The sequence below is a fragment of the Streptomyces yatensis genome, assembly GCF_018069625.1.
Lineage (GTDB): Bacteria > Actinomycetota > Actinomycetes > Streptomycetales > Streptomycetaceae > Streptomyces > Streptomyces yatensis.
Genome location: NZ_CP072941.1, coordinates 690,668 through 748,338, shown reverse-complemented (window position 1 = coordinate 748,338; position 57,671 = coordinate 690,668). Strand labels below are relative to the sequence as shown.

Sequence of the window (57,671 nt, the reverse complement as noted above, 5' to 3'; positions counted from 1 at the left end):
GCTGACAAGTGCCCGGCTGACGCCGGCCGATGTGGACGTGGTGGAGGCGCACGGCACCGGCACGTCCCTGGGCGACCCGATCGAGGCGCAGGCGCTGCTCGCGACTTACGGCCAGGAGCGGCCGGAGGGCCGCCCGCTGTGGCTGGGCGCGCTGAAGTCGAACATCGGGCACACCCAGGCCGCCGCCGGTGTCGGTGGGATCATCAAGATGGTCATGGCGATGCGCCACGGTGTGCTGCCGAAGGTGCTGCATGTGGATGAGCCGTCGCGGCAGGTGGACTGGTCGGCGGGTGAGGTGCGGCTGCTGACGGAGGCCACCGAGTGGCCCGAGACCGGTCAGCCGCGCCGGGCGGGTGTCTCCGCCTTCGGTGTGAGCGGCACCAACGCGCACACCATCATCGAGCAGGCCCCGCCGGTCGACGAGGACGAGACCGAGCCGCGTTCGGTCTCCGACCAGGACAGTGGTGTGGCCACGTGGCTGCTGTCGGCTCGTGGCGCGGACGCTCTGCGGGCCCAGGCCGCACGGCTCAGCGCGTTCCTGCTCGAGCGGACCGAGCTGAGTCCCCTGGACGTCGGCCACTCCCTGGTTGCCGCACGGTCGACGTTCGAACACCGTGCGGTGGTGTCGGGCGCCCATCGTGCGGAGCTCCTCCGCGGGCTCGAGGCGGTCGCCACCGGCGAAGCCGCTCCTGGCGTGGTCCAGGGCGTGGCCGGAACCGTGGTCAAGACGGCTTTTCTGTTCTCGGGCCAGGGTGCGCAGCGCCTGGGCATGGGCCGGGAGCTGTACGAGGCGTTCCCGGTGTTCGCCCGCGCGCTGGACGAGGTGTGTGCGCGGCTCGACCTGCTGCTGGACCGTCCGCTGCGGGAGGTGGTGTTCGCGGCGGAGGGGAGCGCGGAGGCCGCACTGCTCGACCAGACGGCGTTCACCCAGCCCGCGCTGTTCGCCATCGAGGTGGCGCTGTTCCGGCTGCTGGAGCACTTCGGTGTCACCCCGGACGTGCTGATCGGCCACTCCATCGGCGAGATCGCCGCCGCGCATGTGGCCGGGGTGTTCTCGCTGGAGGACGCGTGCACGCTGATCGCGGCGCGTGGCCGTCTGATGCAGGCGCTGCCCGAGGGCGGCGCCATGGTGGCGGTGCAGGCGTCGGAGGAGGAAATCGCTCCGTCGCTGGCCGGTCGTGAGGCCGAGGTGAGCATCGCCGCGGTCAACGGCCCGACCGCCGTGGTCATCGCCGGTGACGAGGAAGCGGCACTGGAGATCGCCGCCCAGTGGTCGGAACGAGGGCGCAAGACGAGCCGGCTGCGGGTCAGCCACGCGTTCCACTCGCCCCGCATGGACGCGATGCTGGACGACTTCCGCAAGGTCGTGCGCGGGCTGTCCTTCCAGGCCCCCACCCTGGCGCTGGTCTCCAATGTCACCGGTGAGCCGGTCGGGGCCGACGAGGTCTGCTCGGCGGAGTACTGGGTGCGGCACGTCAGGGAGGCCGTGCGCTTCGCCGACGGCGTGCGCTCCCTGGAGACCCAGGGCGTCACCGCCTACCTGGAGGTGGGCCCCGACGGTGTGCTCTCGGCGATGGCGCGGGAGTGCCTGACCGGAGAGGCGGTTTCGGCCCCGGTCGTGGTGCCGTTCCTGCGCAAGGAGCGCCCCGACGCCCAGGCTCTGATGGCCGCGCTGACCGAAGCCCACGTCCACGGCGTGGCGGTGGACTGGGAAACGGTCTTCGCCGGTCGGGGCGCCCGCACGGTGGAGCTGCCGACCTACCCCTTCCAGCGTCAGCGTTACTGGCTGGAGAGCACGAGCGCGGCGTCGGCCGGCTCCGGCGCCGTGGACACCGTGGACGCACGGTTCTGGGACGCGGTGGAGCGCGAGGACCTGGGCGCGCTGGCGAAGGCGCTGGACGTCGACGGCGGCTCGCTGGGCGAGTTGCTGCCCGCCCTGTCGTCCTATCGTCGGCAGCAGCGCGACCGGGCCACGGTCGACGGCTGGCGGTACCGCATCTCGTGGAAGCCCGTCTCGGAGAACCCCGCGGCCACGCTGTCGGGGACCTGGCTCGTGGTCCTTCCCGCCTCCGGCGTCGATGACGCGTTCGCCGAGTCGGTGTCCACCGCACTCCAGCGGCACGGTGCCGATGTCGTGCGTGTCGTGGCCGACGAGGACGACCTCGCCCCGGGCGTACTGGCCGGACGGCTGCGTGAGATCGCCACCGGTCTGCCCGGGATCGGCGGTGTGCTGTCCCTGGTGGGTGTCGACGAGCGGCCCTGCACCGAGCACCCGGTGGTCTCCCGCGGACTCGCGCTGACCCTGATGCTGGTGCGGGCCCTGGCCGAGGCGGACATCGAGGCCCGCCTGTGGTGCGGCACCCGCGGCGCCGTCTCGGTGGGCCGTTCCGACCAGCTCACGAGCGCGACGCAGGCCGAAATCTGGGGTCTCGGCCGGGTGGCGGCCATGGAGCACCCGCGGATCTGGGGCGGCCTCGTCGACCTGCCCGAGGCGCTGGACGAGCGCGCCGTCGCGCGGCTGCTCCGGACGCTGTCCGCCGAAGGCGGCGAGGACCAGGTGGCGGTGCGCGGCTCCGGAGCGTACGCCCGGCGCCTGTCCCGCGTCACCGCCCCAAACGAGTCGGCGGAGCGCGCGTGGCGGCCCCGGGGCTCGGTGCTGGTGACCGGTGGCACCGGTGCCCTGGGCGCGCACGTGGCGCGCTGGGCCGTGCGCGAGGGCGCCGAACACGTGGTGCTGACGAGTCGTCGCGGCCCGGCGGCCGAAGGCGCCGCTGAGCTCAAGGCGGAGCTCGAGGAACTGGGCGCCCAGGTGACCGTCGCGGCCTGCGACGCCGCCGACCGGGACGCCCTCGCCGCGGTGCTGGCCGCCATCCCCGAGCGGTACCCGCTGAGCGCCGTCGTGCACGCGGCGGGCATCCTGGACGACGGTGTGCTGGACGGCCTGACCGTCGACCAGCTCGCCGGAACCCTGACCGCGAAGGTGGAGGGCGCGCGGCAGCTGCACGAGCTGACCGAAGGACTGTCGCTCGACGCGTTCGTGCTGTTCTCCTCCTTCGCCGGCGTCGTCGGCGGCGCGGGCCAGGCCGCCTACGCGGCGGCCAACGCCTACTTGGACGCGCTGGCGCAGCAGCGCCGCGCCCAGGGCCTGGCCGCCACCGCGGTCGCCTGGGGCCCGTGGGCCGAGAGCGGCATGGCAGCGAGCGGCCGCGCCGGGGAGCGGATGCGTGGCGGGCCACTGCCCCCCATGACTCCCTCGCTGGCCGTGGACACGCTGCGCTGGGCCGTCGGGCAGGACGAGCCCGCGCTGGTCGTGGCCGACATCGACTGGGCCGGTATGGCCTCGATGCTGAGCGCGGGCCCCAGCGCCCTCGTGAACGACATCCCCGAAGCCCGTGAACTCCTGGCCGCCTCCGGCGGTGCCACCGCCCGGACGGAGCCGGGATCCGGTCTGCGGGAACAACTGGCCGGACTCTCGGGCGCCGAACAGCAAGCCGTCCTCCTGGACCTCATCCGCACCCACGCGGCCTCGGCGCTCGGCCACTTCTCGGCGGACGCCGTCGAGCCCGGCCGTGCTTTCCGGGACCTCGGCTTCGACTCCCTCACCGCCATCGAGCTGCGCAACCGGCTCGACCTGGCCACCGGTCTGCGCCTGCCGTCGACCCTCGTCTTCGACTACCCGACCGCCGAGGTGCTCGCCGGCCGGCTGCGGCAGGAGCTCGGCGGAGCCCACACCGAGGCGGCCACCGCCGCGGTGTCGCGCCGTGTGCCCGCGGATGACGACGACCCCATCGCGATCGTGGCGATGAGCTGCCGCTTCCCCGGAGGTGTCGAGACCCCGCAGGACCTGTGGCGCCTCCTGGCCGAGGGCGGCGACGGCATCGCCGGGTTCCCCGGAGACCGTGGCTGGGACGTCGAGGGGATGTACCACCCGGACCCCGAGCACCCGGGCACCTTCTACGCCCGCGAGGGCGGCTTCCTCTACGGAGCACCCCAGTTCGACCCGGTGTTCTTCGGCATCTCGCCGCGCGAGGCGATTGCCATGGACCCGCAGCAGCGGCTGCTGCTGGAGACCTCCTGGGAGGCGTTCGAGTACGCGGGCGTCAAGCCGGCCGCGCTGCGCGGCACCCGCACCGGTGTGTTCGTCGGCACCAACGGCCAGGACTACTCCACGATCATGCTCGACGCCCCCGAGGACTTCGGTGGCCATGTGGGCACGGGCAGCGCGGCCAGCGTGGTGTCCGGGCGTATCTCGTACACGTTCGGCCTCGAGGGGCCGGCGATGACGGTGGACACGGCGTGTTCGTCGTCGCTCGTGGCACTGCATCTCGCGGCGCAGGCACTGCGCCAGGGCGAGTGCGATCTGGCGCTCGCCGGTGGTGTGTCGGTGATGTCGACGCCGGGTGCCTTCGTCGAGTTCAGCCGTCAGCGCGGGCTGGCGCCCGACGGCCGGTGCAAGCCCTTCGCGGAGGGCGCGGATGGCACCGGCTGGTCCGAGGGCGTGGGCATGCTGCTGGTGGAGCGGCTGTCGGACGCGCGGAAGAACGGCCATCCGGTGCTGGCGGTGGTGCGGGGCAGCGCGATCAACCAGGACGGTGCGTCCAACGGTCTGACGGCGCCGAACGGGCCGTCCCAGCAGCGGGTCATCCGGCAGGCGCTGGCGAGTGCCGGACTGTCGGCCGCCGAAGTGGACGCGGTCGAGGCGCACGGCACCGGCACGACGCTGGGTGACCCGATCGAGGCGCAGGCGCTGCTGGCCACCTACGGCCAGGAGCGGCCGGAGGGGCGCCCGCTGTGGCTGGGCGCCATCAAGTCCAACATCGGTCACACGCAGGCCGCGGCCGGTGTGGCCGGGGTCATCAAGATGGTGCTGGCCATGCGTGAGGGCGTGCTGCCGCAGACGCTGCACGTCGGCGAGCCGTCGCGCGAGGTGGACTGGTCGGCCGGTGAGGTGCGGCTGCTGACCGAGGCCACCGCGTGGCCGGAGACGGCCCGGCCGCGCCGGGCCGGTGTCTCCTCGTTCGGACTGAGCGGAACCAACGCGCACACCATCATCGAGCAGGCTCCTGATCTGGAAGAGGTCGGGCCCTCCGAGGCGGCCCCCGAGGCGCCGGTGTCGGCGGCCGTGGTGCCGTGGCTGGTCTCCGGGAAGAACCGGGAGGCGCTGCGGGCGCAGGCCGAGCGGCTGTACGAGCATGTGGCGGCCCGGGACGACATCGGCGTGCTCGACGTCGGGCACACCTTGGCGTCCAGGTCGGTGTTCGAGCACCGTGCCGTGCTGGTGGGTGAGGACCGGGAAACCCTTCTGCGCGGCCTGCGGGCTCTCGCCCAGGGCGGAATCGCCTCGGGAGTCGTCCAGGGCGAGGCCGTAACCGCTGGAAAGTCGGCCTTCCTGTTCTCGGGTCAGGGTGCGCAGCGCCTGGGCATGGGCCGGGAGTTGTACGACGCCTTCCCGGTGTTCGCGCGCGCCCTGGACGAGGTGTGTGCGCATCTGGATGTGGTGCTGGACCGTCCGTTGCGGGAGGTGGTGTTCGCGGCGGAGGGGAGCGCGGAGGCCGCGCTCCTGGACCAGACGGCCTTCACTCAGCCCGCGCTGTTCGCCATCGAGGTGGCGCTGTTCCGGCTGCTGGAGCACTTCGGTGTGACCCCGGATGTGGTGATCGGCCACTCCATCGGTGAGATCGCGGCCGCGCATGTGGCCGGGGTCTTCTCCCTGGAGGACGCGTGCACCCTGGTGGCCGCCCGTGGCCGTCTGATGCAGGCCCTTCCCGAGGGTGGGGCGATGGTCGCGATCCAGGCGTCGGAGGAGGAGATCGCTCCGTCGCTGGCCGGTCGTGAGGCCGAGCTCAGCATCGCCGCCGTCAACGGCCCGACGGCCGTGGTGATCGCGGGTGATGAGGCTGCGGCGCTGGAGGTCGCGGGGCAGTGGGCGGAGCAGGGCCGTAAGACCCGCCGGCTGACGGTCAGCCACGCCTTCCACTCGCCCCGCATGGACGCCATGCTGGACGACTTCCGTGACGTCGTCGCGGGCCTGTCCTTCCAGGCACCGTCCATCGCCCTGGTCTCCAATCTGACGGGCGAGGCGGCGAGCCGCGACGAGGTGTGCTCGCCGGAGTACTGGGTGCGCCACGTCCGGGAGGCGGTGCGGTTCGCGGACGGCATGCGGGCGCTCACCGCCCAGGGCGTCACCAGGTTCCTGGAGGTCGGCCCCGACGGTGTGCTGTCCGCGATGGCGCGGGACTGCTTGACGGAGGACCAGACCGCGGCCTCGGCCGTGGTGCCGGTGCTGCGCAAGGACCGTCCCGAGCCCCAGGCGCTGACGATGGCGCTGGCCGAACTCCACGTCCACGGAGCCCCGGTGGAGTGGGAGTCCGTGGTCGCCGGGCGCGGTGCGCGGATGGTGGAGCTGCCGACGTACGCCTTCCAGCGCGAGCGGTTCTGGCCCGAGGTGTCCATCTCCCTGAACGGCTTGGGCGCGTCGAGCGCCGTCGACTCGGTGGACGCCCGGTTCTGGGAAGCGGTCGAGCGCGAGGATCTCGAAGCGCTCGCCGAGACGCTCGACGTCGATGGCGAGACGCCGCTGAGCGCGGTGCTGCCCGCCCTGTCCACGTACCACCGCAACCGGCGTGACCAGTCCACGATCGACAACTGGCGCTACCGGGTGGCCTGGAAGCCGGTCCCGGACGTGGCCGATGGGTCGCTGTCGGGCACGTGGCTGGTAGTGGTTCCGGCCTCCCGTGCCGAGGACGAGCTGGTGACGGAGGTTCTCTCCGGGCTCGGGCGGCAGGGCGCGGGCGTGGTGTCGCTGGTGGCCGACGAGCGGGACCTCGACGCCGAGGCGCTGGGGGAGCGGCTGCGTGAGGCGGCCGCCGACGCCCCCGCGCTGGGCGGCGTGTTGTCGCTGCTCGCCCTGGACGAGGAGCCCTGCCCGGGACACTCCGCGCTCCCCAGCGGTCTCGCCCTGACACTGACACTGGTGCGGGCCATGGCCGACGCCGGTGTCGAGGCTCCGCTGTGGTGCGGTACGCGGGGAGCCGTGTCCGTGGGCCGCTCCGAAAGGCTCAGCCACCCGAAGCAGGCGATGGTGTGGGCGCTCGGCCGGGTGGCCGCGCTGGAGCTGCCGCAGCTGTGGGGCGGTCTGGTCGACCTGCCCGAGTCCCTGGACGAGCGTGCAGTCGCGCGGCTGGCCGGTGTGCTGGCCGCCGAGGCCACCGAGGTCGTCGAGGACCAGGTGGCGGTGCGCGGCTCCGGCGTCTTCGCACGCCGTCTGACCCGGTCCGCCGCTCCCGTCGCCGACGCGACGACCTGGCGGGCGCGTGGCACGGTGCTGGTGACCGGTGGCACCGGCGCGCTGGGCGGGCAGGTGGCCCGCTGGCTGGTGCGCAACGGCGCCGAGCACCTGGTGCTGACCAGCCGTCGCGGTCTCGAGGCGCCGGGCGCGCCCGAACTGCGCGAGGAGCTCGAGGCGCTGGGCGCCCGGGTGACCGTGGCGGCCTGCGATGTGGCCGACCGCGAGCAGCTGGCCGCGGTGCTGGCCGCGGTGCCCGAGGAGCAGCCGCTGACGGCCGTGGTGCACGCGGCGGGCGCCAACGGGGCCGGGCCGCTGGCCGAGACCGGGCTGGCCGACGCCGCCGCCGTGGTCTCCGGCAAGGTGGCGGGCGCCGTCAACCTGGACGAGCTGCTGGGCGACCGGGAGCTGGACGCGTTCGTGGTCTTCTCCTCGATCGCCGGTGTGTGGGGCAGTGGCGGCCAGGCCGCCTACGGTGCGGCCAACGCCTACCTGGACGCGCTGGTGGAGGACCGCCGTGCCCGGGGTCTGGCCGGTACGGCCGTGGCCTGGGGCCCCTGGGCCGAGGGCGGCATGGCGGCCGGGGACGAGGCCGACCATCTGGCACGCCGCGGTCTGCCCGCGATGGTGCCCGGCCTGGCGATCGCCGCGCTGCAGGGCGCGGTCGCGGGTGACGACGGTGTGCTCACGGTCGCCGATGTGGACTGGGAGCGATTCGCCCCCGCGTTCACGATCGGGCGGCCGAGCCCGCTCCTCGGCGATCTGCCCGAGGTCCAGCGGGCGCTGGCGAACGCCGGCAACGCCGAGGGCACCGGTACCGGTTCGGCACTGCGGGAGCGCCTGACGGGGCTCACCGAGGCCGAGATCGACCGGACCCTGCTCGACCTGGTGCGTGCCCACGCGGCGGCCGTCCTCGGCTTCGCGGGCGCGGAGGCGGTCGAGCCCGGCCGTGCGTTCAAGGAGCTGGGCTTCGACTCGCTGACGGCCGTTGAGTTCCGCAACCGGCTGAACGCGGAGACCGGGCTGGTCCTGCCGGCCACGCTGGTCTTCGACTACCCGAGCGCCACGGTGCTGGCCGGCCATCTGCGGGCCGAGGTGCTGGGGACGCGGGACGCGGTGGCCGCGCCGTCGGCGGTGGCGGTCCCGGCCGACGACGATCCGATCGCGATCGTCGGGATGAGCTGCCGCTTCCCGGGCGGTGTGCGCAGCCCGGAGGAGCTGTGGAACCTCGTGGCGGCTGGTACGGACGCCATCACGGACTTCCCCTCCGACCGCGGGTGGGATGTCGAGGGGATGTACGACCCCGACCCGGAGCGGTCGGGCACGTTCTACACCCGTGAGGGCGGGTTCCTCGACGGGGCGAGCGAGTTCGACGCGGCGTTCTTCGGGATCTCGCCCCGCGAGGCGCTCGCCATGGACCCCCAGCAGCGGCTGCTGCTGGAGACCTCGTGGGAGGCGTTCGAGCGGGCCGGTATCGACCCGGCGTCCATGCGCGGCAGCCAGATCGGTGTCTATGTCGGAGCCGCGACTTCCGGTTACGGAACGGGGCTGCACGAGATCCCCGAGGGGCTCGAAGGGCAGATGCTGACCGGCAGCGCCACTTCGGTCGTGTCGGGCCGCATCTCCTACACGTTCGGTCTTGAGGGACCCGCGCTGACGGTGGACACCGCGTGCTCGTCGTCGCTGGTCGCCCTGCACCAGGCCGCGCAGGCGGTGCGCCAGGGCGAGTGCTCCATGGCGCTCGCCGGTGGCGTCACCGTGATGACCAGTCCGGCCGCCTTCGTGGAGTTCAGCCGTCAGCGCGGTCTGGCGCCCGACGGTCGGTGCAAGCCGTTCGCGGATGCCGCGGACGGCACGGGCTGGTCCGAGGGTGTGGGCATGCTGCTCGTGGAGCGGCTGTCCGACGCCCGGCGCAACGGCCACCAGGTGCTGGCGATCGTGCGGGGCTCCGCCGTCAACCAGGACGGTGCGAGCAACGGTCTGACGGCGCCGAACGGCCCCTCGCAGCAGCGGGTGATCCGCCAGGCCCTCGCCAACGCCCGGCTGTCGCCGGCCGACGTCCACGTCATCGAGGCACACGGCACGGGTACGACGCTGGGCGACCCGATCGAGGCGCAGGCGCTGCTGGCCACCTACGGCCAGGAGCGCCCGGGGGACCTGCCGCTCTGGCTGGGATCGATCAAGTCGAACATCGGTCACACCCAGGCCGCGGCCGGTGTCGCCGGTGTCATCAAGATGGTGATGGCCATGCGGCACGGAGTGTTGCCGCGGACGCTGCACGTGGACGAGCCGTCGCGCGAGGTGGACTGGTCGGCGGGCGAGGTGCGGCTGCTGACCGAGGCCGCCGCGTGGCCCGAGACCGAGCAGCCGCGCCGGGCGGGTATCTCCGCCTTCGGTGTGAGCGGCACCAACGCGCACACCATCATCGAACAGGCCCCGGTCCAGGACCAGACGGAGCCCGTCCGGACCCCCGCCGACGACCATGGCATGGCCCCGTGGGTGCTCTCCGGCCGGAGCCCGGAAGCCCTGCGCGCCCAGGCCGAGCGGCTGCGCGCCCACCTCTCCGAAGAGGCCGGGCCCGGCGTGCTGGACATCGCCGAATCGCTGGTCGCCACGCGATCGGTGTTCGAGCACCGCGCGGTGCTGCTGGGCACCGGACGCGAGACGCTGCTGCGCGGCCTGGAGACCGTCGCCGCCGGCGACGACGCCCCCGGCATCGTCCAGGGGCAGGCGGCCAAGGCCGGAAAGACCGCGTTCCTGTTCACCGGCCAGGGTGCGCAGCGCCTCGGCATGGGCCGGGAGTTGTACGACGCGTTCCCGGTGTTCGCCCGTGCGCTGGACGAGGTGTGTGCGCACCTGGACGTGGTGCTCGACCGTCCGCTGCGCGAGGTGATGTTCGCGGCCGAGGGCAGTGCGGACGCCGAACTGCTCGACCAGACGGCGTTCACCCAGCCCGCGCTGTTCGCCATCGAGGTGGCGCTGTTCCGGCTGCTGGAGCACTGGGGCATCACCCCGGATGTGCTGATCGGCCACTCCATCGGCGAGATCGCCGCCGCCCACGTCGCCGGGGTGTTCTCCCTGGAGGACGCCTGCACCCTGGTCGCCGCCCGCGGCCGCCTGATGCAGGCCCTCCCCGAGGGTGGCGCGATGGTCGCCATCGAGGCGTCGGAGGAGGAGATCTCGGGCTCGCTCACCGGTCGTGCGGCCGAGCTGAGCATCGCCGCGGTCAACGGCCCGAACGCCGTGGTCATCGCCGGTGACGAGGAAGCGGCACTGGAGATCGCCGGACAGTGGGCGGAGCGGGGCCGTAAGACCCGCCGCCTGCGGGTCAGCCACGCCTTCCACTCCCCGCACATGGACGCGATGCTGGACGGCTTCCGCGCGGTCGCGGAGACGCTCACCTACCACGGCCCCGCCACCGCGTTCATCTCGAACGTCACGGGCGAGCAGGCCGGTGCCGAAGAGGTGTGCTCGCCGGAGTACTGGGTGCGGCACGTGCGCGAGACCGTCCGCTTCCTCAACGGGGTGCGGACCCTCGAAGTCCAGGGCGTCACCACCTACATCGAGGTGGGCCCCGACGGCGTGCTGTCCGCGATGGCCCAGGACTGCCTGACCGAACCGGTCGACGACATCGCCGCCGAGGACGCCCCGGCCCCCCTGCTGGTCCCGGTGCTGCGCAAGGACCGTCCCGAGACACAGGCGCTCGTGGCGGCCCTCGCCGAAACACACGTCCACGGCGCAACCGTCGACTGGCGGGCCTTCTTCGCCGGACGCGGCGCCCGCCGCGTGGACCTGCCCACCTACGCGTTCCAGCACCAGCGTTACTGGCTGGAGGCCGGCACCGCGGCGGGAGACGCCGCCGCCTTCGGCCTCGACCCCGCCGATCACCCGCTGCTGGGCGGAGCCGTCCCCCTCGCGGGCACCGACAGCCTGGTCTTCACCGGAACGCTCTCGCTGCACACCCAGCCCTGGCTGGCGGACCACGTCCTGCGCGGCGAAGCGGTCCTGGCCACCACGGCCCTCGTCGAACTGGCGATTCGCGCCGGCGACGAGGTCGGCCTCGGCCATCTGGAAGAGCTCGTCAGCCAGGCACCGCTGGTCCTTCCCCGAGGGAACGGAGTCCAGATTCAGCTCGTCCTCGGCGAGGAGGACGAGTTCGGCACCCGCTCGCTGGAGATGTACTCGCGCGTGGCCGAGCCGGCCGACGAGGACGAGGACGAGTGGATCTGCCACGCCAGCGGTGTGCTCGCCCCGGAGCCGGAGGACATCGCGGCCGCCGAAGGAGCGGTGCGCTTCTCCTCCGCCGCATGGCCCCCGCCCGGCGCCGAGCGCGTCGATGTGGACGGCCTGTACGAGACGCTCGCCGAAAGCGGCCTCGTCTACGGACCTTCCTTCCGTGGCCTGCGAGCGGTGTGGCAGCGCGATGACGAGGTGTTCGCCGAGATCAGCCTGGCCGAGGAGTCCATCGCGGAAGCCGAGCGGTTCGGGCTGCACCCGGCCCTTCTGGACGCGGCGTTGCAGCCGCTCGGCCTCGGAGTGCTGGACGGCGTGGGGCGCGGCCGCGTCCTGTTCAGCCTGGCCGGCGTGTCGCTGTACGCGTCCGGAGCCTCCGAGCTGCGTGTCCGGCTCGCCCGCACCGGCCCGGAGACCCTCTCCCTGGCAGCGATCGATGGAGCCGGCGACGCCGTCGTCTCCGCCGACACGCTGACGCTGCGCCAGGTCGTGACGGACCAGCCGGAGCCCCCGGCGCCGGAGACGACCGAGACCCTGCCTGAACCCGCCGCCTCACCCGAGGCGAACACCGACGCACCGGTGGCCACCGAATCCCCCGTGGCCACCGAACCCCCCGTGGAGGAGACCACCGCCATGCCTGCCCGTCGACCCAGGACCACACGGCGCACCGCCCAGCGGGGCGGACCCGAGTCCGGGTCCGGGCCGCTCTCCGCGCTGCGGGAGCGGCTGGCCGGACTCTCCGAGCCCGAGCAGGACCGTGTGCTGCTCGAAGTGGTCCGCACACATGTCGCGGCGGTGCTCGGACACGATTCCGCCGACCAGGTCCAGGGCTCACAGGCGTTCAAGGACCTCGGCTTCAGCTCGCTGACCGCCGTCGAGTTCCGCAACCGGGTGAGCAAGGCCATCGGTCTGCGCCTCCCGGCGACGGCCGTGTTCGACTACCCGACCCCCGTCGAACTGGCGAAGTTCGCCCGTGCCGAGGTCCTCGGCGCGCTGACCGGGGCGCGGCAGCCGGCGCCGGTCGCGGTGGCGGACAGCGACGAGCCGATCGTGATCGTGGGGATGAGCTGCCGCTATCCCGGAGGGGTGGCCACCCCGGAGGATCTGTGGGACCTCGTCGCCCAGGGCCGGGACGGCATCTCGCCCTTCCCGACGGACCGCGGCTGGGACGTGGAGAACCTCTACGACCCGGACCCGGACGAGCCCGGCAAGTGCTACACGCAGGAAGGTGGCTTCCTGCACGGCGCCAGCCAGTTCGACCCGGCGTTCTTCGGGATTTCGCCGCGTGAGGCGATCGCGATGGACCCGCAGCACCGTCTGCTGCTGGAAACCTCGTGGGAGGCCCTGGAGCGGGCCGGTATCGACCCGCTCTCGGCGAAGGGCAGCCAGACCGGCGTCTTCGCGGGCGTGACCTACCAGGACTACGGCGGTGTCCTCGCCGGATCCCAGGAAGCCGTCGAGGGCCTCGTCGGCACCGGTGTCTCGCCGAGCGTGCTCTCGGGTCGTATCTCCTACACCATGGGCCTCGAGGGGCCCGCCATGACGGTGGACACCGCGTGCTCGTCGTCGCTGGTCGCCCTGCACCTCGCCTGGCAGGCACTGCGCCAGGGCGAGTGCTCGCTGGCGCTGGCGGGCGGTGTGACGGTGATGTCCACCCCGATGTCGCTGGTCGAGTTCAGCCGGCAGCGTGCGCTCGCCTCCGACGGACGCAGCAAGCCCTTCTCGGCCGCCGCGGACGGCGCCAGCTGGGCCGAAGGCGTCGGCATGCTCGTCCTCGAGCGGCTGTCGGACGCCCGCCGCAACGGACACCCCATCCTCGCCGTGGTGCGCGGCAGCGCGGTGAACCAGGACGGTGCGTCCAACGGTCTGACGGCGCCCAACGGCCCCTCGCAGCAGCGGGTCATCCGGCAGGCGCTGGCGAACGCCCGCCTGTCGGCCGCCGAGGTGGACGCGGTGGAGGCGCACGGCACGGGTACCTCGCTGGGCGACCCGATCGAGGCGCAGGCGCTGCTGGCCACCTACGGCCAGGAGCGTCCCGAGGGCCAGCCGCTGATGCTGGGCGCCATCAAGTCGAACATCGGCCACTCGCAGGCGGCCGCGGGCGTGGGCGGCGTCATCAAGATGGTGATGGCGATGCGGCACGGCGTGCTGCCGAAGACGCTGCACCTCGACGAGCCCTCGCCCCACGTGGACTGGACGGAGGGCGACGTCGAGCTGCTGGCCGAGGCGAGGCCGTGGCCCGAGACCGGGCATCCGCGGCGCGCGGGTGTGTCGGCGTTCGGCATGAGCGGCACCAATGTGCACACCATCCTGGAGCAGGCCCCCGAGATCGAGGCGGCCGAGACCGCCGAGACCGCTGAGGCCGAGGTGGTCGACGGCCCGGTGGCCTGGGTCCTGGCGGGCAAGAGCGGCGACGCGCTGCAGGCCCAGGCGGCCACGCTGCGCGAGTTCGTGACCGAGCGCCCGGAGCTTCGTACGGCCGATGTGGCGCTCTCCCTGGCGACGACCAGGTCCGCGTTCCAGTACCGGGCCGCGGTGACCGGGACCGGCCGCGAGGAGCTCCTGGAGCGCCTGGACGCGGTGGCCCAGGGTGCGAAGGCACCGGGTGTGGTCCGCGCCAGCGCCGCCGAGGCAACCGGCCGTTCGGTGTTCGTGTTCCCCGGCCAGGGCGCGCAGTGGATGGGGATGGCGGTGGGCCTGCTCGAGAGTTCGCCGGTGTTCGCGGAGGCGATCGGTGAGTGTGAGTCGGCGTTGTCGGCTCATGTGGACTGGTCGTTGACGGATGTGCTGCGCGGCGTCGAGGGCGCTCCTGGTTTCGACCGGGTGGATGTGGTTCAGCCGGTGCTGTTCGCGGTGATGGTGTCGTTGGCGAAGTTGTGGCGTTCGGTGGGTGTGGAGCCGGATGCGGTGATGGGGCACAGCCAGGGTGAGATCGCCGCGGCGTGTGTCGCGGGTGCGCTGTCGCTGGAGGACGCCGCGAAGGTGGTGGCGTTGCGGTCGCAGGCGATCGCGGCGGGCCTTGCGGGCCGTGGTGGCATGGTGTCGGTCGGGCTTCCGGTCGACCAGGTCAAGGAGCGGATCGCCGCCTGGGACGGCGGAATTTCCGTCGCGGCGGTCAACGGCCCCGGCTCGGTTGTCGTCTCCGGTGATCCGGGTGCGCTGGATGAGATGGTGGCGCAGCTGGAGGGTGAGGAGGTGCGGGTTCGTCGGGTTCCGGTGGACTATGCCTCGCACTCGGCCCATGTGGAGGCGATTCACGAGGAGTTGCTGAGGGTTCTGGCGGACATTCAGCCGCGTTCCTCGGAGGTGCCGTTCTACTCCACGGTCTCCGGTGAGCTGGTGGACACCGCTGGTCTGGATGCCGAGTACTGGTACCGGAACCTGCGGCAGACCGTTGAGCTGGAGGCAACCACCCGCACCCTGCTCGGCAGCGGGCATGACGTGTTCATCGAGGTGAGCCCGCACCCCGTGCTGACCCTGCCGGTGCAGCAGACGGTGGAGGCCGCCGAGGCGCAGGCCGTGGTCGTCGGCACCCTGCGGCGCGACGAGGGCGGTCTGGAGCGGTTCCTGACCTCGATCGCCGAGCTGCATGTCAATGGGGCCGGTGTCGACTGGCCGACGGTGTTCGCCGGACAGGGCGCCCGTCAGGTCGACCTGCCCACCTACGCCTTCCAGCGGCAGCGGTACTGGCCGGAGCCTGCCGACGACGCCGGGTTCGGCAACGCCCCGGTGTCCGAGGCCGACGCGGTGGACGCGCGGTTCTGGGACGCCGTCGAGCGCGAGGACCTCGAAGGACTGGCGCAGACGCTGGAGCTCGACGGGGAGGCGCCGCTGAGCGCGGTGCTGCCCGCCCTGTCGTCGTACCGGCGCGGCAGGCGTGACCGCTCGACCGTCGACAACTGGCGCTACCGGATCAACTGGAAGCCCCTGATCGACCAGCCCTCGTCCGGCTCCGAGCGGGAGCAGGGGGCCCCGATCACCGGTACCTGGATGGTCGTCGTCCCGCCGGTCGACACCGCCCGTGACCTGGCCGAGCGCATCGCGCGGGACGTGGAGCGCCACGGTGCCCGCATGGTGCGGGTCGACCTGGACGACACGGAGCCGGAGCGGTCGACGCTGACCGAACTCCTCCGGGACGCGGCACCCCGCACGCTCTCCGCGGACGGCACCGAGCAGGAGGGGACGCTCGCGATCGACGGAGTGCTCTCCCTGCTCGCGCTCGACGAGGAGGCACTCGCCGAACACCCGGGCGTTCCGCGCGGCTTCGCCGGCACCGTGACCCTGGTCCAGGCGCTGAGCGACATCGACATCGATGTGCCGCTCTGGCTCGCCACCACCGGAGCCGTGTCCGTGGGCCGCTCCGACCGGGTCGGCAGCGTCAAGCAGTCCCTGGTGTGGGGTCTGGGCCGGGTGGTCGGCCTGGAGTACGCACAGCGGTGGGGCGGTCTCGTCGACCTCCCCGAGTCGCCGGACGCGATCGACGACCGGGTGCTGAACCGTCTGGTCGGCCTGATCGGGCGCTCCGGTGACGAGGACCAGGTCGCGGTGCGCGCCTCCGGGATCTTCGGCCGGCGGCTCGTCCGGGCGCCCTTGGGCGACGCCCGGCCGGCCCGCACCTGGCAGCCCGGCGGCAGCGTCCTGATCACCGGTGGTACCGGTGCCCTCGGTGGCCGCCTCGCCCGCTGGCTCGCCCGTGGCGGCGCCGAGCACTTGGTGCTCACGAGCCGCCGCGGCCTGGACGCCCCCGGCGCGGCCGAGCTGCGGGACGAGCTGACCGCTCTCGGCGTGCGGGTCACCGTCGCGGCCTGTGACGCCGCCGACCGCGGCGCGTTGCGGGAGCTCCTCGACGGGCTGCCCGCGGAGTACCCGCTGACCGCGGTGGTGCACGCGGCCGGTGTGCTGGACGACGGCCTCATCGACACCCTCACCGTCCCCAGGACGCAGGGTGTCTTCCGGCCCAAGGTGGACGCCGTGGTGAACCTCCACGAGCTGACCCGGGACCTGGAACTGTCCGCGTTCATCCTCTTCTCCTCCTACGCCGGAACCGTCGGTGGTGCCGGTCAGGGCAGCTACGCCGCCGCGAACGCCTTCCTCGACGCCCTGGCGCAGCAGCGCCGGGCCCAGGGGCTGGCCGCGACCTCGGTGGCATGGGGTGCCTGGGGCGGCGGCGGTCTGGTCGACGACGCCACCTCGGCCCAGCTGAAGCGGCGCGGTATGCCGCCGCTGGTGCCCGAACTCGCCGTCGACGCCCTTCAGCAGGCCCTCGATCACGACGAGGTCGACGTCACCGTCGCCGACGTGGACTGGGAGCGCTACGCCCCCGGCTTCGCCTCGGCCCGGCCGCGTCCGCTGCTGAACGAGCTGCCGGAGGTGCGGCAGGCCCTGGAGGCGGCGCAGGCCGAGCTGGGCGCGGCGCTCTCCGGGCTGGCCGAGCGCCTCGAGGGGCTGTCGGCCGTCGAACGCGAGGCGGAGGTGCTCGACCTCGTCAGGTCCCAGGCCGCCGAGGTGATCGGATACCCGAGCGCCGACGCGGTGGAGCCGGAACGGGCCTTCAGGGACATCGGGTTCGACTCGCTGACGGCGGTGGAGCTGCGCAACGGCCTCAGCACGGCCGCCGGTGTGAACCTGCCGGTCACCGTGGCCTTCGACTACCCGACACCCACCGTGCTCGCCCGGTTCATCCTGGGCGAGGTGCAGGGCACCGACCCCGCGCCGGTGGACGACCTGCCGGTGGCGACGGGCACCGTCGTGGACGACGATCCGATCGCGATCGTCTCGATGAGCTGCCGCTTCCCCGGTGGCGTGCGCACTCCCGAGGACCTGTGGCGACTGGTCTCCGAGGGCAGCGACGTGATCAGCGCCTACCCGACCAACCGCGGCTGGGACCTCGACGACCTCTACGACCCGGACCCGGAGAACACGGGCACCAGCTACGCGAGCGGCGGCGGCTTCGTCTACGACGCCGACGAATTCGACCCGGTGTTCTTCGGCATCGCCCCCCGCGAGGCGCTGACCATCGACCCGCAGCAACGGCTGCTGCTGGAGACCTCCTGGGAGGCGATCGAGCGGGCGGGCATCGACCCGATGTCGCTCAAGGGAAGCCGGACCGGTGTCTTCGCGGGCAGCAACGGCCAGGACTACATCGGCCTGCTGCTGGCCGCCCCGGGCGGACCCGAGGGCTACCTCGGAACCGGAAACTCGGGCAGCGTCGTATCGGGCCGTATCTCCTACACCTTCGGCCTCGAAGGACCGGCCGTCACGGTGGACACGGCGTGTTCCTCGTCGCTGGTGGCGCTGCACATGGCCGTGCAGTCGCTGCGCCAGGGAGAGTCCTCGCTCGCGCTGGCCGGCGGTGTGACGATCATGTCCAGCCCGGGCTCGTTCGTGGACTTCAGCCGCCAGAAGGGGCTGTCGACGGACGGACGGTGCAAGGCGTTCGCGGCATCGGCCGACGGCACGGGCTGGGCCGAGGGCGTCGGCATGCTGCTGCTCGAGCGGCTGTCGGACGCGCGGCGCAACGGTCACCCGGTGATGGCGATCGTGCGCGGCTCCGCCGTCAACCAGGACGGCGCGTCCAACGGCCTGACGGCGCCCAACGGCCCGTCGCAGCAGCGGGTGATCCGCCAGGCGCTGGCCGGCGCCGACCTCGCCGCCCACCAGGTGCAGGCGGTCGAGGCGCACGGCACCGGCACCCGGCTCGGTGACCCGATCGAGGCGCAGGCGCTGCTGGCCACCTACGGCCAGGGGCGGCCGGAGAACGAGCCGCTGTGGCTGGGTTCCATCAAGTCCAACATCGGGCACACCCAGGCGGCCGCCGGTGTCGCGGGAATCATCAAGATGGTGATGGCCATGCGGGAGGGCGTGCTGCCGCAGACGCTCCACGTCGACGAGCCGACGCCGCATGTGGACTGGACGGCGGGCGAGGTCCGGCTGCTGACCGCGCCGATCCCGTGGCCGGAGAACGGCGAGCCGCGCCGGGCGGGCATCTCCTCGTTCGGCATCAGCGGCACCAACGCCCACACCATCATCGAGCAGGCCCCGGAGCCGGAGGAGCCGGAGACGGTGGAGCGGGTCCGTACGGACGCTCCGCCGGCCGGTTCGGACACGCTTCCCTGGACGGTCAACGGCAAGGGGACCGAGGCGCTGCGCGCCCAGGCGAGGAACCTGCACGACTACGTGACGGCCCACCCCGAGCTCGACCTCGACGACGTGGGCTACTCGCTGGCGACCACCCGGTCCGCCTTCGACCACCGCGCCGTGCTCCTGAGCGGCGACCGGGAAGGGCTGCTGAGCGGTCTCGACGCCATCGCCTCGGGCACCGCGGCCCCCGGAGTCGTCCAGGGCTCGGTGGGCACCGCCGGCAAGACGGCGTTCCTGTTCTCGGGCCAGGGCGCGCAGCGCCTGGGCATGGGCCGGGAGCTGTACGACGCCTTCCCGGTGTTCGCCCGTGCGCTGGACGAGGTGTGCGCGCATCTCGATGTGCTGCTCGACCGGCCGCTGCAGGAGGTGATGTTCGCCGCCGAGGACAGCGCGGACGCCACGCTGCTCGACCAGACGGCCTTCACCCAGCCCGCGCTGTTCGCCATCGAGGTGGCGCTCTTCCGGCTGCTGGAGCACTGGGGCATCACCCCGGACGTGCTGATCGGCCACTCGGTGGGAGAGGTCGCGGCCGCGCATGTGGCCGGCGTGTTCTCGCTGGAGGACGCGTGCGCGCTCATCGTGGCGCGTGGCCGGCTGATGCAGGCGCTGCCCGAGGGCGGCGCGATGGTGGCGGTCCAGGCGTCGGAGGAGGAGATCGCCGGTTCGCTGGCCGGCCGCGAGGCCGAGCTGAGCGTCGCCGCGGTCAACGGCCCGACGGCCGTGGTGATCGCGGGCGATGAGGCCGCGGCGCTGGAGGTCGCCGGAGAGTGGGAGCGGCAGGGCCGCAAGACCCGCCGGCTGACGGTCAGCCACGCCTTCCACTCGCCCCGCATGGACGCGATGCTGGACGACTTCCGGGACATCGTCACCGGCCTGTCCTTCCAGGCACCGTCGATCTCCCTGGTCTCCAACCTCACCGGCAAGCCCGCGGGTGCGGCCGAAGTGTGCTCCCCGGAGTACTGGGTGCGGCATGTGCGGGAGGCGGTGCGCTTCGCGGACGGGGTACGGGCCCTGGAGAAGCTCGGGGTCACCTCGTTCCTGGAAGTGGGCCCCGACGGTGTGCTCACCGCGATGGCCCAGGACTGCCTGACGGCCGACGAGGACGCGGGCGTCGCCGCCTTCACCCTCGTCCCCGCTCTGCGCAAGAACCGCCCCGAAACCCAGTCGCTGACCACGGCGCTGGCCGAACTCCACGTCCACGGCACCACCGTGGACTGGTCGACGGCGTTCGACGGGCGCGACGTCCGGCGGGTGGAGCTGCCCACCTACGCCTTCCAGCGGCAGCGCTACTGGCCGAAGGCCCCCGGCGCCATGACCGGCGACGTCGCCTCCATCGGGCTCAGCTCCCCCAACCACCCGCTGCTGGGGGCCGGAGTCGAACTCGCGGGCAGCGACGGATTCCTGTTCACCAGCAGGCTGTCGGTGCAGAGCCAGCCGTGGCTCGCCGACCACGCGATCGGGGGCGCGGCCCTGTTCCCCGGGACCGGGTTCCTCGAACTGGCCATTCGCGCCGCCGACCAGGTCGGATGCGGCCGGGTGGAAGAGGTCACCCTGGCGACCCCGATGGTCCTGCCCGAGAACGAACCGGTCCAGGTGCAGCTGTGGGTGGGTGACGCGGACGAGACGGGGCACCGCTCGCTCAGCCTGTACTCCCGCCCGGCCGACGCGACCTCGGACCAGCCGTGGACGCAGCACGCGAGTGGCGCGCTCGCCCCGGCCGCACCCGAGCCGTCGTTCGACTTCGGCGTCTGGCCCCCCGAGGGCACCGAGGCCCTGGAGATCGACGACTTCTACGAGCGCTTCGCCGCCACCGGGTTCGCCTACGGCCCCGTCTTCCAGGGCCTGCGGGCCGCCTGGCGCTCGGGCGACGACGTCTACGTCGAAGTCAGCCTCGGGGACCACGCGTCGGACGCGGTCGACTTCGGCCTTCACCCGGCGCTGCTGGACGCCGCCGTGCAAGCGGTGACGTTCGTCGCCCTGGAGGACGTCGGCCTCTCCCGGCTTCCGTTCTCCTGGAGCGGGGTGTCGCTCCACGCCGGTGGCGCGTCCACGCTGCGGGTGCGGCTCAGCAAGCTCGGACCGGACTCGATCTCCCTCACGGTGGCCGACGGAACCGGCCGCCCCGTGGCGTCGATCGAATCCCTGGTGCTGCGCCCGGTGTCCGTGGAACACATCGACGCGGCCAGGACCGCGGCGTTCCGCGACTCGCTGTTCACGCTGGACTGGACCCCCGTCCCGGCCATCGCTCCGGCCGAGGTGGCAACGGCCCAGTGGGCCGTGGTGGGCACCGACCCCTACGGACTGGCCGCCGGCGAGATCGCCGGGGCCGAGGTGACCGCCTACGCCGATCTGGAGGCGCTGGGCGCCGCGATCGACGGTGGCGCCGCCGCCCCGGAGGCCGTGCTGGTGTCCTACGCACCGGGTCTCGACGACCCGGCGGCGCAGGGCACACCCAAGAGCAAGGCGAAGGGCAAGGGCAAGAGCAAGAGCAAGGCCAAGCAGGGCCTGGAGCCAGCTGGCGCCATCCACGCGGTGACGCACCACACGCTGGGCATGATCCAGGGCTGGCTCGGCGACCGCCGGTTCGCCTCCTCCCGACTGGTCTTCGTGACCTCGGGCGCCATGGCGCCCGAAGACCGCGACGAGACCCCGGACATGATCCACGCCCCCCTCTGGGGCATGGTGCGGTCCGCGCAGTCGGAGAACCCGAACTGCTTCGTCCTGGTGGACCTGGACCCACAGGAGCCCACCGAGGCGTCCAAGGCGGCACTGGCCACGGTGCTCGCCGGCGACGAGCCGCAGGCCGTGGTCCGCGAGGGCACGGTGCTCGGCCAGCGCATGGCCCGGGTCTCCTCGGGCACCGCGCTGCTGCCGCCCGCGGGGGTCCGGGAATGGCGGCTGGACATGCACGCCAAGGGGACCCTGGAGAACCTGGCGCTGCTGCCCAGCCCCGATGTGACGGAGGAACTGGGCGCGACCGAGATCAGGGTGGCGCTGCGCGCCGCGGGTCTGAACTTCCGCGATGTGCTCAACGCCCTGGGGATGTACCCCGGCGAGGCCGGGCCGCTCGGTGGCGAGGGCGCCGGTGTGGTGACCGAGGTCGGCTCCGCGGTGACGGACCTCGCGCCCGGCGACCCGGTGATGGGCATCTTCGGCGGGTCGTTCGGCCCGGTCGCCATCACCGACCGGCGCGTGGTCGCCCGGGTCCCGGAGGGCTGGACGTTCGAGCAGGCGGCCTCCACGCCCATCGTGTTCCTGACGGCCTACTACGCCATGGTGGACCTGGCGGGTCTCGAGGCCGGCCAGTCGGTGCTGGTGCACTCGGCGGCCGGTGGTGTGGGCATGGCCACGCTCCAGCTGGCGCGGCACCTCGGCGCCGAGGTGTTCGGTACCGCGAGCGAGGGCAAGTGGGACACCCTGCGGGCACTCGGCCTGGACGACGAGCACATCGCGTCGTCGCGGACGCTGGACTTCGAGAAGCGCTTCCTCGACGCGACCGGCGGACGCGGCATGGACGTGGTGCTCGACTCGCTGGCCCGGGAGTTCGTTGACGCGGGTCTGCGCCTGCTGCCGCGCGGCGGCCGGTTCCTGGAGATGGGCAAGACCGACATCAGGGTCCCGGACGAGGTGGCCGCCGAGTACACCGGTGTCTCCTACCAGGCGTTCGACCTGATGGAGGCGGGAGCCGACCGCATCCACGAGATGTGGGGCGTCCTGCTCTCCCTGTTCGAGAGCGGAGTGCTGCGACCGCTTCCGGTGCGCACCTGGGACGTCCGCAGGGCACCCGACGCCTTCCGCTTCATCAGCCAGGCCCGCCACACCGGCAAGGTGGCGCTGACGATCCCGAGGACGCTGGACGGCCCGGGCACGGTGCTGATCACGGGTGGCACGGGTGGTCTGGGCGCGCTGCTGGCCCGCCATCTGGTGGTGGAGCACAAGGTCGAGCGTCTGGTGCTGACGAGTCGTCGTGGCGCGGAGGCGCCGGGTGCGGCGGAGTTGGTGGCGGAGCTGGCCGGGCTCGGTGCGCAGGCGCAGGTCGTGGCGTGTGATGTCGCCGACCGCGCTTCGGTGGAGAGCCTCCTGGCCGGAATCGGTTCGGAGCATCCGCTGTCGGCCGTGGTGCATGCGGCGGGTGTGCTGGATGACGGTGTGGTGGAGTCGCTGACGCCGGAGCGGGTGGACAAGGTGCTGCGTCCGAAGGTGGACGCCGCGCTGCACCTGCACGAGCTGACCCGCGACCTCGACCTCTCCGCCTTCATCCTGTTCTCCTCCGTCTCCGGAACCTTCGGCGGCGCCGGCCAGGCCAACTACGCGGCGGGCAACGCCTTCATGGACGCCCTGGCCCAGCACCGCAGGGCCGCGGGACTCCCGGCCGCCTCGCTCGTCTGGGGCCCGTGGACGCAGGACGGCGGCATGACCACCGAGCTGGCCGACGCCGACGTCACCCGCATGACCAGGACCGGAATGGTCGCCCTCACCCCCGAGGCCGGGCTCGCACTGTTCGACGCGACCCGCGATCTCGACGGTGCCGTCCTGGTGCCCATGACGATGGACATGTCGTCGGTGGGCGAGCCGGTGCCCGCGCTGCTGCGCGGACTGGTGCGAGGCCCCGCGCGCAGGACCGCGGAGTCGGCCGCCACCAGCACCGGGGCCGACCCGGCCGCCGAGCTCAAGCAGCACCTGGCCGGGAAGTCCGAAGCGGAGCGCGAGCGCATCCTGGTGGACCTGGTGTGCGACCAGGTGGCCATCGTCCTCGGCTATGCGTCGGGACAGGCGATCGAGCCGGGACACGCGTTCAAGGATCTGGGCTTCGACTCCCTGTCGGCCGTCGAACTGCGCAACCGTCTCAACGCCATCACCGGAACGCGGCTGCCGGCGACCCTGGTGTTCGACTACCCGACCCCGGCGTCGCTCGGACGATTCCTGCGCGAAGAGGTCACCCCCGCCGACGGGCCCGCGACCGAGCCCGTCTTCGGAGAACTCGACCGCCTGGAATCCACCCTGTCGGCGCTCGACTCCGACGGCGAGACGCGCGACAAGGTCATGGCGCGGCTCCAGGGCCTGGTGGCCAAGTGGTCCGCCGGCGGAACCGGGCAGGTGTCCGGCACCTCGACGGCGCTGGACGACGAGCTGGACGACGACAGCGAGATCGAATCGGCCACCGCCGACGAGATCTTCAAACTCATCGACGACGAATTCGGAACCTCCTGACGTGGCGAGCTGGAACTCACAGAGTGTTTCAAGGGGCTGGGCATAGTGGCGGAAGACGAAAAACTCCTTGACTACCTCAAGAAGGTGACGGCTGACCTGCGTCAGGCTCGTCGGCAACTTCGACAGGTGGAGGAGCGGGACCGGGAGCCCATCGCCATTGTGGCGATGAGCTGCCGGTACCCCGGCGGTGTGAAGACGCCGGAGGAGCTGTGGCGACTGGTCGCCGAGGGCGGCGACGCCATCAGCGAGTTCCCTCCTGACCGAGGCTGGGACGTCGATGGCTTCTTCGACCCGGACTCGGAGCGGTCCGGTACCTTCTCGGTCCGCGAGGGCGGGTTCCTGGAGGCCCCCGGCGACTTCGACCCCGGCTTCTTCTCCATGAGCCCACGGGAGGCGCTCGCCACCGACCCCCAGCAGCGGCTGCTGCTGGAAACCGCCTGGGAGGCCTTCGAGCGCGCCGGCATCGACCCGGCGTCGGTCCGGGGCAGCCAGGCCGGTGTGTTCGTCGGCGCGTCGCCCTCCGGCTACGGCGCCGGAGTGAGCGAGATGCCCGAAGACGTGGAGGGGCTGCTGCTCGCGGGCAACGCCACCTCCGTGGTGTCCGGGCGGGTGGCCTACACCCTGGGGCTCGAGGGCCCGGCCGTGACGGTGGACACCGCGTGCTCGTCGTCGCTGGTCGCCCTGCACTGGGCCTGCCAGGCGCTCCGCCAGGAGGAGTGCTCGATGGCCCTGGCGGGCGGCGTCGCCGTCATGTTCACCCCCAGCATGTTCGTCGAGTTCAGCCGGCAGGGCGGGCTCGCGCCCGACGGCCGGTGCAAGGCGTTCGGCGCGGGCGCCGACGGCACGGGCTGGGCCGAGGGTGTGGGCCTGCTCCTCCTGGAGCGGCTCTCGGACGCCCGGCGCAACGGCCACCCGGTGCTGGCCGTCATCCGCGGCTCGGCGATCAACCAGGACGGTGCGTCCAACGGTCTGACGGCGCCCAACGGGCCCTCGCAGCGCCGGGTGATCCGCCAGGCGCTCAAGAACGCGGGCCTGACACCGGCCGATGTGGACGCGGTCGAGGCACACGGCACGGGCACCTCGCTGGGTGACCCCATCGAGGCGCAGGCCCTGATGGCCACCTACGGCAAGGAGCGGCCGGAGAACAAGCCGCTGTGGCTGGGCTCGCTGAAGTCCAACATCGGCCACTCCCAGGCCGCCGCCGGTGTCGGCGGGGTCATCAAGATGGTGATGGCCCTGCGGAACGGCATGCTGCCCAAGACGCTCCACGCGGACGAGCCCTCCAGCCAGGTGGACTGGACCGAGGGCGACATCCGGCTGCTGAACGAGTCGACTCCCTGGCCCGAGACCGAGCAGCCCCGGCGGGCCGGTGTGTCCTCGTTCGGGATCAGCGGGACGAACGCGCACGCGATCCTGGAGCAGGCTCCGGAGGCCGAGGTGGCCGAGGAGGCCCAGGCCGAGGTCACCGACGGCCCGGTGGCCTGGGTGGTGTCCGGCCGTAGCCCGGCCGGCCTGCGGGCCCAGGCGGGCCGGCTGCGGGAGTTCGTGACGGAGCGCCCGGAGCTGGGCGCGGCCGATGTGGCGTACTCGCTGGTGTCGTCGCGGTCGGTGTTCGAACACCGTGGCGTGGTGACGGGCGCCGACCGTGAGGAACTCCTCGCGCGGCTGGGTGCCTTGGCCGGCGATGAGATCGCCTCGGGTGTGACGCGCGGGGTGGCCGATGTCCGTGGCCGCTCGGTGTTCGTGTTCCCCGGCCAGGGTGCCCAGTGGATGGGCATGGCGGTGGACCTGCTCGAGAGCTCGCCGGTGTTCGCCGAGGCGATCGGCGAGTGCGAGACGGCGCTGTCGGCCCATGTGGACTGGTCGCTGACCGAGGTCCTGCGTGGCGCCGAGGGCGCTCCCGGTTTCGACCGGGTGGACGTGGTCCAGCCGGTGCTGTTCGCGGTGATGGTGTCGCTGGCCAAGCTGTGGCGTTCGGTGGGCGTGCGGCCCGACGCGGTGATGGGCCACAGCCAGGGTGAGATCGCCGCGGCCTGCGTCGCGGGCGCGCTCTCCCTGGAGGACGCCGCCAAGGTGGTGGCGTTGCGGTCGCTGGCCATCGCCGCGGGCCTTGCGGGCCGTGGTGGCATGGTGTCGGTCGGACTGTCCGCGGACGAGGCCAAGGAGCGGATCGCCGCCTGGGACGGTGCGATCTCGGTGGCCGCGGTCAACGGCCCGGGATCCGTCGTGGTCTCGGGTGACCCGGGTGCGCTGGACGAGATGGTGGCGCAGCTGGAGGGCGAGGAGATCCGTGTTCGCCGCGTTCCGGTGGACTACGCCTCGCACTCCGCCCACGTGGAGGCGATCCGCGAGGAGCTGCTGAAGGTCCTGGCGGACATCGCGCCGCGCTCCTCCGAGGTGCCGTTCTACTCGACGGTGACCGGCGAGCTGGTGGACACGGTCGGTCTGGACGCCGAGTACTGGTACCGCAACCTGCGGCAGACCGTCGAGCTGGAGGCCACCACCCGCACCCTGCTCGGCAAGGGACACGCCACCTTCATCGAGGTGAGCCCGCACCCCGTGCTGACCCTGCCGGTGCAGCAGACCGTGGAGGCCGCCGAGGCCCAGGCCGTGGTCGTCGGCACGCTGCGGCGCGACGAGGGTGGCCTGGAGCGGTTCCTGACCTCCGCCGCCGAGGTGTTCGCGCGCGGCACCAAGGTCGACTGGGCCACCACGCTGGAGGGCCGCGGAGGCCGCCGGGTCGAGCTGCCGACCTACGTCTTCCAGCGCGAACGCTACTGGCTCGACGGCTTCGGCCTGCCGCCCGGCGGAAGCGCGGCCGAGGCCACCGGCTCCGTCGACGCCCGGTTCTGGGAGGTGGTGGAGCGCCAGGACCTGGAGTCGCTGGCCGGGACATTGGCGGTCGACAGCGAGGCGCCGCTGAGCGCGGTGCTGCCCGCCCTGTCCGCGTACCACCGCAACAACCGTGACCAGTCCACGATCGACGGCTGGCGCTATCGGGTGTCGTGGAAGCCGCTTGCCGAGATCGCCGACGGCTCGCTGTCGGGGACGTGGCCCGTGGTCGTTCCGGCGTCCCGCGCCGGGGACGAGCTGGTCTCGGAGGTCGTCGCCGGGCTCGAGCGGCACGGCGCGGATGTGGTCTCGATCCTGGTGGACGAGCGCGACCTCGACGCGGACGTGCTCGCGGAGCGGCTGCGTGAGGTGGCCGCCGACGCACCCGAGCTGGGTGGGGTGCTGTCGCTGCTGGCCCTGGACGAGGAGCCCTGCCCGGGGTACCCGGCGCTGTCGGGCGGCTACGCGCTGACCCTGGTGCTGGTGCGGGCCATGGTCGGGGCCGAGTTCCCGGCCCGGCTGTGGTGCGGTACGCGCGGCGCGGTGTCGGTGGGGCGTTCGGACCGGCTCACCAGCCCGACGCAGGCGATGGTCTGGGCGCTGGGCCGGGTGGCCGGGCTGGAGCTGGCACCGCTGTGGGGCGGTCTGGTGGATCTGCCCGCGTCGCTGGACGAGCGCGGTGCGGCGCGGCTGGCCGGTGTGCTGTCCGTCGAGGGCGGCGAGGACCAGGTCGCGGTGCGCGGCTCCGGTGCCTTCGTACGCCGTCTGGTGCGCTCGGCCGCGGCCGCCGACGAGGGGACCTCGTGGCAGGCGCGCGGCACGGTGCTGGTGACCGGTGGCACGGGCGGGCTCGGCGGCCAGGTGGCCCGCTGGCTGGTCCGTAGCGGTGCCGAGCACCTGGTGCTGACCAGCCGCCGCGGTCTTGCGGCCCAAGGCGCCGCCGAGTTGAAGGCGGAGCTGGAGGGCATGGGCGCCGAGGTGACGGTGGCCGCGTGCGACGCGGCGGACCGCGCCGCGCTCGCCGCCGTCCTGGACGCCGTGCCCGAGCACCTGCCGCTGACCGGGGTGGTGCACGCGGCGGGTGTCACGATCGCGTCCTCCCTGGTGGAGACGGAGCTCGCGGACGCGGCGCGGGTGGTGTCGGGCAAGGTGGCGGGCGCCGTCAACCTGGATGAGCTGCTCGGCGACCGTGAGCTCGACGCGTTCGTGGTCTTCTCGTCCATCTCCGGTATCTGGGGCGGCGGCAGCCAGGGCGTCTACGGCTCCGGAAACGCCTTCCTGGACGCGCTGGTGGAGCAGCGCCGTGCGCGGGGCCTCGCCGGCACCGCCGTCTCCTGGGGCCCGTGGGCCGAGGGCGGCATGGCGACCCGGGACGACGCGGGGGAGCAGCTGGCGCGGCGCGGACTGCCCGCGATGGCACCCGAGTTGGCGATCGCCGCTCTGGAACGCGCGGTGGCCGGTGACGACGGTGTGGTGACGGTCGTGGACGTGGACTGGGAGCGGTTCGCCCCCTCGTTCACCGCGGTCCGGCCCAGCCCGTTCCTGAGCGACCTCGACGAGGTCCAGCGGCTGGAGGCCAAGGGGGGCGACGGCGAGAGCTCCGACGCCGCCGGGGCGCAGCTGCGTGAGCGGCTGAAGCCGCTCACCGAGGGCGAGCGGGACCGGGCGCTGCTCGATCTGGTGCGCAAGCACGCCGCCTCCGTACTGGGCTACGCCTCCGCGGAGATGGTCGAGCCGAACCGGGCCTTCCGCGATCTGGGCTTCGACTCGCTGACCGCGGTCGACCTGCGCAACCGGCTGGCCGCCGAGACCGGTCTCGGCCTTCCCGCCACGCTGGTCTTCGACTACCCCAGCGCCTCGACGCTCGCGGCGCATCTGCGCACCGAGGTGCTCGGGGCATCGTCCCCGGCACTCACCGCCGGGTCCGGTGGCTCCGCCGTCGCCGGCGCGGACGACGACCCCATCGCGATCGTCTCCATGAGCTGCCGCTTCCCCGGTGGGGTGCGGAGTCCGGAGGACCTGTGGCAGTTGGTCGAGGGCGGCGGCGACGCCATCTCGTCGTTCCCGTCCGACCGCGGCTGGGACCTGTCGGGCATGTACGACCCGGACCCGGACCGGCCGGGCACGTTCTACGCCCGTGAAGGCGGATTCCTCTACGACGTCAGCGAGTTCGACCCCGGCTTCTTCGGGATCTCGCCCCGTGAGGCGCTGGCGACCGACCCGCAGCAGCGGCTGCTGCTGGAGACCTCCTGGGAGGCGTTCGAGCGGGCGGGCATCAACCCCACGTCCGTGCGGGGCAGCCAGGTCGGTGTGTTCGTCGGCTTCTCGGGCTCCGGATACGGCACCAACCTGACGACGGTGCCCGAGGACGTCGAGGGCCATCTGCTGACGGGCAACGCCGGCAGCGTCGTCTCCGGCCGCCTCGCCTACACCTACGGCCTGGAAGGCCCCGCCGTCACGGTGGACACGGCCTGCTCGTCGTCACTGGTGGCCCTGCATCTGGCCTGCCAGTCGCTGCGCCAGGGCGAATGCTCCATGGCGCTGGTCGGCGGCGTGACGGTGATGGCGACCCCGATGGCGTTCGTCGAGTTCAGCCGGCAGGGCGGACTCGCGCCCGACGGCCGCTGCAAGCCCTTCTCGGCCGCGGCGGACGGTACCGGCTGGTCCGAGGGCGCCAACGTGCTGCTCGTGGAGCGCCTTTCGGACGCCCGGCGCAACGGTCACCAGGTGCTGGGCATCGTGCGCGGCTCCGCCGTGAACCAGGACGGTGCGTCCAACGGTCTGACGGCGCCGAACGGCCCGTCCCAGCAGCGGGTGATCCGTCAGGCGCTGGCCAGCGCCGGAGTGTCGGCCGCCGAGGTGGACGCGGTGGAGGCGCACGGCACGGGTACCTCGCTGGGTGACCCGATCGAGGCGCAGGCGCTGCTGGCCACCTACGGCAAGGAACGGCCGGAGGGCCGCCCGCTGTGGCTGGGCGCGCTGAAGTCCAACATCGGACACACCCAGGCCGCGTCCGGACTCGCCGGTGTCATCAAGATGGTCATGGCGATGCGGCACGGTGTGCTGCCGAAGACGCTGCACGTGGACGAGCCGTCGCCGCAGGTGGACTGGTCGGCGGGCGAGGTGCGCCTGCTGACCGAGGCCACCGCGTGGCCTCAGACGGGGCAGCCGCGCCGGGCCGGTGTCTCCGCGTTCGGCGTCAGCGGCACCAATGTGCACACCATCATCGAGCAGGCCCCGACGGACGCCGAGGACGAGCGCCCGGCCGAGGCGACGGCTCCCGACGACCGTGGCGCGGCTCCCTGGACGCTGTCCGCCCGGAGCGCGGACGGGCTGCGCGCCCAGGCGCGGCGGCTGCGGGCGCATCTGACCGCACGGCCGGAGCTGAGCCTGAAGGACGTGGGCTACTCCCTGGTCGCCACCCGGTCGGTGTTCGAACACCGTGCCGTGCTGACGGGCACGGACCGCGCGGAGCTGCTGCGCGGACTCGAAGCCGTCGCCACCGGCGAGGAGACCCCCGGGGTCGTGCGCTCGGTCGCCACTCCCACGGGAATCACGGCGTTCCTGTTCTCGGGCCAGGGCGCGCAGCGCCTGGGCATGGGCCGGGAGCTGTACGACACCTTCCCGGTGTTCGCCCTTGCCCTGGACGAGGTGTGCGCGCACCTGGACGTGCTGCTGGACCGTCCGCTGAAGGATGTGATGTTCGCGGCGGAGGGCAGTGCGGACGCCGGGCTGCTGGATCAGACGGCGTTCACCCAGCCCGCGTTGTTCGCGGTCGAGGTGGCGTTGTTCCGGCTGCTGTCGGCGTGGGGTGTGGCGCCGGATGTGGTGATCGGTCACTCCATCGGCGAGATCGCGGCCGCGCATGTGGCGGGGGTCTTCTCGCTGGAGGACGCGTGCACGCTGGTGGCCGCGCGCGGCCGTCTGATGCAGGCGCTGCCCGAGGGTGGCGCGATGGTGGCCATCGAGGCGTCGGAGGAGGAGGTCGCTCCGTCGCTGGCCGGTCGTGAGGCCGAGGTGAGCATCGCCGCCGTCAACGGCCCGACCGCCGTGGTCATCGCCGGTGACGAGGAAGCGGCGCTGGAGATCGCGGAACAGTGGTCGGAGCAGGGCCGTAAGACCCGCCGCCTGCGGGTCAGCCACGCGTTCCACTCGCCCCGCATGGACGCCATGCTCGGCGACTTCCGCAAGGTCGTCGAGGGGCTGTCGTTCGCCCCGCCCGCCATCGCGCTGGTCTCCAACGTGACGGGTAAGTCGGCGGGTGCCGATGAGGTGTGCTCGCCGGAGTACTGGGTGCGGCATGTGCGGGAGGCCGTGCGGTTTGCGGACGGCGCACGGGCACTGGAGGCGCAGGGCGTGACCACCTTCGTGGAGGTGGGCCCCGATGGCGTGCTCTCGGCGATGGCGCGCGAGTGCCTGACGGCGGAGGAGGCATCGGCCGCGGTCGTCGTGCCGGTGCTGCGCAAGGACCGCCCCGAGGCCCAGGCGCTGACCACGGCGCTCGCCGAACTCCACGTCCACGGCACCACCGTCGACTGGGAGGCCCTGTTCGCCGGGCAGGACGTGCGGCGGGTCGAACTGCCGACGTACGCGTTCCAGCGGCAGCGCTACTGGCTGGAGGACCCCGAGAGCGATGCCTCCACCGGCCCCGCCTCCGTGGACTCGGTCGACGCCCAGTTCTGGGACGCGGTCGAGCGTGCGGACCTCGAGGCGCTGACCACCGCGCTGCAGGTGGACGGAAACGCCTCGCTGACCGAGGTGCTGCCCGCCCTGTCGTCCTACCGCAAGGGCCACCGTGAGCGCTCCACGGTCGACGGCTGGCGCTACGAGATCGCGTGGACCCCGGTGTCCGAGCTCTCGGAGCGGGCGCTGACCGGGACCTGGATGGTCATGGTTCCCGACGCGCACGCCGACGACGAGCTGGTCACCTCCGCGGTGAACACGCTCGAACGGCAGGGCGCGCAGGTGGCGCGGATCGTGCTCGACGGCGCCGTGGACCTCGACCGCGCGGCGGTCGCCGAGCGGTTGCGCACGGCGGCCGAGGGCGCGGCGGACGGGACCGTCGGCGGGGTCCTCTCCCTGCTGGCCCTGGACGAGAACCCCAGCCCCGACCACGCGGTCGTGCCGCGAGGACTGGCGCTGAACCTTCTCGCCCTGCAGGCACTCGTGGACGCCGGAGTCGAGGCCCCGCTGTGGGTGGCCACGCGAGGCGCCGTCTCGGTGACCGGATCCGACACCCTGCGCAGCGCCGCCCAGGCGCAGATGTGGGGCCTCGGCCGGGTCGCCGGTCTGGAACACCCCCGGCTCTGGGGCGGTCTGGTCGACCTCCCGGAGACGCTGGACGAGCGGGCCGCGAACCGGCTGGCCGGTGTGCTGGGCGGCGGCGCGGGCGAGTTCGAGGACCAGGTGGCGGTGCGCACCTCCGGTGTGTTCACCCGGCGTCTGGCACGGGCCGCCGCCCCGCGGACCACGGCTCGGCCGTGGCACGCGCGGGGCTCGGTGCTGGTGACCGGCGGCACCGGGGGAGTGGGCAGTCAGGTGGCCCGGTGGCTGGCACGCGCCGGCGCCGAGCACCTGGTGCTGACCAGCCGCCGTGGTCTGGAGGCCGAGGGGGCCGCCGAACTGCGCGACGAACTCACCGCGTCGGGCGCCGAGGTGACCATCGCGGCATGTGACGCCGCCGACCGCGACGCCCTGGCCGCCGTACTGGCCGCCATCCCGGAGCGGTATCCGCTGAACGCCGTCGTGCACGCGGCGGGTGTCCTGGACGACGGTGTCCTGGACTCGATGTCGGTGGAGCGGGTCGCGGGGGTGCTGCGTCCCAAGGTGGACGGCGCCCGCAACCTGCACGAGCTGACCGAGGGCCTCGACCTGTCCGCGTTCGTGCTGTTCTCCTCGCTCGCCGGAGCCATCGGCGGCGCCGGGCAGGGCAGTTACGCGGCGGCCAACGCCTACCTCGACGCCCTGGCGCAGCAGCGCCGGGCCCAGGGGCTGGCGGCCACCTCGGTCGCCTGGGGCCCGTGGGCCGAGGGCGGCATGGCGGTCGACGGGGCGCTGGAGGAGCGGCTGCGGCGCGGCGGTATGGCCCCGATGACCCCGGAGCTGGCGGTCAAGGCCCTCCAGCAGGCCCTCGACCTGCAGGAGACGCACCTGGCCATCGCCGACCTCGACTGGGAGCGCTTCGTACCCTCCTACGTCGCCGTCCGGGGCAGCCGGCTGCTGGACGAGGTGCCCGAGGCGCGCCGGATCCTGGAGGCCGCGATCGGCGCCGGCAGCGCGGCGCAGTTCGAGACCGGTGGCTCCGAACTGCGCGAGCGGCTCGCCGGAATGTCGGAGGCGGAGCAGGAACGAGCGCTGCTCGACCTGGTCACCACGCAGGTGGCGATGGTGCTGGGCTTCCCGTCGGTGGAGTCGGTCGAGTCCCAGCGGGCCTTCCGCGAGCTCGGCTTCGACTCGCTGACCGCCGTCGAACTGCGCAACCGGCTGGACGCGGCGACGGGTCTGCGCCTGCCCGCGACGATCGTCTTCGACCACCCGACGCCCGTCGCGCTCGCCCGCCGGCTGCGTACCGACGTCGTCCAGGACGGGATCTCGGCGGCCGCACCGATCCTCGGCGAGCTGGACCGGATCGAAGCGGCGATGGCCACGATCTCCGCCGACGACGTGGACCGGCCCAGGATCACGACGCGTCTGCAGACGCTCCTCCTCAAGTGGGGAGAAGCGGAACAGGATTCGGGCAACTCCGGCAAGAAGGCGGTTTCGGACAAGATTCAGTCGGCGACGTCGGACGAGATCTTCGACTTCATCGACAAGGAGCTTGGGATCTCCTGAGCTGGCGCGGTCGGTTCCCGAGCGTCGTCCCTTACTACTTCCATGGGTGACATAACAATGAACGAAGAGAAGCTTCTCGACTATCTCAAGCGGGTGACCGCGGATCTCCAGCAGACTCGCCAGCGCCTGCTCGAGGCCGAGTCAGCGGACCAGGAACCGATCGCGATCGTCGCCATGAGCTGCCGGTTCCCCGGAGGGGTGAACTCTCCGGAGGACCTGTGGCGCTTGGTGGCGGACGGCACCGACGCGATTTCGGAATTCCCCATGGACCGTGGTTGGGACATCGACGCCCTCTACGACGAGGACCCGGACCGTCCCGGCACCAGCTATACGACCGAGGGCGGCTTCCTGGAGCACGCCGACCAGTTCGACCCGGCGTTCTTCGGGATCTCGCCACGTGAGGCGCTCTCGATGGACCCGCAGCAGCGGCTGCTGCTGGAGACGTCGTGGGAGGCGTTCGAGCGGGCGGGCATCGACCCGATGTCCCTGCGGGGCAGCCGGACCGGCGTGTTCGTCGGAACCAACGGCCAGGACTACTCCATGCTCACGCTCGGCGCCGCCGAGAGCACGGAGGACGTCGAGGGCCACTCCGGCACCGGCAACGCGGCGAGCATCGTCTCCGGCCGGATCTCCTACACCATGGGCCTCGAGGGCCCCGCGCTCTCCGTGGACACGGCGTGCTCGTCGTCCCTCGTCGCCCTGCACCTCGCCGTCCAGGCACTGCGCCAGCGCGAGTGCACGCTCGCGCTGGCCGGTGGCATCACGGTGATGTCCACCCCGGCGGCGTTCGTCCAGTTCAGCCGGCAGCGCGGCCTGGCGGCGGACGGCCGCTGCAAGCCGTTCGGAGCGGCGGCCGACGGCACCGGCTGGGGCGAGGGCGTCGGCATGCTGCTCGTGGAGCGGCTGTCGGACGCGCAGCGCAACGGCCACAAGGTGCTGGCCATCGTCCGGGGTTCGGCGATCAACCAGGACGGCGCGTCCAACGGTCTGACGGCGCCCAACGGCATATCGCAGCAGCGGGTCATCCGGCAGGCGCTGACCAGCGCCCGGCTGTCGGTCACCGATGTGGACGCCGTGGAGGCACACGGTACGGGCACCACCCTCGGTGACCCGATCGAGGCGCAGGCGCTGATGGCCACCTACGGCCAGGACCGGCCCGCCGACCAGCCGCTCTGGCTGGGCGGCATCAAGTCCAACATCGGCCACACGCAGGCCGCCGCCGGTGTCGCGGGCGTCATCAAGATGGTGATGGCCATGGTCGAGGGCGTGCTGCCGAAGACGCTCCACGCGGACGAGCCCTCGCCGCACATCGACTGGACCGGCGGCGCCGTCTCCCTGCTGCACGAGTCGACCCCGTGGCCGGACCGGGACCGCCCGCGCCGCGCCGCCGTCTCCTCGTTCGGCATGAGCGGCACCAACGCGCACACCATCCTGGAGCAGGCTCCGGAAGCCGAGCCGGCCGAGGCCGTCGAGGCCGAGGCCGTCGACGGCCCGGTGGCGTGGGTCGTGGCGGGCCGTAGCGCGGAGGCTCTGCAGGCACAGGCCGGACGACTGCGGGAGTTCCTCACGGAGCGCCCGGAGTTGGGCATGGCGGACGTGGCTCTCTCACTGGCCACGACCAGGTCCGCGTTCGAGCACCGGGCCGTGGTGACCGGGGCCGACCGTGAGGAACTCCTCCAGCGTCTGGAGGCGGTCGCCGAGGACGCCACCGAGTCCAACGGAGTGGTGCGGGGGAGGACCGGCGACGCCGGCCGTTCGGTGTTCGTGTTCCCCGGCCAGGGTGCCCAGTGGATGGGCATGGCGGTGGACCTGCTCGAGAGTTCGCCGGTGTTCGCGGAGGCGATCGGTGCGTGTGAGTCGGCGTTGTCGGCTCATGTGGACTGGTCGTTGACGGGTGTGCTGCGTGGTGCCGAGGGTGCTCCCGGTTTCGACCGGGTGGATGTGGTCCAGCCGGTGCTGTTCGCGGTGATGGTGTCGCTGGCGAAGTTGTGGCGCTCGGTCGGCGTGGAGCCCGACGCGGTGATGGGGCACAGCCAGGGCGAGATCGCCGCGGCCTGCGTGGCCGGTGCGCTGTCGCTCGAAGATGCCGCCAAGGTGGTGGCGTTGCGGTCGCAGGCGATCGCGGCGGGTCTGGCCGGTCGTGGTGGCATGGTGTCGGTCGGGCTTCCGGTCGACCAGGTCAAGGAGCGGATTGCCGCCTGGGACGGCGGAATTTCCGTCGCGGCGGTCAACGGCCCCGGCTCGGTCGTGGTCTCCGGTGATCCGGGTGCGCTGGATGAGATGGTGGCGCAGCTGGAGAGCGAGGAGATCCGTGTTCGCCGGGTTCCGGTGGACTACGCCTCGCACTCCGCTCATGTGGAGGCGATCCACGAGGAGTTGCTGAAGGTCCTGGCGGACATCCAGCCGCGTTCCTCCGAGGTGCCGTTCTACTCGACCGTGCTCGGTGAGCTGGTGGACACCGTCGGTCTGGACGCCGAGTACTGGTACCGCAACCTGCGGCAGACCGTCGAACTGGAAGCCACCACCCGCACGTTGCTGGATGACGGTCACACCGTGTTCATCGAGGCGAGCCCGCACCCGGTGCTCACCCTTCCGGTGCAGCAGACGGTGGAGGCCGCCGAGGCGCAGGCCGTGGTGGTCGGCACGCTGCGGCGCGACGAGGGTGGTCTGGAGCGGTTCCTGACCTCCGCCGCCGAGGTGTTCGTGCGTGGCGTCACGGTGGACTGGACCGCCCTGCTCGAGGGCCGTGGCGCCCGCCGCGTCGAGCTGCCGACCTACGCCTTCCGGCGCCAGCGGTACTGGCTGGAGGTGTCGGCCGCGGAGCTGCGGGCCACCGCCGACGGTCTCGCCGCGGACGCGGTGGACGCGCGCTTCTGGGAGGCGGTGGAGCGTGAGGATTTGGAGGCGCTGGTCCGCACCCTGGAGGTGGAGGACGAGGAGCAGCAGTCGTCGTTGACGGCGTTGCTTCCGGCGCTGTCGTCCTGGCGCCGTCAGCGGCGCGAGCAGAACACGGTGGACAGCTGGCGCTACAAGGTGGTCTGGAAGCCGCTGGCGGCCGCCACCGAGGCGGCCCTGTCGGGCACGTGGGTGGTCGTCCTTCCCGCGTCGCACGCCGATGACGCTCTCGTGGCCGCCACGGTGAACGGCCTGGAGACGAGCGGCGCCGACATCGTCCGGGTGGTGCTGGAGGAAAAGGGCAACGACCGTTGGTCCGTCGCGGAGCGGCTGCGCGCGGCGCTTGACGAGGCCGGGGTGGAGCCCTCGGGCGTGACGGGTGTGTTCTCGCTGCTCGGGCTGGACGAGTCGGGACATGCGACGTTCGGTGTGGTCCCGGCCGGGCTGGCGGCGATGGTGGCACTGGTCCAGGGGCTGGGCGACGCCGGGGTGGTGGCCCCGCTGTGGTGTGGCACCCGGGGTGCGGTGTCGGTGGGGCGCTCCGACCGGCTGGTGAGCCCGGTGCAGGCGATGGTGTGGGGCCTCGGTCGGATCGTGGGGGTCGAGTACCCCCAGCGCTGGGGCGGCGCGGTCGATCTGCCCGAGACCATGGACGCCCGTGCGGTGGCCCGGCTGGCCGGAGTGCTGGCGGGGACGGAGGGCGAGGACCAGGTCGCGGTGCGCGGCTCCGGTGTGTTCGCCAAGCGCATGGTGCGGGCCACGGCGGCTGACGACGCGGAGAACCGGGGCTCCTGGCAGGGCCGTGGTACGGCGCTGGTGACCGGTGGTACGGGTGCGCTGGGTGGCCATGTGGCCCGCTGGCTGGCGCGTACGGGGGCCGAGCACCTCGTCCTGACGAGCCGCAGTGGTATGGAGGCCGAGGGCGCCGCCGAGTTGAAGGCGGAGCTGGAAGGTCTCGGTGCCCGGGTGACGGTGGCGGCGTGTGACGCCGCGGACCGTGCGGCGCTGGCCGCGGTGCTGGACGCGATCCCGCAGGAGTTCCCGCTGACCGCCGTGGTGCATACGGCCGGTGTGCTGGACGACGGTGTCGTGGACGCCCTCACGGTACGCCGGGCGGCCGGGGTGCTGCGCCCGAAGGTGGACGCCACGCGGAACCTGCATGAGCTGACCGCCGGGATGGACCTCTCCGCCTTCGTGCTGTTCTCCTCCGGTGCGGGCACGCTGGGCGGTCCGGGTCAGGGCAGCTACGCGGCGGGTAACGCCTACCTCGACGCGCTGGCGTTGCAGCGGCGTGCGGACGGCCTTGCGGCCACGTCCATCGCCTGGGGTGCCTGGGCCGGAGGCGGCCTCGGATCCGGTGAGGTCGGCGAGCGGATGGACCGTTCCGGCATGGTCGGAATGGTGCCCGAGCTGGCGATCTCCGGTATGCAGCAGGCCCTTGAGCTGGACGAGGCCTTCATGGTCATCGCCGAGATCGACTGGGATCGCTTCCAGCCGGAGTTCGTCGGTTCACGTCCGAGCGCGCTGTTCCGTGAGCTGCCCGAGCTGAACCGCCCCGCTGCCGCCGCCGGCGCGGACACCGGCGACGGCGACGACGCCGTTTCCGAGCTGCGCCGGGAGATGGCGAAGCTGTCCCCCGCCGAGCAGCCCAAGCTCCTCCTGGAGCTGGTGCGCAACCAGGCCGCCGACGTCCTCGGTTACGACAGCGCGGACGCGGTGGAGGCCGAGCGTGCCTTCCGTGACCTCGGCTTCGACTCGCTGACCGCCGTCGAGCTGCGCAACCGCCTCGGCGTGGTCACCGGCCTCCGACTGCCGGTCACCTGTGTCTTCGACTACCCGACCGCCACGGTTCTGGCCCGGTACCTGTACACGGAGATGTTCGGCGACCAGCCGGTCACCGAGGGCGGCCCCGCCGCCGCGGCCAAGGGGTCGGACGGGCTCGACAGGCCCATTGCCACCGATGAGCCGATCGCCATCATCGGCATGAGCTGCCGGTTCCCCGGCGGGGTGCGCAGCCCCGAGGAGCTGTGGGAGCTGCTGATGGCCGAGGGGGACGTGATCTCCGGGTTCCCCGACGACCGCGGCTGGGACATCGACGGTCTCTACGACCCGGACCCCGAGAAGTCCGGCACCAGCTACGTCCAGGCCGGCGGCTTCCTCGACGAGGTGGGCCACTTCGACCCCTCGTTCTTCGGGATCTCGCCGCGTGAGGCGATGGCGATCGACCCGCAGCAGCGGCTGCTGCTCGAGACGTCCTGGGAGGCGTTCGAGCGTGCCGGTATCGACCCCGTGGCGCTGCGCGGCAGCCAGACCGGAGTCTTCGTCGGCTCCAACTACCACGACTACGGTTCGCGCATCCTGAGCGACACCGAAGGAGTGGAGGGCTATCTCGGACTCGGCAGCGCCCCCAGCGTCTCGTCCGGCCGCATCTCCTACACCTTCGGCTTCGAGGGCCCGGCCGTGACGGTGGACACCGCGTGTTCCTCGTCCCTGGTCGCCCTGCACCTGGCCTGCCAGTCGCTGCGCCAGGGCGAGGCCTCCGTGGCGCTGGCCGGTGGTGTGACCATCATGGCCACCCCGGGTACGTTCATCGAGTTCAGCGCCCAGCGCGTGCTGTCGTTCGACGGGCGGTGCAAGGCGTTCTCGGCGGATGCCGACGGCACCGGCTGGTCCGAGGGCGTGGGCATGCTCCTGGTGGAGCGGCTGTCGGACGCGCAGCGCAACGGCCACAAGGTGCTGGCCGTCATCCGGGGCTCGTCCATCAACCAGGACGGCGCCTCCAACGGTCTGACGGCGCCCAACGGCCCGTCCCAGCAGCGGCTCATCGAGCAGACGCTGGCCAGTGCCCGGCTGGTCTCCGCCGATGTGGACGTGGTCGAGGCCCATGGCACCGGCACTCCCCTCGGCGACCCGATCGAGGCGCAGGCGCTGCTGGCCACCTACGGACAGGGACGTCCCGAAGGCGAGCCGTTGCTGCTGGGTGCCATCAAGTCGAACATCGGTCATACGCAGGCCGCCGCCGGTGTCGCCGGGGTCATCAAGATGGTGATGGCCATGCGCGAGGGCACCCTGCCCAAGACGTTGCACGTGGACGAGGTGTCGCCGCATGTGGACTGGTCGGCGGGCGACCTCGAGCTGCTGACCGAGGCGATGCCCTGGCCGGAGCGGAACCACCCGCGCAGGGCGGCGGTGTCCGCCTTCGGCGTGAGCGGTACCAACGCGCACACCATCATCGAGCAGGCCCCGGCCGACGACGAGCCGCAGGCGCCGCGGGCAGCGGAGACCCCGGGCTCCACCGCGGCCCCGGTGCCGTGGATCCTGTCCGGCCGGACCGACGCCGCCCTCCGCGGCCAGGCCGAACGGCTGCGTGCCCAACTCGCCACCGCCACCGAAGAGTCCATGCCCGCTGTGGACGTCGGCTATTCCTTGGCGACGGCCCGATCGCTCTTCGACCACCGGGCCGCCGTGGTCGGCGAGGACCGCGCGGACATGCTGCGTGGCCTCGAGGCCCTCGCGAAGGGCGAGACCGAGCCCGGCGTCGTACGCGGCGTGGCGGGGGCGGCCGGCAAGACGGCGTTCCTGTTCTCGGGCCAGGGCGCGCAGCGCCTGGGCATGGGCCGGGAACTGTACGACACCTTCCCGGTGTTCGCCGACGCCTGGGACGAGGTGTGCGCGCATCTGGACGGTCTGCTCGACCGTCCGCTGCGGGACGTGGTGTTCGCGGCGGAGGGGAGCGCGGACGCCGGGCTGCTGGATCAGACGGCGTTCACCCAGCCCGCGTTGTTCGCGGTCGAGGTGGCGTTGTTCCGGCTGCTGTCGGCGTGGGGCATCACCCCGGATGTGGTGATCGGTCACTCCATCGGCGAGATCGCGGCCGCGCATGTGGCGGGGGTGTTCTCGCTGGAGGACGCCTGCACGCTGGTGGCCGCGCGCGGCCGTCTGATGCAGGCCCTTCCCGAGGGTGGCGCGATGGTGGCCATCGAGGCGTCGGAGGAGGAGGTCGCTCCGTCGCTGGCCGGTCGTGAGGCCGAGGTGAGCATCGCCGCCGTCAACGGCCCGACCGCCGTGGTCATCGCGGGCGACGAAGCGCCCGCGATGGACATCGCCGGACAGTGGTCGGAGCAGGGCCGTAAGACCCGCCGCCTGCGGGTCAGCCACGCCTTCCACTCGCCCCGCATGGACGCCATGCTCGGCGACTTCCGCAAGGTCGTCGAAGAGCTGTCGTTCGCCCGGCCCGCCATCGCCCTGATCTCCAATGTGACGGGGCAGCCGGCCGACACGGACGAGGTGTGCTCGCCGGACTACTGGGTGCGGCATGTGCGCGAGGCCGTGCGGTTCGCGGACGGCGTGCGGGCGCTCGAGGCCCAGGGCGTGTCCAGGTTCGTCGAGGTCGGTCCCGATGGCGTGCTCACCGCGATGGCGCGGGACTGCGTGGCGGAGCGGCCCGAGGCGACCACCGAGCCGGTCCTGGTGCCGGTGCTGCGCAAGGACCGCCCCGAGACGCGGGCGCTGACGACGGCGCTGGCCGAGCTCCACGTGGGCGGCGTCGGAGTGGACTGGGAACGGGTCTTCGCCGGACGCGGCGCGCGGACGGTCGAGCTGCCCACCTACGCCTTCCAGCGGGAGCGCTACTGGCTGGAGGCACTGTCGTCGTTCGCCAGCGATGTCACCGCGGTGGGGCTCGTCCCGCCGACGCATCCGCTGCTGGGCGCCGCCGTCGAACTGCCCGACGCGGACGGCTTCCTGTTTACCGGCCGCCTGTCGCCGCAGACGCATCCGTGGCTGGTCGACCACATGGTCCAGGACACGATCCTGCTGCCCGGCACCGCCTTCCTCGAACTGGCCCTGCACGCCGCCGACCAGGTGGGATGCGACCGGGTCGAGGAGCTGACCCTCACCGCGCCGCTGCCGCTGCCCGAGCGCGGCGCGGTGCACCTCCAACTGGCGGTGGGCGGACCGGACGAGAACGGTGCGCGCACGCTGAACGTGTACTCCCGGCCGGAAGACCCCACCATGGAGCAGCCGTGGGTCCAGCACGCCTCCGGCCTGCTGGTCCAGAGCGGCGCGCCGGACGGGACCGGGCCGGCCGACCTCGCCGTATGGCCCCCGGAGGGCGCGGAGCGGATCGGCATCGAGGACGTCTACGACCGGATGGCGGCGGGTGGCTTCGCCTACGGCCCGGTCTTCCAGGGGCTGCGGTCGGTGTGGATCCGTGGCGACGAGGTCTTCGCCGAGGTGCGCCTGCCGGAGGAGAACGCCTCGGACGCCGGGAAGTTCGGACTGCACCCCGCCCTGCTGGACGCGGCGATTCAGGCCGTCATGTTCGTCCCCCAGGAGGAGGCGGGCCTCGCCAGGCTCCCGTTCTCCTGGACCGGCGTGTCGCTGCGCGCCACGGGCGCCTCGGAACTGAGGGTGCGCCTCAGCTCGCTGGGGCCCGACTCGATCGGCCTCACCGTGGCCGACACCAGCGGCCGCGCCGTGGCCACCGCCGACTCCCTGGTGATGCGGCTGGTCGCGGAGGGTCAGATCCAGTCGGCCGGTTCCCCGGCGGCCGGGCATGACTCGCTCTTCCGGCTGGACTGGACCCCCGTCCCCGTCGGCGCTCCGGCCCCCGCCTCCGAAGGCACCTGGGCCGTACTGGGCACCGACGAGGTGGGGGTGCTCTCCAGTTTCGCGGCCGAGGGTGCCGACGTGGCGTCGTACGCGGATCTGGCCGCGCTGCGCGAGGCGATCGACTCCGGGGCCACGGCGCCGGACGTCGTCATGGTGGCGGGTGCCGCGGAGGCGGTCGGCATCGACGACGGCGCGGACCTGGCGGGACGGGTGCGCGGCGCCACCTACCGCGCGCTGGAGCTGGTGCGGACCTGGGTCACCGACGACCGGTTCGACGACTCCTACCTGGTGTTCGTTACCCGCGGCGCGATGGGTGCCCAGTCCTCCGAGGAGGTGCGCACCCCGGCCGAGGCCGCCGTATGGGGCCTGCTGCGCTCCGCGCAGACCGAGCACCCCGGGAAGTTCCTCCTGGTGGACCTGGACTCGCAGGAGCACGGCGAGGTGTCCTCGGTGCTGCGGACGGCGCTGACCGCCGGGGAGCCGCAGGTGGCCGTGCGCGACGGCCGGGTGCTCGCGGCGCGCCTCGCCCGGGTGGCCCCGGCCGAGGACCGGCCCGAGCCGGAGACCACGCCGTTCGACGGCCGTGGCACGGTGCTGATCACGGGTGGTACGGGTGGTCTGGGCGCGCTGTTGGCCCGCCATCTGGTGGTGGAGCACGGTGTGCGGTCTCTGGTGCTGACGAGTCGTCGTGGCGCGGAGGCGCCGGGTGCGGCGGAGTTGGTGGCGGAGCTGGCCGGGCTCGGTGCGCAGGCGCGGGCCGTGGCCTGTGATGTGGCCGATCGGGCGTCGGTGGAGAGTCTGCTGGCGGGGATCGGTTCGGAGCATCCGCTGTCCGCGGTGGTGCATGCGGCGGGTGTGCTGGATGACGGTGTGGTGGAGTCGCTGACGCCGGAGCGGGTGGACAAGGTGTTGCGTCCGAAGGTGGACGCGGCGCTGCACCTGCACGAGCTGACCCGCGGCCTCGACCTCTCCGCCTTCGTGGTGTTCTCCTCGGCCTCCTCCAACTTCGGTGGTGGCGGCCAGGCCAACTACGCCGCGGCGAACGCCTTCCTGGACGCCCTGGCGCACCAGCGCCGCGCGCTCGGCCTGCCCGCGGTCTCCCTGGCCTGGGGCATGTGGGAGCAGCGCAGCGAGATGACCGGGGAGCTCGGCGAGGCGGACCTCCAGCGCATCGCGCGGGCCGGGCTGAACGCGCTCAGCTCGGAAGAGGGCCTCGCGCTGTTCGACGACGCGCTCGGCACCGATGAGACCGTGCTCGTGCCGACCCATGTGGACCTCGCCGCCCTGCGCGTCCAGGCCCGCACCGGTGACGTACCCGCCCTGCTGCGCGGCCTGGTGCGAGTCCCCCGGCGCCGGGTCACGGCGGCGGAGACCGCGCAGACCGGCACCGGATCGCTGCGGGACCGCCTGGCCGGTCTCTCCGCGGCCGACCAGTACCGGGCCCTGCTGGACCTGGTGCGGGTGCAGGTGGCGACGGTCCTCGGCCATGGCTCGCCGGAGTCGGTCGAGCCCGACATGGCCTTCAAGGACATGGGCTTCGACTCGCTGACCACGGTGGAGCTGCGCAACCGGCTCAACGCGGAGACCGGGCTGCGGCTGTCGGCCGTGCTGGTCTTCGACCACCCGACCCCCACGGCGCTGGTGGAGCACCTGCGGGAGGAGCTTCTGCCGGACGGCGGCACGGGGGAGCCCATGGTCTTCGCCGAGCTGGACAAGCTGGGGCCCCTGCTCTCCAGCGTGATGGACGACGGTGAGACCCGTACGAAGGTGGCCGAGCGGCTGAAGGAGCTCCTGGAGAAGCTGGGCGAGGCTTCCGATGACGCCGACGCCACCGCGGAGGTGGCCGAACGGATCGGATCGTCCTCCAACGACGAGCTGTTCGACTTCATCGACAACGAGCTCGGGCTGTCCTGAACCGTTGTCCAGCGTCTGACCCTGACTGTAGAGAAAGTGACGGCAAACCAGTGAGCGAGACCAAGCTCCGCGACTACCTCAACAAGGTGACGACCGATCTGCACCGCACCCGTCTGCGCCTTCGGGAGGTGGAGGAGAAGAACCGGGAGCCCATCGCGATCGTCGCGATGAGCTGCCGCTTCCCCGGCGGGGTCAGCTCTCCTGAGGACCTGTGGCGCATGGTCGCCGACGGCGCCGACGGGCTCTCGCCGTTTCCGAAGGACCGCGGCTGGCACGAGGAGGTGTACAACCCGGACCCCGACAGTCAGGGCACGAGCTATGTGAACGAGGGCGGGTTCCTGCACGACGCCGCCATGTTCGACCCGGTGTTCTTCGGGATCTCCCCGCGTGAGGCGCTGGCGATGGACCCCCAGCAGCGGCTGCTGCTGGAGGCGTCCTGGGAGGTCCTGGAGCGGGCCGGCATCGACCCGCTGTCCGTCAAGGGCACCACCGGCGGCGTGTTCATGGGCGCCGCGTTCCAGGGATACGGCGCGGCCGGCCCGATCGAGGCCGAAGAGGTCGAAGGCCATCTGATGACGGGGCAGACGCCCGCCGTCACCTCCGGCCGGATCTCCTACGTCCTCGGTCTCGAGGGCCCCGCGGTGACGGTGGACACGGCGTGCTCGTCGTCCCTGGTGACGCTGCACCTGGCCGCGCAGGCGCTGCGCCAGGGCGAGTGCGACTTCGCCCTGGCCGGCGGCATCACCGTGATGGCCGGGCCCGGAACGTTCACCGAGTTCAGCCGTCAGCGGGGACTCGCGACCGACGGCCGCTGCAAGCCCTTCGCGGCGGCCGCGGACGGCACCAACTGGTCCGAGGGCGTCGGCGTACTGCTCGTGGAGCGGCTGTCCGACGCCCGCCGCCACGGCCACCCCGTGCTGGCCGTGGTGCGCGGTTCCGCGGTGAACCAGGACGGGGCCAGCAACGGTCTGACGGCCCCCAACGGCCCCTCGCAGCGCAGGGTGATCCGTCAGGCGCTCGACAACGCGGGACTCACCCCGGACGATGTCGACATCGTGGAGGCGCACGGCACCGGCACCTCGCTCGGCGACCCGATCGAGGCGCAGGCGCTGATCGCGTCCTACGGCCAGGACCGGCCGGCGGACCGGCCGCTGTGGCTGGGATCCATCAAGTCCAACATCGGCCACGCGCAGGCGGCGGCGGGTGTCGCGGGGATCATCAAGATGGTGATGGCCATGCGGCACGGCATCCTGCCCAAGACGCTGCACGTGGACGAGCCGACCCCGCATGTGGACTGGTCGGCGGGGGCCGTGGAGCTGCTGACCGAGGCCCGGCCCTGGCCGGAGACGGACCGGCCCCGCCGGGCGGCGATCTCCTCCTTCGCGATCAGCGGGACCAACGCGCACACCATCATCGAGCAGGCCACCGAGGCCGAGGAGCCGGAGCCGGACGGATCCGGGGCCGAGGCTCCCCACCCGGTCGCCTCCGCCGTCGTGCCCTGGCTGCTCTCGGGCAAGGGCGAGGCCGCGCTGCGGGCGCAGGCCGAGCGGCTGTACGCCCGTCTGACAGCTCAGGGCCCCGCCGAGGACGACGAGCTCGCGACGGCGTCGGTGGCGGACATCGGCTACTCCCTGGCGGCGTCCCGGTCGGCGTTCGAGCACCGCGCGGCGGTGATCGGCGAGGACCGCGAGAGCCTGCTGCGCGGCCTGCACGCCGTGGCCGAGGGCGAGGTGACCCCGGGCGTGGTCAGGGGACAGGCCGCGAAGGGACGCAGGACCGCCTTCGTCTTCCCCGGTCAGGGTGCGCAGTGGATGGGCATGGCGGTGGGGCTGCTGGAGTCCTCGCCGGTGTTCGCGGAGGCGATCGGCGAGTGTGAGACGGCCCTGTCCGCTCATGTGGACTGGTCGCTGACCGAGGTGCTGCGCGGTGCCGAGGGCGCCCCCGGCTATGACCGGGTGGACGTCGTCCAGCCGGCGTTGTTCGCCGTGATGGTGTCGCTGGCGAAGCTGTGGCGTTCGGTGGGCGTGGAGCCGGATGCCGTGATGGGCCACAGCCAGGGTGAGATCGCGGCGGCCTGTGTCGCGGGTGCGCTCTCGCTGGAGGACGCCGCGAAGGTGGTGGCGTTGCGGTCGCAGGCGATCGCCGCCGGTCTGGCCGGTCGTGGTGGCATGGTGTCGGTCGGACTGCCGGCGGATGAGGTCAAGGAGCGCATCGCCCCCTGGGACGGCGCGATCTCGGTCGCGGCGGTCAACGGCCCCGGTTCCGTCGTGGTCTCGGGTGACCCGGGTGCGCTGGACGAGATGGTCGCGCAGCTGGAGGGTGAGAAGGTGCGGGTCCGCCGGGTTCCGGTGGACTACGCCTCGCACTCCGCCCATGTGGAGGCGATCCACGAGGAGCTGCTGAAGGTCCTGGCGGGCATCGCGCCGCGTTCCTCCGAGGTGCCGTTCTACTCGACCGTCTCCGGCGAGGTGATGAACACGGCGGGTCTGGACGCGGAGTACTGGTTCCGCAACCTGCGGCAGACCGTCGAGCTGGAGTCCACGACGCGCACCCTGCTCGCTGAGGGCCACAGCGTGTTCATCGAGGTGAGCCCGCATCCGGTGCTGACCCTGCCGGTGCAGCAGACGGTGGAGGCCGCCGAGGCGCGGGCCGTGGTCATGGGCACCCTGCGGCGCGACGAGGGCGGAACCGAGCGGTTCCTGACCTCCGCCGCCGAGGCCCACGTCAGTGGCGTCGGTGTCGACTGGCCCAAGGTGTTCGCGGGACACGGCGCCCGCCGGGTCGATCTGCCGACCTACGCCTTCCAGCGTCAGCGCTATTGGCTGGACGGGATGGCGGCCGGCGGCGACGTGGGATCGGTGGGCCTCGGCGCGGTGGCGCACCCCATGCTGAGCGCCGCGACCTCGCTGGCCGGCGGCGGCGGAGTGCTGCTCAGCGGGCGGCTGTCGATCGCCACTCACGCCTGGCTCGCCGACCACGCGGTGCAAGGCGTGGCGCTGGTGCCCGGAACGGCCTTCGCGGAGATGGCCGCCCAGGCGGGGGACCAGGTCGGCTGCGGCCGGGTCGATGAGCTGGTGCTGGTGGCGCCGCTGGCGATGCCCGAGCGCGGAGGGGTGCAGATCCAGGTCGAGGTGGGGGAGGCCGACGCCTCCGGCCGCCGCGACGTCAGCATCTACTCGCGACTGGAGCCGGCCGACGACAGCGCCGACCTCGAGCAGCCGTGGGTGCAGCACGCTCACGGAGCGCTCACCCCGCCCGCGCCCGCGGCCTCCTTCGACTTCGCGAAGTGGCCGCCCTCCGGCGCCAAGCCCGTCGACGTCTCCGGCGGCTACGAGCACGCCGAGGAGCACGGGCTGTACTACGGTCCCGCTTTCCGGGGCCTGCGGCGCGCCTGGAAGCGCGGCGACGCGGTGTTCGCCGACGTCGAACTGCCCGAGGACCAGCTCGGCGTGGCGAAGTACTTCGGTCTGCACCCGGCCCTGTTCGACGGCGCCCTCCAGGCGATCGGCGCGAACAACGCGCTGCGCGGCGGCGACGACGCACCGAGCGCGGGCAATCTGATGCCGTTCTCGTGGCGGGGCTTCTCCCTGGAAGCCGTCGGTGCCCAGGCGCTGCGGGTCCGGGTCGTCCCGGACGGACGGCAGGCCGTGTCGCTGGCCATGGCCGACTCCTCGGGCCGCCCGGTGGCCACCGTCGACTCCCTCCTCTTCCGGCCCATGCAGGCCGCCGCGTTGCAGAGCATGAGCCGGACCGCCGGTGAAGCGCTGTTCCGCATGGAGTGGACGGCGGACGGTGCCCAGCCCGCCGAGGGCGTGGCACCCGGCTGGTGGGCGGTGCTGGTCGACGACTGCCTCGGCGTGGGCGGCGCTCTGGAGGCGGCGGGCTTCTACCCCGCCGATGTGTACCCGGACACCGAGGCGCTCAGCGACACCGTGGCGGCGGGCACGAGCATGCCCGGCATGGTGGTACTGCCGGTCGCGTCGAGTGGCTCCGATGTGGTGGACGAGGTCCACACCCGGGTCGCCGAGGTGCTGGAGACCGTTCAGTCGTGGGTGGCGGACGACCGGTTCGCGGACGTCCCGCTGGTGGTGCTGACCAAGGGCGCCGTCGACACCGGCGACGGTGTGGGGGACCTGTCGGGTGCGGCCGCATGGGGTCTGGTGCGGTCGGCGCAGTCCGAGCACCCCGGACGGGTGGTGCTGGTCGACACGGATGATGTCGAGCGTGCGGTGGGACTTCTCGGGGGGCTGCTGGCCACTCGTGAGGAGCAGGTGGTGGTGCGTTCGGGCGAGGTCCGCGTGCCACGGCTGGCCCGCGCCCTGCCCACGGGTGACGCTCCCGAGTCGGAGGTCTTCGGTTCCGGCGCCGTGCTGGTGACCGAGGGCACGAGCGCCCGGGGCGGTCTGGTGGCCCGGCATCTGGTGGCCCGGCACGGTGTCACGAAGCTGGTGCTGCTGTCCCGCCGTGATGCGGAGACGGACGGCGCGGCCGAACTGCGGGCCGAACTGGAGGCCGCGGGCGCCACGGTGGTGGTCACCACGTGCAACGCCGCGGACCGTGACGCGCTTGCCGCGGTGCTGGCCGCGCTGCCCGAGGAATTCGCGCTGAGCGCCGTGGTCCATGCGGACGAGGTGCTCGACGACGGGCTGTTCGCCTCGCTGACACGCGAGCGGGCGAGCGCGATGCTGCGGACGAAGGTGGACGCGGCCTGGAACCTGCACGAGCTGACCGCGGGCATGGACCTGTCGGCGTTCGTGCTGTTCTCCGCGACCGCGGGTCTGCTCGGCGCGACCGGACAGAGCGACTACGCCGCGGCCAACGTGTTCCTGGACGGCCTCGCGTCGTGGCGCCGCGCCCGGGGACTGCCGGGCGTCTCGTTGGCCTGGGGCCGGTGGGCCCAGGACGCCGACGGGGCACGGTCCGAGCAGGCGATGATCGACAACTGGCGCTACCAGGTGTCGTGGAAGCCGGTCCCGGACCCGTCCCGGAGGTCGCTGTCGGGGACCTGGCCGGTGGTGGTTCCGGCGTCCCGCGCCGGGGACGAGCTGGTCTCGGAGGTCGTCGCCGGGCTCGAGCGGCACGGCGCGCAGGTGGTCTCGGTCGTGCTGGACGAGCGGGATCTCGATGCGAGCGTGCTCGCCGAGCGGCTGCGCGAGGTGGCCGGACAGGCCCCCGAACTGGGCGGTGTGCTCTCACTGCTGGCCCTGGACGAGGAGCCCTGCCCGGGGCACCCGGCCATGCCGAACGGCTACGCGCTGAGCCTGGTGCTGGTGCGGGCCATGGTCGAGGCGAGGATTCCGGCCCGGCTGTGGAGCGCTACGCGAGGGGCCGTCTCGGTGGACGGTTCGGAGCGGCTCACCAGCCCGATACAGGCGATGGTGTCGGCGCTGGGCCGGGTGGCCGCGCTGGAGCTGCCGCCGCTGTGGGGCGGTGTGGTCGATCTGCCCGCGTCGCTGGACGAGCGCGGTGCGGCGCGGCTGGCCGGTGTGCTGTCCGTCGAGGGCGGCGAGGACCAGGTCGCGGTGCGCGGCTCCGGTGTCTTCGTACGCCGTCTGGTGCGCTCGGCTCCGCCCGTCGCACAGGGGACGCCGTGGCGCCCGCGCGGCACGGTGCTGGTCACCGGTGGCACCGGCGGGCTCGGCGGTGAGGTGGCCCGGTGGCTGGTGGGCAAGGGCGCCGAGCACCTGGTGCTGACCAGCCGCCGGGGCCCTGAGGCGCCGGGCGCGGCCGAACTGCGCGAGGAGCTGGAGAAGCTGGGTGCCCGGGTGACCGTGGCGGCCTGCGACGTGGCCGACCGTGAGCAGCTGGCCGCGGTGCTGGACGCGGTGCCGGAGGAGTATCCGCTGACGGGGGTCGTCCACGTGGCGGGCGCCACCGGCGGGACGCCTCTGCTGGAGACCGGCCTGGCCGATGCCGCCACCCTCGTGGCGGGCAAGGTGGCGGGTGCCGTCAACCTGGACGCGCTGCTGGGCGACCGGGAGCTCGACGCGTTCGTGGTCTTCTCCTCCATCTCCGGTCTGTGGGGCAGTGGCGGCCTGTCCGCCTACAGTTCCGCCAACGCTTATCTGGACGCGCTGGTGGAGGACCGCCGCGGGCGGGGACTCGCCGGCACCTCCGTGGTCTGGGGCCCCTGGGCCGAGATCGGCATGGCGGCCGGGGACGACCAGGGCGAGCACCTGGAGCGGCGTGGGCTGCCCCGGCTGGCGCCACAGCCGGCGATGGCCGGTCTGGAGCGCGTCATAGCGGATGACGACGGTGTGGTGACGGTCGTGAACGTGGACTGGGAACGGTTTGTTCCCGCGTTCACCGCGGGCCGGCCCAGCCCGTTGCTGAGCGATCTCTACGAGGTCCGGCGGCTGGACGCGACGTGGAACGACGTGGCGCGCACCGGTCTGGCGCCGCTCACCTCCGACGAGGGGCTGGAGCTCTTCGACGCCGGTGTCACCTCCGGCACGGCCGTGGTGATTCCCGCCCGGCTGGACGTGGCCGCGCTGCGCGCGCAGGGCGCCGCGCTGCCCGCCGTGTTCCGACCCGTCGTCCCGGAAGCCCCTGTCCGGCGTTCGGCCCGGGCGGCGGAGTCCGAGGTGGACCAGCCCACCCAGCTGCGGCAACGGCTGGCGGGGCTGTCGGAGTCCGAGCGGGACGAGGCTCTTCTGGAAATGGTGCGTACCGTCGCCGCCGCGGTGCTCGGGTTCGCATCACCCAACGACATCGACACCGGCCATGAGTTCATGGAGATGGGCTTCAACTCCCTCACGGCGGTCGAATTCCGTAATCAGCTGGCGGCCCTCACCGGCCTCAGGCTGAACACCACGGTCGTCTTCGACTACCCGAGCCCGGGCGAGATGGTGGCCCATCTGCGCCCCCGGCTCGCGGCCGAGATCGCGTCCGCCCCCGCCGTCGGCCAGATCCAGGAGCAGACCGCTCCGGCCGCGGTACCGGCCGCGCCCGTGGCCGAGCCCGCTTCCCCGGCACCCCAGGGGAGCGCGCCCGACACCCTCGGCTCCCTCTACCGGCTGGCGGCCCAGCAGGGCAAGTCCAGCATCGGCATGGAGCTGCTGGTGAGCGCGGCAAAGCTCCGCCCGACCTTCGAGGACCCGGCCGACTTCGAGGGGAACATCAGGCCCGCGCGGCTCTCCCGGGGTCCCGGGCGTCCCCGGCTGATGTGCTTCGCCTCCCATGTCGCGCTGGGCGGCGTCCACCAGTACGCGCGGTTCGCCGCACCGTTCCGCGGCAACCGGGACGTGGCGGCCCTTCACACCGTGGGGTCGGTCGAGGGCGAGAGCCTTCCGGCCAACCTGGACGCGCTGTTCCGCCTGCAGGCGCGGGTCGTCGCCGAGTACGCCGAGGGCGCCCCGATCGTCCTGTGCGGCTCCTCGGCCGGAGGAATGCTCGCCCACTCGGTGGCCGCCGCTCTCGAGAGCCAGGGCACACCGGCCGCGGGAGTCGTCCTGATGGACACCTACCTTCCGTACACCACCAGGCTCGGCGGGGGAGTCGCGGACGCCTGGCTGGACGAAATGTACGAGCGGGAGGAGGTCGTCTCCATGGAGGGCGTCCGGATGTCCGCCATGGGCTGGTACGCGCATCTGATGGAGGGGTGGAAGCCGCCGGAGATCTCGGTTCCCAGCCTCCACCTTCGTGCGTCGGAGGTGTCGGCCGACCCGAACGCGCCGGCGGAGACATGGCAGGCCGACTGGCCCGCCGACACCGTCATCGACGTGCCCGGAAATCACTTCACCATGATGGAGAACTACGCGGACACCACCGCCCGGGCCGTCGAGGACTGGGTGGCCGACCTCTAACGGCCACGCGCCCGCCCGGCACCGACGAGTGCCGGGCGGGCGCCCACGCCGATGCTGCGTTCAGCGCGGCGCACAGCTTTGCCACAAGGTTTTTCCACAAAGCAGGAGATAGGTGAGCAGCATGTTGCGCGGGTCCAGCGACTCAGGCGAGTCCGGAATCCAGGCTGGGCCGGATTGCGGCGAGAGCCCAGGCGAACTTCCTTCACTCGCACCGGACTTCAGGGAACTGCCGGACCTCGAACAGCGCAGGGTCCTGTTCGACCTGGTACACGCACACGTCGCCGCGGCGCTGCGGTCGGAGTCACCGCGTACCCTCGACGCGGAGAGCTCGTTCCTCGACCTGGGGCTGGACTCGCTCGCGGCGGTCAATCTGCACCGCGGGCTGGTCGCCGCCACCGGGCTCACCCTCGATGTGTCGCTCGCCTACGACTATCCGACGCCCAGTGAGCTGGTGGACCACCTCCACCGGAAGATCTTCCCCGTCGCCGGGGACGACACCGCTCCCGCGCGTGCCGTCGTGGGCTCGGACGACCCCATCGCGATCGTCGGGATGAGCTGCCGCTTCCCCGGCGGCGTCAACAGCCCCGAGGACCTGTGGAAGGTGGTCTCCGAGGGCGTCGACGCCATCACCCCGTTCCCCACCGACCGCGGCTGGGACCTGGAGGCGCTCTACAGCCCGGACCCGGACCAGCCCGGCACCAGCTACGCCACCGAGGGCGGGTTCATCCACGACGCCCCCGAGTTCGACGCGGAGTTCTTCGGCATATCGCCCCGCGAGGCGCTGGCCATGGACCCGCAGCAGCGGCTGCTGCTGGAGACCAGCTGGGAGGTCTTCGAGCGGGCCGGTATCGATGTCACCAAGCTGCGGGGCAGCCGGACCGCCGTCTTCACCGGCGCGGAGCACCACGACTACGGACCCCACCTCCAGAGCACCAAGAGCGGCCTGGAGGGCTATGCGCTGACCGGCATCGCGGGCAGCGTCGCCTCCGGGCGCATCGCCTACACCTTCGGCTTCGAGGGCCCGGCGTGGACCGTGGACACCGCGTGCTCCTCGTCGCTGGTCTCCCTGCACCAGGCGGCGCACTCGCTGCGCCAGGGCGAGTGCGACCTGGCGCTCGCCACCGGCGTCGCCACCATGCCCACCCCGGGTGACTTCATCCTCTTCAGCCGCCAGCGCGGGCTCTCCTCCAACGGGCGCTGCAAGGCGTTCGGCGCCGAGGCCGACGGCACGTCGTGGGCCGAGGGCGTCGGCGTCCTGCTGGTGGAGCGGCTCTCGGACGCCCGGCGCAACGGCCACGAGGTGCTGGCCATCGTCCGTGGCACCGCCGTCAACCAGGACGGCGCCTCCAACGGTCTGACCGCCCCCAACGGGCGCTCCCAGCAGCGCGTCATCCGGCAGGCACTGGCCAACGCCGAGCTGACCGCGGACCAGATCGACGTCATCGAGGCGCACGGCACCGGCACCTCGCTCGGTGACCCCATCGAGGCGCAGGCGCTGATGGCCACCTACGGCGAGAGCCGCCCGGAGGGGGAGCCGGTCTGGCTGGGGTCCCTCAAGTCGAACATCGGCCACACCCAGGCGGCGGCCGGTGCGGGTGCCGTCATCAAGATGGTGATGGCCATGCGCCACGGCATCATGCCCAAGACGCTGCACGTGGAGGTGCCGACCCCGCACGTGGACTGGGCGTCGGGCGGCGTCGCGCTCCTCGCCGAGCAGCGCGCGTGGCCACAGAACGGGCAGCCGCGCCGTGCCGGTATCTCCTCGTTCGGCATGAGCGGCACCAACGCACACGCCATCATCGAGCAGGCCCCGCCGCAGGAGCCCGTCTCCGCGCCCGACGACGCCGACCTCGAGGAGACGGCGTCCCAGCCCATCTCGTGGCTGGTGTCCGCCAGGAGCGAGGAGGCGCTGCGGGCGCAGGCCGCGCGGCTGCGCGAGCACGTGGTGCGCGACCGCGACGCGAGCCCGGTCGACGTCGGATGGTCGTCCGCGGTGACGCGTGCCGCACTGGAGCAGCGGGCCGTGGTGGTGGCCTCCGACCGGGACGGGCTGCTGCGGGGACTCGCGGCGCTCGCCGAGGACACCGACGCGCCGGGCCTGGTGCTGGGCAGGTCCAGGGCGCAGCGGGTGGCCTTCCTCTTCACCGGCCAGGGCGCCCAGCGGATGGGCATGGGCCGGGAACTCTACGAGACCTACCCGCTGTTCGCCGACGTATTCGACGAGGCCTGCGACTATCTGGAGGTCCGCCTCGGCACCTCCGTGCTCGACGTGGTGTTCGGCCCCGAGGACGACGCCGCCGACGCCGGGAACACGTCCGGTGACGAGCTGAACCAGACGATGTTCACCCAGGCCGGGCTGTTCGCCTTCGAGGTGGCGCTGTTCCGCCTGCTGGAGTCCTGGGGTGTGCGCCCCGACTTCCTGATGGGGCACTCGGTGGGCGAGATCGCGGCCGCACACGTCGCCGGGGTGCTGTCCCTGGAGGACGCGTGCGCCCTGGTCGCGGCCCGTGGGCGGCTGATGCAGGAACTGCCCGAGGGCGGCGCCATGGTGGCCGTCCAGGCGTCGGAGCAGGAGGTCCTGGAGAGCCTGAAGGGCCGCGAGGACCAGGTGTCGCTGGCGGCGCTCAACGGTCCCACCTCCGTGGTGCTCTCGGGCGACGAGGACGCGGTGCTCGAACTCGCCGGCCTCTGGGAGGCACAGGGCCGCAAGACCAAGCGGCTGCGGGTGAGCCACGCGTTCCACTCCCCCCGGATGGACGCCATGCTGGAGGAGTTCCGCCAGCTCGCCGACTGCCTGGCGTACTCGGCCCCGGCGATCCCGGTCATCTCCAATGTCACCGGCGATGTGGCCGGCGACGAACTGGCCACCGCCGAGTACTGGGTCCGCCATGTGCGTGAAGCCGTCCGCTTCGACGACGGCATGCGCTCCCTGGCGGCCCAGGGAGTGACGACCTGCGTGGAGCTCGGCCCCGACGCCGTGCTCACCGCGATGGGCCAGGACTGCCTGGACGCCATCGACGCCGACGCGGCGTTCGTGCCCCTGGCCCGGGCCGGGCGCGCCGAGGCGCAGACGCTGGCGGAGGCCGTCGCCACCCTCTACACCAACGGCGTCGGCGTGGACTGGAACGCGGTGTACGCCGGGCGCGGCGCCCGCCGGGTCGGCCTGCCGACCTACGCCTTCCAGCACAAGCGGTACTGGCTCGAGGCGGGCGGCGCCGTGACCGGTGACGCCCGCAGCGTCGGCCTCGGCCGGGTGGACCACCCGCTGCTCGGCGGCCTCACCGAACTGGCCGACGGCGAGCGCACCGTGCTGACGGGGCGGCTCTCCCTGCAGACGCACCCCTGGCTCGCCGACCACGCCGTGGCCGGCGGAGTGCTCTTCCCCGGCACCGGGTTCGTGGAGCTGGGCCTGCTCGCGGGCACCGAGACCGGGGCCGGACGGCTTGGCGAGCTCACCCTCGAGACGCCGCTGCTCCTGCCCGAGCAGGGCGGCGTCCGCGTCCAGCTCGTGGTCGGCCCCACGGACGAGTCCGGGGTACGGCCGCTCGGCGTGTACTCGCGCTCCGACAGCGACGAGCCGGGCGAGGAATGGGTGCGCCACGCCCAGGGTGTCCTCGAGGCGGACAGCGGAGCCGCGGTCACCGACAGCCTGCTGCAGTGGCCCGTCCCGGGCGCCGAGCAGGTGCCGATGGAGGGCTTCTACGAGGGCCTGGCCCAGGTCGGTTACGGATACGGGCCGGTCTTCCAGGGGCTGGAGTCGGTCTGGCGGCTGGACGGCGATGTCTACGCCGAGGTGGCGCTGCCGGACTCGGCGGCCCAGGACGCCGGACGCTTCGGCCTGCACCCCGCCCTGCTGGATGCCGCCCTGCACGCCATGGAGATGGGCGACTTCGGCGGCGAGAGCGGGCGCGTGACGCTGCCGTTCTCCTTCACCGGGGTGACCCTGCACGCGGTGGGCGCCGGACGGGTGCGGGTGCGGCTGCGCCCGCAGGGCAAGGACACGGTCGCGCTGCTGGTGACCGACGCCATGGGTGAGCCCGTCGCCTCGGTGGAGTCGCTGGTGGTGCGCGAGGTGGCGCCCGAGCGGTTCGCCTCGGGTCCGCGCTCCAGCGGCGGCGACGGAACGCTGTTCCGGGCCAACTGGGATGTGTTCCCCGCCGCGCGGGGCGGCAGCCTCACCGTGGACGGTGTGTCCGCGGCGGTCATCGGCGCCGACCGGGCCCGGGCGGGCGAACTGCTCGCCGCCTCCGGCGTCGAGTACGCCGAGTACGCCGGGACGGACGAGCTCCTCGCCGCCGTCGACGGGGGCGCCGCGCTCCCGGACGTGGTCTGGGCCTGGTGCGGCGCCGCGCCGGACACCGAGGACATCGCCGACGCCGCCCGGAAGTCGACCCACCGGGCGCTGGCCCTGGTGCAGTCCTGGCTGGCGGAGGACCGGTTCGAGGGATCCCGGCTGGTGGTGGTGACCGGCGACGCGGTCGCGACCGGCCCGGGCGAGGGCGTGGCCGGACTGGCCAACGCCGCCGTGTGGGGACTGGTGCGCTCGGCGGCCACGGAGAACCCGGGCCGGCTCGTGCTGGTGGACATCGACCGCCACGCCGAATCCGCCACCGCCGCCGCCGGCCTGGTGACGGCCGCCATCGCGGCGGGCGAGCGCGAGGTGGCCGTTCGGGTGGGCCAGGGGCTGATTCCCCGGCTCGCCAGGAACGCCGCCGGGCGGGTGCTCGAGGCCCCCGCCGACACCTCCGCGTGGAAACTGGGCACCAGCGGCGGAGGCACCCTGGACAACCTCTCGCTGCAGCCCGACCCGTCGGCCGAGGCGCCGCTGGCTCCCGGCTACGTCCGGATCGCGGTGCGCGCCGCCGGTCTGAACTTCCGGGACGCGCTGATCGCCATCGGCATGTACCCCGACGACCACGCCACCATGGGTGGCGAGGGCGCCGGTGTGGTCCTGGAGGTCGGCCCGGGAGTCACCGACCTGGCACCCGGTGACCGGGTCATGGGCATGATCAACGCATCGTTCGGGCCCATCGCGATCGCCGACCGGCGGCAGATCGTCCCCATGCCGCGCGGCTGGACGTTCGCGCAGGGCGCGTCGGTGCCGGTGGTCTTCCTGACGGCCTACATCGGCCTGGTGGAACTCGGCAAGCTGCAGCCGGGCGAGTCCATCCTCGTGCACACCGCCACCGGTGGTGTGGGCATGGCGGCCACGCAACTCGCGCGCCACCTCGGCGCCGAGGTGTACGCCACGGCCAGCCCCGGCAAGTGGGACACCCTGCGGGCGATGGGATTCGACGAGAAGCACATCGCCTCCTCGCGTGACCTGGAGTTCGAGCGGCGCTTCATGGAGGCGTCCGGCGGCCGGGGCATGGACATGGTGCTGGACTCGCTCGCCCGCGAGTTCGTCGACGCGTCCCTGCGGCTGATGCCCAGGGGCGGGCGCTTCCTGGAGATGGGCAAGATCGATGTGCGCGACCCCGAGGTCGTCGCCGCCGAGCACCCCGGGGTCAAGTACGAGGCGTACGACCTGGTCGTCGCCGACTACGACTGGGTCCAGCGGATGCTGGTCGAACTGGTCGCCCTCTTCGACAGCGGCGCGCTGCACCCCCTCCCGCTGACGGCGTGGGACGTGCGCCGGGCCCCGGACGCGATCCGGCACATCAGCCAGGCCCGGCACATCGGCAAGAACGTGTTCACCATGTCCCACCCCCTGAACACCGAGGGTTCGGTGCTGGTGACCGGTGGCACCGGCGGCCTGGGCAGCGAGGTGGCGCGCCATCTGGTGGCCGAGCACGGAGTGCGCAACCTGGTGCTGGTCTCCCGGCGCGGGCCGGACGCGGCGGGCGCCGCCGACCTCAAGGCCGAACTGGCCGAGGCGGGCGCGTCGGTGACGCTGGCGGCCTGCGACGTGG

General features: G+C 72.8%; 4 protein-coding genes and 1 pseudogene (2 of these 5 running past the window's edge). All 5 read left to right on the top strand.

The features are described 5' to 3' along the window. Nucleotides 1–23,869, top strand: the 3' portion of a protein-coding gene (locus J8403_RS03000; RefSeq protein ID WP_211121717.1) for a type I polyketide synthase. It extends 971 nt beyond the left edge of the window; 23,869 of the gene's 24,840 nt are visible here — the last part of the coding sequence; its start codon lies off the left edge, out of view; its stop codon occupies nucleotides 23,867–23,869. Between the two features lie 45 nt (nucleotides 23,870–23,914). Next, the gene (locus tag J8403_RS02995; protein ID WP_211121716.1) at nucleotides 23,915–33,532 is read left to right on the top strand and encodes a type I polyketide synthase; all 9,618 of its coding nucleotides are present in this window, start codon (nucleotides 23,915–23,917) and stop codon (nucleotides 33,530–33,532) included. A 57-nt stretch (nucleotides 33,533–33,589) separates the two neighbouring features. Beyond that, nucleotides 33,590–43,954: a type I polyketide synthase gene (locus J8403_RS02990; RefSeq protein ID WP_211121715.1), complete on the top strand. Its 10,365-nt coding sequence runs from the start codon at nucleotides 33,590–33,592 to the stop codon at nucleotides 43,952–43,954. A 50-nt stretch (nucleotides 43,955–44,004) separates the two neighbouring features. Then, nucleotides 44,005–51,732: pseudogene (locus J8403_RS02985) on the top strand (SDR family NAD(P)-dependent oxidoreductase); the annotation flags it as partial. A 139-nt stretch (nucleotides 51,733–51,871) separates the two neighbouring features. Beyond that, on the top strand, nucleotides 51,872–57,671 hold the 5' portion of the coding sequence (locus tag J8403_RS02980) for an SDR family NAD(P)-dependent oxidoreductase (RefSeq protein ID WP_425519746.1). Its footprint extends 1,112 nt past the window's final position; 5,800 of the gene's 6,912 nt are visible here — the first part of the coding sequence; it begins with the start codon at nucleotides 51,872–51,874; the stop codon falls past the right edge of the window.

Coding starts and splice junctions, on each gene's coding strand:
- J8403_RS02990 (WP_211121715.1), top strand. CDS start 33,590: ATGAACGAAGAGAAGCTTCTCGACTATCTCAAGCGGGTGACCGCGGAT.